Origin of the sequence: Streptomyces albiflavescens (assembly GCF_014645835.1) — a bacterium.
Taxonomy (GTDB): domain Bacteria; phylum Actinomycetota; class Actinomycetes; order Streptomycetales; family Streptomycetaceae; genus Streptomyces; species Streptomyces albiflavescens.
Genome location: NZ_BMMM01000012.1, coordinates 87573 through 144600 on the forward strand (window position 1 = coordinate 87573; position 57028 = coordinate 144600).

Below are 57028 nucleotides of genomic sequence, written 5' to 3' on the forward strand. Positions count from 1 at the left end.
CACCTGCGATTTCAGCCGAAAATGTCGTACTGCTTGAAATCGGTACCGACGGAGACCCTTGTGGCGAAGATCTCGCTGGTCGCCTTGCCGGTGCCCTTGTACAGGTAGAGCGTGCCGCCGGGCGTACGGGCCAGGAAGTCGGCCTTGCCGTCGCCGGTGATGTCACCGACCGCGTCGAAGGCGTTGTAGCCGGTCCAGGCGCTGCGCACCTTGACGCGGCTGGAGAAGGCGCCCGTGCCGGACTTGCCGGTGCCCTTGTACAGGTAGAGGTCGCCGTTGCTCTTGGAGCGCGCGAGCAGGTCGGCCTTGCCGTCGCCGGTGAAGTCGCCGTGGCCGCGCACGGAGTTGTACTGGTTCCAGCCGGAGCTGACCTGGACGCGCGCCGAGAAGGTGCCGTTGCCCTTGCCCGGGTAGAGCCACAGGGCGCCGCCGGAGTCGACCGAGAGCAGGTCGGGCAGGTAGTCGCCGGTGAGGTCGCCGGGAGCGACGATGCGGGTGCGGGTCTTCCAGTCGCTGAAGATCTTGTCGGTGGACCAGCTCTGGCTCGCCCACACGTAGTGCGACCAGTAGACGTCGCCGGTGGCACTGTCGCGGACCACGAGGTCCTGGACGCCGTCCCGGTTCAGATCGGTCTGCAGCACGACGTTGACGCCGGTCCAGTCGCCCCACGACTGGCGCGCGGCGAACGCGGACCCCGTGGAGTCCTTCTCGTAACCGGTCTTGGTGGAGGAGTTGCGCACCCACAGGTCGGCCTTGTGGTCACGGCTCAGGTTGCCGTCCTCGACGCGCGGGTACGCGGCGCCCACATACGTGCTGACCTTCGAGAAGACGCTGTACGCGCCCTTCGCGACGCAGTCCTCCACACCCCAGGAGACGACGCCGACGATACGGCCGCCGACGATCAGCGGACCGCCGGAGTCGCCGTTGCACGCCGTGGTGGTGCCGGTGTCGCTGCCGGTCGCCGGCTTGCCGGCGCAGACCATGTGGCCCTTGATGAAGTCGCTGCCGTAGGCACCGGCACACGTCGTGTCGGAGTTGATCGGCAGCGTGGCCGTCTTCAGCGTCTCGGAGATGTCCTGCGTGGTGGAGCTGGTACGGCCCCAGCCGTAGAGCGTCGCGTTGGTGCCGGCCGCGTACGAGGCGGTGTCACCGGACGTCGTCATCCGGATCGGCTTGGCGGTGACCGGGGTGTCCAGCGTGAGGACCGCGATGTCGTTGTCGATGGTCGTCGAGCTGTACGACGGGTGGTTCCACTGCCGCAGGGGCAGGGAGACGGTGCCGCCGTGCAGGTCTGTGTTGCCGGAGCTGTCGGTGGTCGGCAGCTGGGCGGTGCCGGTGACGACGGCGCCGTACTTGTACCAGTTGTAGCCCTTGACGCAGTGCGCGGCGGTGAGGATCTTCGTCGGCGACACGACGGAGCCGCCGCAGAAGAAGCCGAGGTCGTCGCTCTCGTCGGAGGTGCCCTTGTCGTCGTAGTACCAGAGCTGGGCCATCCACGGGGCGGTGCTGATGGTGGTCTCGCTGCCACCGATGATCTTCGGGTCGACGCTCGCCGTGTTCGTACTGGCGCTGAGCGACGACTTCTGGGTCGTCCGACCCGCCGTGTCGTCCCCCGCGATGCCCCCCGCGACACGCCTCTCCAGCTCGGCCAGGCCGGGCGAGGAGGTGCTGGGCTTGACGGTCGGCGTCGGCAGCGCGGTGGCGGCGTTCGCGGACGACATCAGGAGCGCGCCGGCGACGGCGGCCGCCAGGCCTGCCGCCGCGACAGGCACGACGATGCGTAGCCGACGTCTGTGACGACCGCGGCCGGATATGGATGTATCCACTCAAGTCCCCCCTGAGACAGGTGAATTCAACGCTGGAATTCAGTGAATGCTGAAAGAAGCGAGATCGTACACCTGCCCCAGGCAGCGCAAAGGGCCGCCCCCGTCACCTGCGTGACGGGGGCGGCCCTTGTCTTGCTTGCCCTACGGACTCAGTCGTTGCCGTTCGGCATCGGCGTCGTCTTCTGGATCTGGAGCAGGAACTCGGCGTTCGACTTCGTCTGCTTCATCTTGTCGAGCAGCAGCTCGATCGCCTGCTGCTGGTCGAGCGCGTGCAGCACGCGGCGCAGCTTCCAGGTGATGGCGAGCTCGTCGCTGCCGAGCAGGATCTCTTCCTTACGGGTGCCGGACGCGTCGACGTCCACCGCCGGGAAGATGCGCTTGTCGGCGAGCTTCCGGTCGAGCTTGAGCTCGGCGTTGCCGGTGCCCTTGAACTCCTCGAAGATCACCTCGTCCATGCGGGACCCGGTGTCGACGAGCGCGGTCGCGAGGATGGTCAGCGAGCCGCCGTCCTCGATGTTGCGCGCGGCACCGAAGAAGCGCTTCGGCGGGTAGAGGGCCGTCGAGTCGACACCACCGGACAGGATGCGGCCGGAGGCCGGGGCGGCGAGGTTGTACGCACGGCCCAGACGCGTGATCGAGTCGAGCAGCACGACGACGTCGTGACCCAGCTCCACCAGGCGCTTGGCGCGCTCGATGGCGAGCTCCGCGACCGTGGTGTGGTCCTCGGCCGGACGGTCGAAGGTCGAGGAGATGACCTCGCCCTTGACCGACCGCTGCATGTCGGTGACCTCTTCCGGACGCTCGTCGACCAGGACGACCATCAGGTGGCACTCGGGGTTGTTGTGCGTGATCGCGTTGGCGATCGCCTGCATGATCATGGTCTTGCCGGTCTTCGGCGGGGCCACGATCAGACCGCGCTGGCCCTTACCGATCGGCGCGACGAGGTCGATGATGCGGGTGGTCAGCACGCCCGGGTCGGTCTCCAGACGGAGCCGGTCCTGCGGGTACAGCGGCGTCAGCTTGTTGAACTCCGGCCGCCCGCGCCCGGATTCGGGCGCCATGCCGTTGACGGAGTCCAGGCGGACGAGAGCGTTGAACTTCTCGCGGCGCTCGCCCTCCTTCGGCTGCCGGACCGCGCCGGTGACGTGGTCGCCCTTGCGCAGGCCGTTCTTGCGGACCTGGGCGAGGGAGACGTACACGTCGTTGGGACCCGGCAGGTAGCCCGACGTACGGATGAAGGCGTAGTTGTCGAGGATGTCCAGGATGCCCGCGACGGGGATCAGGACGTCGTCCTCGGCGAGCTGCGGCTCGGCGATCTCGTCGCGGCCACGACGGCCACGACGGTCACGGTAGCGCCCGCGACGGCCGCGACGGCCACCCTCGAAGTCGTCCCCGTCCTCGTCGGCCCGCGGACCGTTGTCACGCGGCTGCTGGCGGTCCTGACGGCCGCCGCCCTGCTGCTGACGGTCCTGGCGGTCCTGACGCTGCTGGCCACCGCCCTGGCCGCCCTGCTGCTCGTCGCCCTTGCCTCGGCGGTCGCGGTCACGGCCACCACGGTCGCGGTCACGGCGGTCACGGCGGCCCTGACGGCCGTCGGCACCCTCGGCGGTGTCGCCCTTGGGCTCGCCCTGCGCCTGGACCGGCGTCTCGGCCTTCGCCTCGGCGGCGACCGTCTCGGGGCTGCCGGCCTCGGCGGTGGCACGGCGACGACGGCGCTCAGCGGGGACGTCGTCTCCCGCACGCTCGGCTTCTCCCCCATGCTCGGCTGCGCTCGCGCGGGAGGGGCCCCCAGCGGGCTGGCCGGGGATCTCGATCTGCTGCTGGGCCACGGCCTTCTCGGCGGCGACCTTCTCGGCCTTCTTCTCGGCCTGAGCCGCGGTCTCGTCGCCCGTACGGGACTTCGAGGTGGCCCGGCGCTTCGGCTTGGTCTCGGTGGCTGCCTCGGCGGTCTTCGCCGGGGCTCCCCCTCCCGCCTGCGCCTCCTTGATGACCTCGATCAGCTGGCTCTTACGCATGCGCGCGGTGCCCCTGATGCCGAGGCCGGATGCGACCTGCTGCAGCTCGGCCAGCACCATGCCCTCGAGGCCGGTACCGCGGCGCCGCCGGGAGCCGGCACCGGTGGCAGGCGCGGAGGCGTCCGTGGCGGGCGCGGCAGCGGTCTCCTCGACACGTGCGCCCATCAGATCGGTGGTGTCGCTCACGAAGGGTCCTTCCCTGGAGCGGACGTCGGCCTGTCTGGCTCGGCGACCGGTTGTGCTGTCCGGCTTTGGTCCTTGCTGTGTGGACCGTGCCGGGGCGGTGGTCCGCCAAAAAGGCGGAAGAAATATCTGGAGATGACGATTCCGGAGCCGTGGCACTGATGTGCGGTGTCATCGGCACGGTCACGCCGGTTCCGGAGCGTGGTCAGTACTGCTCAGCGCATAGCACCCAATGCATGCGACAAAGCAGTTTGGGAGGCTCCCGGAAGGATGGTTGTCCCGGACGGGGACACGAAGCACCTCGACATGGTGGGTTCGGGTGCAGACTTGAGGTTAACACTACCGGATCCAACAAACATTCCCCCTCTCCAAATCCTGCATCCGTGCGCCGCTAATTGACCCCGAGGGGTGCGAGCGGCAGCACACTGGCCCCTTGGGCATCGAGGTCCAGCCGATTGGCGGCCCAGCCCTGACCTGCGAGATCGGCCACCTTGTCGGCCGATGCCCGGTCCGCAAGGGCGAGGACGGTGGGGCCCGCGCCGGAGATCACCGCGGGGATGCCATCGGCGCGCAGCCGCTCCACGAGAGCCGTGCTCTCCGGCATCGCCGGGGCGCGGTACTCCTGGTGCAGCCGGTCCTCGGTGGCGGGCAGCAGCAGCTCGGGGCGCCGGGTCAGGGCCTCGACGAGCAGTGCGGCGCGGCCCGCGTTGGCGGCGGCGTCGACATGCGGCACGGTGCGCGGCAGCAGTCCGCGCGCGGTCTCGGTGAGCACCGGCTTTCCCGGTACGAAAACCACCGGAACGATGGAATCGGCGGGCTCCATCCTGATCGCCCGCGCCGCACCGGCCTCCATCCAGGAGAGCGTGAAGCCGCCGAGCAGACAGGCCGCGACATTGTCGGGGTGTCCCTCGATCTCGGTGGCGAGCTCCAGGAGCGCGGTGTCGTCGAGCTTGCTGTCCCCGCCTATGGTCACGGCGCGCGCGGCGACGATGCCGGCGCAGATGGCGGCGGAGGAGGAGCCGAGGCCCCGCCCGTGCGGGATGCGGTTGGCGCAGACGATCTCGAGACCGCGCGGCTGTCCGCCCAGCAGATCGAAGGCGGTGCGCAGGGAGCGTACGAGGAGGTGACTCTCGTCGCGCGGGAGCGTCTCGCTGCCCTCACCTGCGATGTCGATGTGCAACCCGGAGTCGGCCACCCTGACGACCACGTCGTCGTAGAGCCCCAGTGACAGACCGAGGGCGTCGAAGCCCGGGCCGAGATTGGCACTGGTGGCGGGGACGCGCACCCGGACGGCGGCGGCGCGGAACGCTGGACCGGCCATCGCTCGATGACTCTCCTTGAGCTGCGTGATGTACGAGATCTTCGATGAATTGAGATGAACTGCGACGAGTTGCGATACGTGTGGAAGACCCGGAGACCGTAATGACGGCGCGGCACCGCGGCATATGCGGCGGGCGGGTTCGGTACAGCCTATCGAAGGAAGGTTCTGTGGCGACATAGGGCGCACAGGAGGCGCACGATGCGTGTCGTAAGCCCCCTGTGCACCCCCCGTGGGGTTGCCGTAGGGATGGCCCCGGCGTCGGGCGGTTTTCGTCGGCTTCTGGCGATTTTCCGCCCGCCTCCGACGCGGTTCTCGCCCGCCTTCTGCAAACTCTGCGGTCCACCGGCCGACTCTGGCGGGTTTACGCCAGGCGGGTTTACGCCAAGCAGCACCGCTCGGCCTTGCGCCAGGCAGCGCCACTCGGCCTGCGCCAGGCCGAGCCGTTCGGCCTGACGCCAGGCCGAGCCGCTCCGCTCTATGCCAGGCCGAGCCGCTCCGCCGCCGTCACCGCGTCCACCGGGACCGTGACCGGCTGCGGGGCGCCCGCGACAGCCCAGTCGGGGTCCTTGAGGCCGTTGCCGGTGACCGTGCAGACGATCGTCTGGCCCGGGTCGACCTTGCCCTGCTCGGCGGCCTTCAGCAGACCGGCGACGGACGCGGCGGAGGCGGGCTCGACGAAGACGCCCTCCTGGGCGGCCAACAGCCGGTAGGCGCGCAGAATCTCACGGTCCGTCACCTCGTCGATGAGACCGCCTGATTCGTCCCGCGCGGCCAACGCGAACTTCCACGAGGCCGGGTTGCCGATGCGGATCGCGGTGGCGATGGTCGAGGGGTCCTTGACGACCTCACCGCGCACGATGGGGGCGGATCCGGAGGCCTGGAAGCCCCACATACGGGGCGTCCGCTTGGCGATGCCGTCGGCGGCGTACTCGGTGTAGCCCTTCCAGTACGCGGTGATGTTGCCCGCGTTGCCCACCGGCAGGACGTGGATGTCGGGCGCGTCGCCGAGCATGTCCACGATCTCGAAGGCAGCGGTCTTCTGACCCTCGATGCGCACCGGGTTGACCGAATTGACCAGCGCCACCGGGTAGTTGTCGGACAGTGAGCGCGCCAGTGTCAGACAGTCGTCGAAGTTGCCGTCGACCTGGAGGATCTTCGCACCGTGCACGAGGGCCTGGCCCATCTTGCCGAGCGCGATCTTGCCCTGCGGAACGAGGACGGCGGAGACCATCCCGGCCCGTACGGCATAGGCCGCCGCGGAGGCGGACGTGTTGCCGGTGGAGGCACAGATGACGGCCTTCGCGCCTTCCTCCTTGGCCTTCGTGATGGCCATGGTCATACCGCGGTCCTTGAAGGACCCGGTCGGGTTGGCACCCTCCACCTTGAGGTGGACCTCGCAGCCCGTGCGCTCGGAGAGCACCTGCGCGGGCACGAGCGGCGTGCCGCCCTCACGGAGCGTCACGACCGGCGTGCTGTCGGATACCGGCAGCCGGTCCCGGTACTCCTCGATGATTCCGCGCCACTGGTGGGTCATTGCTGGTTACTCTCCTTCAACCCGCATGATGCTGGCGACACCCCGCACGGTGTCGAGGTTGCGCAGCGACTCGACGGTCCCGTTCAGGGACGCGTCGGACGCACGGTGGGTGACGACGACGAGGGAGGCCTCGCCGTCCTTGCCCTGCTGGCGAACCGTATCGATGGACACGCCATGCTCGGCGAAGACCGTGGCGACCTGGGCGAGAACACCCGGTTTGTCCGCCACGTCGAGGCTGATGTGGTAGCGCGTCACGACGTCACCCATGGGCGACACGGGCAGCTGGGCGTAGGCGGAGTCGCCGGGCCCGGTCGCACCGCTGAGCTTGTTGCGGCAGACGGCGACGAGGTCGCCGAGCACGGCGGAGGCCGTCGGGGAGCCGCCGGCGCCCGGCCCGTAGAACATGAGCTGCCCGGCGGCATCCGACTCCACGAACACGGCGTTGTACGCGCCGCGCACGGAGGCGAGCGGGTGGCTCAGCGGAATCATCGCCGGGTGCACGCGCGCCGTGACCGAGCCCCCGTCGGCGGCCCGCTCACAAATGGCGAGCAGCTTGATGGTGCAGCCCATCTCCTTCGCCGAGGCGAAGTCGGCGGAGGTGACCTCGCTCATGCCCTCGCGGTAGACGTCGTCGAGGCGCACGCGCGTGTGGAAGGCGATTCCGGCCAGGATCGCTGCCTTGGCGGCGGCGTCGAAGCCTTCGACATCGGCGGTCGGGTCGGCCTCGGCGTATCCCAGGGCGGTGGCCTCGTCGAGGGCCTCCTGGTAGCCGGCCCCCGTGGAGTCCATCTTGTCGAGGATGAAGTTCGTCGTTCCGTTGACGATGCCCATCACGCGGTTGATCTTGTCGCCGGCCAGGGATTCGCGCAGCGGCCGGATCAGCGGGATGGCACCGGCGACGGCGGCCTCGTAGTAGAGGTCCTTGCCGTTCTCTTGCGCCTCCGCGTGCAGCGCGGCCCCGTCCTGGGCGAGCAGCGCCTTGTTGGCGGAAACCACGGAGGCGCCGTGCTCGAAGGCGGTGGTGATGAGGGAGCGGGCGGGCTCGATACCGCCGATGACCTCGACGACGACGTCGATGTCGCCGCGTTTGACGAGGGCAGTGGCGTCGGTGGTGATGAGGTCCGCCGGGATGCCCTCGCGGACCTTGGAGGGCCGCCGGACGGCGACACCGGCCAGCTCGATGGGGGCTCCGATGCGCGCGGCGAGGTCATCGGCGTGCGTCGTCATGATGCGCGCCACCTCTGAGCCGACAACCCCACAGCCCAGCAGCGCCACCTTCAGCGGACGCGTACGCATCATCCGACCTCGTTTCCTCATACCGTCTTCGGTTGGACCAGTCTCACTCACCGGACGGGAGTTTCTATCCATCGTCCGGATCGTGAGATGTCTATTTCATTTTTCCGGGGGCGACGCACAGGAGATCTTTCGTCGCCCCCGGGGGCTTCTTCGACCCCGCCTCGGGGGCTGCTTCCAGCCCGCCTCAGGGGCTTCTTTCAGCCGACGTCCAGACGCAGGAGATCCTCTTCCGTCTCGCGGCGGACGATCACCCGGGCCCCGCCGTCGTTGACGGCGACGACGGGCGGGCGCAGCGCGTGGTTGTAGTTGCTGGCCATCGAGCGGCAGTACGCGCCGGTCGCCGGAACCGCGATGAGGTCGCCGGCGGCCAGGTCGGAGGGCAGGAAGGCGTCCTTCACCACGATGTCGCCGCTCTCGCAGTGCTTGCCGACGACGCGGACGAGCATGGGCTCGGCGTCGGACGTACGCGACACGAGGGCGACGCTGTACTCGGCGTCGTACAGGGCGGTACGGATGTTGTCCGACATGCCGCCGTCCACGGAGACGTACGTGCGCAGCCCGTCGAGCGGCTTGATGGTGCCGACTTCGTACAGGGTGAAGGCGGTCGGGCCCACGATGGCGCGCCCGGGCTCCACAGAGATCCGAGGCGTCCGCAGCTTCGCGGCTTCGCACTCACGCGTGACGATCTCGCTGAGGGCCTTGGCGATCTCGTGCGGCTCGCGAGGATCGTCGTCACTCGTGTACGCGATGCCGAGACCGCCACCGAGGTCGATCTCGGGCAGCTCGACACCGTGCTCGTCACGGATCGCCTTGAGCAGCCCGACGACGCGGTGCGCGGCGACCTCGAAGCCCGACATGTCGAAGATCTGCGAGCCGATGTGGCTGTGGATGCCGATGAGTTCGAGCCCGTCGAGCTGGAGCGCACGCCGTACGGCCTCGGCGGCCTGCCCCCCGGCCAGCGGGATCCCGAACTTCTGGTCCTCGTGAGCGGTGGCGATGAACTCGTGGGTGTGCGCCTCCACGCCGACCGTCACCCGGATCTGCACACGCTGCCGCTTGCCGAGGGACTGGGCGATGTGGGCGACACGGACGATCTCCTGGAAGGAGTCGAGGACGATGCGTCCGACGCCGGCCTCGATGGCCGTACGAATTTCGGTTTCGGACTTGTTGTTGCCGTGGAAGGCGATGCGATCGGCGGGCATGCCGGCGGAGAGGGCGGTGGCGAGCTCGCCGCCGGAGCACACATCCAGATTGAGGCCCTCCTCGTGCAGCCACCGCACGACGGCGCGTGACAGGAAGGCCTTGCCGGCGTAGAAGACATCGGCGTCGTGTCCGAAGGCGGTACGCCAGGCACGCGCCCGGGACCGGAAGTCCGCCTCGTCGAGGAAGTAGGCGGGAGTGCCGAACTCCTCGGCGAGCCGCGTGACTTCGATCCCTCCGACATTCACCACACCGTTCTGGTCACGGGTGACAGTGTGCGCCCAGACCTTGGGGTCGAGGGCGTTGAGGTCGGCGGGCGGGGCGGTGTAGTGGCCCTCGGGGAGGACGTCGGCGTGACGGGGCCCGGCGGGGTGTGCGGAACGGCTCATTCTTCTCTCACAGATAGTCAGGGGCACTGATGCCGAGCAGGGACAGGCCGCCGGCCAGCACCGTCCCGGCGGCTTCGGCGAGCGCGAGCCGGGCGCGATGGGCGGCCGAGGGTTTCTCGTCGCCGAGCGGCAGCACGGTGTGCTGGTGGGCGAGGAAGGCGTCGGCGGTGTCGACGAGGTGCCGCGCGAGCCGGTCGGGCGTGCGCTGGGTCGCGGCGACGCGCAGGGCGTGCGGGTACTCGGCGAAGGCACCGAGGAGGCCGAGGAGCTCGCCCTCGTGACGTACGTCACCGGGGTCGCCGACGTATCCGAGCGCGGCGGCGTTGCGGCGCAGGGCCCGGGTGCGGGCGTGGGCGTACCGAACGCGGAAGAGAGGGTTGCTCTCGCGCTGAACGAGGTGGTCGGCGGTGATCCGGGGCCGGTCATGGGGTGCGGGATGCAGCAGGGCCCAGCGGGCGGCGTCGGGGCCGAGCGGGGCGGGGTCCTCCGGCGCCGGCACGGGCCGCAGGTTCACCGGCTCGGCGTGCCGCACCTCGGCGCGTCCGCCCTGGGTGGCGACGATCCGCACGAGGGTGTCGGCGACGACCTCGGCACGGGTGTCGTACGGCACGCGCAGCTCGACGACCTGCCCGGCCAGTACGTCACTGTGCCCGTACGTCGGCCCCTGCCGCAGGACATCTTCCACCAGGGCGGCGGACGCCCCACCGCCGAGGCGAATGTTCAGAAACCCCGGTCCGGTGATCGCGACGTCCGCGACACCGGGGGCGCCGCTGATGTGCGGCCGCAGGATCTCGGCGACCCGCAGGGGCGGCCGCCCGGCCTGACGCGCCAGCTGGAGGGCGATGTTCGTGGCGTAATCCCCAGACCCGCCCGGCCCCGGCAACGTGACCACGGCCCGTGCGGGCACGACGACACTCAGCTCCCCCGCGTCGACAGCACGACGCACCGCGCACAGCACGGTACGGGAGAGCTCGACGGGGGTCACGGGACAAGCGTAGGGGAGGAGGGGGGTGGGTAGGCGAGTCGGTTTGGGCGACGGTCCGGGATGTGGACGGACCCGGAACCGCCGGGTGGCGCCGGACCAGGCGGCTGCACGCTGCGGCGGACGGGGGTCGGGTTGGGTGGCGGGTGTGCCGGCTGGGGCTGTGGGCGGTGCGGGGAGGTGGGGCTTCGTGTGGGTTATGGATGGGCGTAATGGGTGGTTGTAACTGAGTCGTGACTGGTGGTCGTGACTGGTGGTCGTGACTGGTGGTCGTGACGGATGGTCGTATTCGTCAGCGCCGGTCGGGCGCACGCGTCCGGGACGGGCGCATTTGGTCAGCGACGGTCGTGCATGTTCGGTCGGGGACGGTCGTATCCGGCAGGGCCCGTCAGGCACACGGCACACGCGTCCGGGACGGCCGCATTCGTCAGCGACGGTCAAGCGTGCCCGGTCGGAGGGATGGTCATATCCGTGAGCAACGGCCATCCGCACCCGTTGGGGCGGTCGTATCTGTCGGCGACGGCCCGGCCATGCGCAGCGGTCAGTGACCGGCGCGTCCTGCGCGCTCGGCTTCCTCGACCCCGGCGGTGGCGCCGAAGGCGTCCTCGAACGAGGGCGAGCCACCCTCACCACCGCCCTCCGCGCTGCCCCCAGGCCTCCGCCGCTCCATCAACTGGCGTACGAGCCGCACGAGTTCGGCAGGTTCGAAAGGCTTGGCGAGAAAGGCGTCGACACCCACATCCAGCCCGCTCTCGACCTCGTACTGAGTGCAGGCACTCACGATCGCGAGCGGAAGATTCCGGGTGAGGGGATCGGCACGGAGCCGGGCGGCGGTCCGCAGCCCGTCCAGCCGGGGCATCACCACATCGAGGGTCACGACATCGGGCCGCACCTGGTGCACGATGTCCAGGCACTCGGCACCGTCGGCCGCGGTCACGACCTCGAGACCCTCCAGTTCGAGGTTGACCCTGATCAGCTGCCGGATGACCTTGTTGTCGTCCACAACAAGCACCCGACCGGACGCGCCTGGCACAACTCGAGAGTAGGTCCGCGCCCGCCGCCGCGTCCGGGTTTTCCCGACTTCCACCCCGTCCGGGGGTGAGGTTCGACCCCGTGCGGGAGTCACGTTCCACCCCGCGCTGAGGTTACGCACGGGCTCGGCTCGTGCCCCCTCCACCACCTCACCCGCGTCCCGCCATCACGCCACCCCGGGTTCCGCCGCCACTCCGCCCCACGCCCCGCCGCCACTCCGCCCGGACCAGGCCCTCACCCCGAGAACAGAGCCACCGCCCCCTCCCCGGAACACCACCTCTCCCCCGCCAAAACCCGTGGCAATCACCCCGGAAAGAGCTGGTAGGGTTCTACCCGTCGCCGCGAACACCGCGCCCGACACGCCCCCGTAGCTCAGGGGATAGAGCAACGGCCTCCGGAGCCGTGTGCGCAGGTTCGAATCCTGCCGGGGGCACCCTGCATGAGGTGCCCAAAGACCCCGTCACCAGCGGAAACGCTGAGGCCGGGGTCTTCGCGTATCTACGATCATGCGCAGGCGGATGCCGCCGAAAGCAGCCGTTTGCCAGTGATCACGCTGTAATAGCGTGTTGATCTTGAAGGGCTTCGCGCCAGGTCAGAGGGCCTGTGCCCGGCCTCCGGACTCGGCTCTGTGGACCATACGTGGACGGGCGCGAGCCCCGGACCGTTCCCAGCCCGGGGCTCGCATTCGCCAGTCGTGCGATTGATCAGTCTGCGGTGCCGTCCTCCTCCCCCAGCCCTTGCATGATTCGGTCGTTCATCTCCTGCTCCTGACCGTCGATGCACTTGGCGTAGATCTTCAGAAGCACGTCCACCGAGTGGCCCGCGCGAGCGGCGACCTCCGGGGCCGGGACACCGGAGTTGAGCCACTGGGAGACTCCCGCGTGACGGAGGTCGTACGGCCGGAAGGCGAGGACCGAGGCCACTTGATCGGGTACGAGGGCGAGTTCCCGCGCCTGCTTCCACGCACGCGAGTACGAGGAGGCCGCGATCACGTTGCCCCGCTCGCTGGAGAACAGCCGGCCGTCCTTCGCCGTGCCGAACTCCTTCAAGTGCTCGCGCAGCAGCCGCACCAGCGGAGGCGGAATCGGCACGATGCGCACCTCGCCCTGGGCCCGCTGCTTCAGCCCCCGCCGATCATGCGCCTCGCCGGAGTCGGTCCACGCCTTCCCCGCCGAGGGACGCGTCTCTGCCAGTTCGATACGCCCCCAGCCCGACGCCGGAAGCGTGCAGTCGGAGCGGCGGAGCCCGAGCGCCTCGCCCGGCCGCATGGCCGCGTAGTACAGGCATCCGAAGAAGGCCCGCAGCCGCCGACCGCTCGCCCGCTCGAAGCCGCCCACGTAGGTGAGCGCGGTCAGCAGTTCCCGAGCCTGCCGCGGATTGACCACGACCCGGCGGTCGACTTCCTGCACCGCGCCCTTGCCACGCTTGCGCCGTACCCGGCTCAGCGGGTTGGACGTGAGGTGCTCCAGCTCCACCGCGTATTCGAGCGCGTTGAAGACCACCGCCCGCCGACGCCGATACGTCTGCATCGCCGCAGGCTTGCCGTCCAGCCTCCGCCCCAGTCCGTCGATCAGCTCATGGACACGGGCGATCTCCTGCAGCTCTCCGACCGGAAGCGACGCCTTCTCGATCCAGCGGACAGCAGAGGCGATCTCTTCCGGACGCTCCTGGTCCCTGCGCGGCACGGGCAGGACGTACGAACGAAGCGCGCGACGCAATGTCTCCGAGGCTGGCCGCCCCCGTCCCGGTTTGATGAGGACGGGAACGACCGTCGCCAAGGCATCGGTCATGCTGTCCCGATGCTTGGCCGATGCCTCCGACCACCGGGCATCGACGTACTTGATCGCCAGGTCGAGGAAGGACAAGGCCGCCTTCCCACCCCGCAGAGAGTCGGGGAGACCCGTCACCGTGTCGAACGGCTCCCCCTTGTCGAGTGCCCGCACGAGCTTGGCGCGGAAGCGATCGGCCAGCGCCTTTGTCTTGTGCGACTCGCTGAACGGCTGTCCGTCGACCACCCAGCGCACGAGGTAAGTCGGCTTCTTGGTGGTCTTGTTGACCGACAGCTTCCAGACAGAGACTTTGTACGACTTCACGAGGCCACCCCCTCCGCCCGCTCCTCCAACCAGTCGTTGAGCACGTCACGCCGAACCCGCAGCTCACCGTTCGGCAGCCGTATGCAGGCCGGGGCGATACGGAGCTCCCGCCAGCGGTAGAACGTGCGCCGGGAGATGCCGCCGAGCTCATCGAGTACCTGCCGAACGGTGAGAAGTTCGGCCGATTTCGTACGGGCGTCACGCGCCACGGGAAGCACCGCCCTCCCGTACCGAAGCAGCCAGGAGCGCCGCTTCCGGCGAGTAGCCGCGCCCGGCGTAGCGCCACGCGCCGACCGTGACCGTGGGCCGCGAGCCGAAACCGAAGGCGGTTCGCTGCTCCTCCGCGCGATGCTCTGCGCGAGCCTGCCGGAGTGCGGTCAGAGTGGTGGAGTAGCGCCGCGACTTGCTGGAGAAGTGGCCGCCGTAGCCGAGCATGTGCGCCCAACGCCGTAAGCCGAGCGATGCGAAGTCCGGCAAGCCGCCGAGCCACCAGCACGTGCTGATCATGCGGAGCACGTGGGCGCGTACGGGCAATAGGACCAAGTCCCGGGCCCCGTGAATACGACCGTCCACCGCGCCGGCGGTCTCGGCGCCCTTCGTCGCGTACTTGGCGATGTAACCGGTGACAGCCGCCGAGGTCAGCCGCTCCCCCGCCCCGAAAGCAGAGATGGGGCGTACGTCGATCTGCTCTCCGAACCTCAGCAAACGCGGGCCGACGATGTCCCATCCGGGAGCCAGGAGCCGCACCCTCTCGGCAGCACCGCGGACAGCCGCCGAGAGCAGAGCGGTCGTGGCCCAGCCCGGCGGAGTCGAGTTGGCCCCCTCCGGGCCGTCGAGGCGGATGACTGCATGGAAGTGGACCAGTCCGCGCCGCTGATACTCGGCGACCTTGGCGTACGACAGCCGGGCGCTCTCGCCGAACTCCCCACGGGAGAGCCCAGCCGTCCGGGCGATCTCGCGACGCAGCTCCAGGACGAAGCGGTGCCAGAGACCACCTGATTGCGCCTGCCAGAGCACGGCTCCGGCGTAGTCGTAGCAGCGCGGGCAGAGAGGTTCCCCAAGCCGCGGGTCGTCGTCCGTGTGCCGTGCGTGGCACCCGGCCAGCGATCCATGCGGGCAGGACTCCCCGGACTTGCGGGGTCGGCAGGCCCGTACGCGGCTGTCACGCTCCCGGCGAGTGTGGACCGGGCCGAAGCCAGGAGCGGTGAGCGTCGCGAACACCCGCGGGTGGCCACCCACTTCCTCCCCCACGCTCTTGCCGCCGACCAGTCCGGCACGGATCAGTTGGTACGTGTCCGCCTGGTAGATGCGGGCGCAGGTCGGGCAGACCGTCGCCCGGCGGTTGCCGCAGGCGGTGAGCAGTCGGCCGCCGTAGACGTCCGAGCCGTACGAGAGCAGGGCCTCGCCGGTCGACGAGTCGACGACCGTAGCAGTGCCGACGAGGTGAATCGGGTTGGTGCAGCCACCGAGGCGGATGATCTGGCGTCGCCAGGCCTCGAAGCCCGGTTCTCCGGCCCTGTCGATCAGCGCGGAGACGTCCTTCGGGAGAGGCAGGGAAGACGTGGTCATGGACGACCACCGCCGCCGAACGCCTGCCACATGACGGCAGAGATCCCTTGGGGCCGAGTCTTGGCACTGAAGCGAAGCGTCGGATCGGTGAGCCAGAGAGCGGCAGCGTGCGCCGGGCAGAGCCAGCGTTCGAAGCCGTCGAGTCCGACGAGAACGACCTGTTCCCGTCCGAAGCAGGTCGGCTGTTCTCTGTCCCTCAGCTCGCAGTCGAGCGGAGGGGATTTGCGCGGACGATGCGCGGTGGACAAAGTGAGGGTGCTCCTTTCACTGCTCACGTGGCGGATGGAGTGGGTTCCTGACGGGGTCGGGTTTGGCGACTTCGCGCCCCGTCGGGAGCCCGTTGTGCGGGCGCTGTTCAGCTGAGGCCGTGTGGGATGGGTCAGAAGCGGAGCCCTCCGAGGAAGGCGCCCAGGCCGTCGAGGACCGTGGCCACGAGGGGCGCGGCCATCGTCCGGGCGAGCAGGAAGCCGAAGGCCGAGCAGAGCAGCAGGTCGGCCCAGCGCAGATAGCGGATGCGCAGCAGGAACCAGATGAGCAGTCCGAGCAGCAGCACCGCCGAGACGGACACGAGCACGATGGACCCCTTTCACTTCGCGTCCAGCAGTTCGGGAAGGTGCGGGGTGAGGTGCGCGTACTCGGCCGCGATGGCTTCCGCGTCCGCTTCGGTGATCAGGTGGGATCGGGCGCGTTCCCAGCCGTCGCCGGAGGCCAGCACCGCGGTACCGGCTTGTTCCGGCGTGATTGCTTGCGCTGCTTTGAGCGCGTCCGGGTTGAGGTCACCGAGAGCCATCTCTGCTGTGCCGGGGTCGGCGACGCGGTGGCAGACTCGCCCGCCGAGCTGGGCACGTAAGGCTGTGACTCCGGGCCCCAGGTCGGATCCGACGCGTTGGCCGGCGACGAGGAGGAAGACGCCGAGTGCCGCGCCGAGTTGGGCAAGCCGGATCAGCGCCGTACCGGCCGCGTGCGCTTCGTCCTTCTCGTTCCTGCTCGCGATGAGGAACAGTTCCGCGATCTCGTCGACGATGACGACCACCGGGACCGGCCGCTCCTGCTCCGGGAGGCCCCAGATGTTCCGAACGCGAGCCGCACGGCAGACGGTCATGCGGTCGAGGGTGAGATCGACCAGCGCGGCCAGGAGCCTGACGGCTTGCTCACGGTTGGTCGCGAGCGCCGATAACCGCGGTTCGTACAGCGACAGTTCCATGCCGCCCTTGCAGTCGACGCCGACCAGGGCGACGGGTTGCGGAGCCAGGCCCGCCACGAGTGCGTTAATCAGCGTGGACTTCCCGGAGCGGGTGGCGCCGACGATCAGCCAGTGCGGTATGCGACGCAGGTCGATCACCCAGGCGGCGCCGGTCTCCAGTGCCCCGACCGCGACGCGGAGAAGGTGCACAGGCCCACGCTGCTTCGGTATGCGCGGGTACGCCAGCGGGTCAGTGACGGAGGCTGTGATCCGGACCGTTCCCGGTTTCTGGGGAGCGACCCGGACGGCATGCATCCCCCAGGCTTCAGCCATGGCGGGCGCCGCCTTGACGAAGTCGTTGGGCACTTGGCCCGGAAGAAGACGCGCCAGCAGCCAGAAGCCGCCGGCAGTCGGCCGTATGAACCCGAACCGGGGCACCAACGGCTGAGGGGGTGGCGCCCCCTTGCCGACGAGCCCGGACACGACCGTCAGAGCAGGACGGCGACTCACAGCCAGACCGCACCCGGCCATCAATGGCCGCCACGTACGGATGACCCGGCAGCATGCGACCGGGAGCCCGAATAAGAGCCACCAGGCAACGGGGTAGCGGCGGCGCAGGGCCGGGCCTGCGAGGAGCAGGCCCGACACCAGCACTGCGGCCACCACCAGGAACGAGCTCGGCCAGGTCGTCCCGGCCGAAGCGGTGGAGGCCAGGATTATCACTGCGCGGCCCCCTTTCCGGCCGGAGCCGGAGCGCTCAGGGGCCGGATCTCCGCCGCACGGAAGGCGACGCCGTGCCGGCCGTCGTTCTCCCACGGCGTGGCCACCAAGTCCCGTACAGCCACGGGCATGCCGAGCTGCACGCCGCTGGGCTCACCGGGGACGTTCACGGTCACGACGTCGGCGGAGGCGCCCGACATCAGGCACAGGCCGACCTGGTACATGGTCTTGCCCGTGTCGCGGTCAACGCGGAGCTGACCGGTCTCACGGTTCGCGATCCGCGGAGTAGGGGGAACGGCGCAGATGATCCCCGTGAACTTCGCGGTGTCGATCGGAAGGCTTGCCACTTGTTTGGACTCCTCATCCATCGCACCCGAAGGCCGATCCTTCAGGTTGCTTGACAACCCGTACTACGGGTTCGGAATCCAGAGTGGCCACCCGTAGTACGGGTTGTCAACCGCCTTGGGATGAGGGACGCTGTCCAAGAAGTTGGGCAAGCTGCCCAGAATCACGGCCACGGAGGGCCTACATGCCGCCACAAAACACGCAGCCGAAGTACCGGCAGATCGCCGAGTACCTGCGCGAAGGCATCCTGAACGGCACGTACCCCGCTGGCCAGCCACTGCCCTCCGAGGAAACACTGGCCAAGCAGTTCGGCGTGACGCGCCCCACAGTCCGTCAGGGCCTCACCGAGCTCAGGGCATCCGGTCTCGTCGAGGTCATCATGGGACGGGGCACCTTCGCCCGCTCACCCCAGACCCGCCCCAGCCACACGCGCCCGCGCGGCATCCGACGCACGCCGGACGGCGGCTACGTCGAGGCCGACGGCATCCGTTGGGCCAACGCGGAACCCCCAGTGGCCACCCGCACGGACGCCCCGCTCGCACTCGCCGACCTGTTGCGCATCCCGCCGGGCGAGCCGATGTTCACGTACGACGCGTTGCAGACCGCCGACAACGGCCGCCTGCGCCAGCTCCACCGCACATACGTGCCGTTCTCCGTGCTGATCGATACGAAGTACGAAGAGGAAGCACCCCCGCCGGCTCCGGAGCTCTACGCGGCACTCGGCGACCTGGGCCACGAACTCCACTTCACGGAGTACATCCGCACCCGCATGCCCCTCCCGGACCAGGCCCAGGCCCTCCGACTCCCCGAAGGCGTCCCGCTGCTCCACATCACCCGCGTGACCCTCACCGCGACAGAGAAGCCGCTCGCGCTGGAAGAGTTCCACCTTCCAGGCGACGACCTGGAGCTCTCCTTCAGGCTGTAGCAGACGCCCAGTTGGCTCAGACTTTCTCTACTGGTTCAAGGCGCCCGGCTGCGCTCCGCTCCGCCGGTCGGGCTTCCCGGCTCCGCTCGGGGCGCCGCTCCTGCCTTCGGCCCGCTCCGCCCCGGCTGCGCCGACGCCCGCCCACACATGGATGGGCCCGGTGGTATGAGCCGAGCACCCGACATCCGCGGCCACCGGTCAAGGACGATGCCTCCGGCGGGGGATCGGCCGGCACCGGGATGGAGGGGGCGCCGTTCCCGACTTGCGGGTCCGTAGCGGCGTGCGCGGGGAGCTCCCATCCCGTCCACCGCCGACCCAGGCAGAGCCGAGCAGACGCGGCCCATGGCGTCCAGGTCGTTCGTACAGTGGCGCGCTCCACCTGGACGCCATGAACCACGCCCGCTCCACACTGTGTGGGTCGACGGCGGACGGGACGGGAGCTGGGGTGAGTGGTGGGTAACGGATGCTGGTGAAGTGCGGCTCGAACGACGGGCACACGAGCCAGCCACCAAAGACTCCGCCGACCTATGCGTCGAGCTCGTCGCCGGGCTAATCAGGGGCGAACCGAGGGGTCGTCCCAGCCGGCCACGGCGTAGCTCGGGGCGCGGCGGCTGAGGCGGGCGGAGATTGCAGTCCTCGGCGGCGGTCGTCAGGGACGGCCGCCCCGCACCTCCCCAGCGGAGGGGTCAACAGCTCGACGCGCCGGAGGCATCGACCTGGCCCGGGCCGATCGCGACCAGCGCGCGGTCCAGGACCTCCTGGACCTGGCCGAGGGCCGAGATCGTGGTCACCAGACCCTGGGCCTGGTAGTGGTCGACGACCGGCGCCGTCTCGCTGCGATAGACCTCCAGTCGCATACGAACAGTTGCCTCGCGGTCGTCATCGCGCTGGTACAACTCACCGCCGCAGACGTCGCAGGCTCCTGCCACTTCAGGCGGGCTGTAGTCGACGTGGAAGATGTGTTCGCGGTCCCGACGGCACAGCCATCGTCCAGCGATCCGCTTGACCACCTCAGCCTCGGGAATCTCCAGGTCGAGCACGGCATCCAGCCTCGACTCCGAGTCGGCCAGGACGCCGTCCAGCGCCTCCGCCTGGGCAAGATTGCGGGGGAAGCCGTCCAGCAGGAATCCGCGCTCGGTGTCCGGGCGGGCAAGGCGCTCTTTGATCACCCCGATCGTGACCTCGTCCGGTACCAGAAGGCCGGCGCGCAGGTGCGTGTGGGCGTTTTGCCCGAGCTCGGTGCCCTGGTCGATGTGCTCGCGGAACAGGTCACCGGCGGAGATGTGCTGGATCGACAGATGCGCGGCAAGGCGCACTGCCTGCGTGCCCTTGCCCGCTCCGGGCGGCCCGATCAGGAGGATGCGCATCGATGAGGTGTCCCTTCGTCATGCGTGGCCAGGGTCAAACCCAGGATTCGAAGTAGCTGGATTGTGCGGTGTGTGACGGGATGCTCGCGGCCTAGTTCTGCGGTGCCAGGGTGCGTAGGACGTCGAACTCGTTGCCCTCGGGGTCTGCCATGACCACCCAGTTCCGGTCTGCGCCGTGGCCCACATCCGTCTTGGTGGCGCCGAGGCCGAGCAATCTGGTCACCTCGTCCTCCGTGCTGGCATCGATCGGGCTGACGTCCAGGTGAAGCCGGTTCTTCACTGTCTTGCCCTCGGGTACCTGGATGAACAGCAGAGTGGGCGGCATCTGGCGGGCCCGAACATCCTCAACAGTCGGCACCCAGGAGCCGATCTCCACCTTGCCCTCGCTCCGGTCGATCACCTTGAAGTCCAGGACCTCGCACCAGAACGCCGCGAGCCTCTCCGGGGCGTGGCAGTCAACGACCAACTCGGTGAACCTACTTGTCATGCCTCTCCCAGATAGTGCGGACGGGACTCAGACTATGCCGCCCGTCCGGCAGATCCGAGATCCTCGGCAACCGTGAGACCTGTCCTCAACCGCTATAGCAACGATGTGCCAGGTCGGGAGACGTCAGCGACCTTCGTGTCCATGGTTCGCATCTAGGGGCACACCGCAGCACCCCCGCTCGGGCCGTCCCTGGGCCGTACGGGGGTGCTCAACGACGGCCAACGCTGACAACCGTCGACAGCTAAGCAGGTCGCAGCGTTGATCGATTACACGGTCGCAGGTCAGAGACTCGGCCCTTCACTTCTTCGGCTACTAAGGTCTCCTGAAGACAGCTTGACACCGCCCATTGGGACTCCGCCGACCGCGTGCGACAGCCAGAGGCCGCATGCATAAACCGACTGCGAATTAGCAGGTGCGCCAGTAACCTGAAAAGCTCCGACGAAGGAGCGATGCGGTGACAGACCCTGCGATGAAATTGATCACCAATGAAAAGCTTCTCCCTTTCTGGGAAAAGGTCACCTGGAGCGCAGTGGAAAACGCCGTCATGTTTGACGAGGTGGACCTCGACAGTCTCAGCGATGAGGAGGTTGTCCTAGAAGCTCTTTCGCTGCACCTTGACTATCTCGACATTGACCCCGGCGAAGAGCTAGACGTTAGTAAGAAGACCGAGAAGGCAAGCCAGGTCCAGTGGTCCTCAAACCATGAACAAGACTTGAAGAGCCAAGGGGACAAGTTCTTAGGCGAGGGAAAACACGAGTTCGCGATACTGTTCTACGCGACTTGGATTGAGCACTGGCTAAATCGAATCATCTTGTTGCGCGCAACCGGCAAGGGGATGCACCCCGAGCTGGCCACAGCACTCATCAGGAGCTCTCGAATCGAGCTCAAGATGGGGAGAATATGGACGAGCTTGGGAAACCGGAGTTTTCCCAAGGAGCTGGCTCGGCAAGTCACCCGCGTAATGGAGTCTCGGAACGCGTTTGTCCACTACAAATGGCCCAGCGAGGATGACGAGACGCACAGCGAATCGATCAACCGCACCAAGCTGGAGGCGCAAAAGGCGCAGCAAACCATCACAGACCTGATCGAACTAGAAGATTCGATCTTCTATAAGGGCAGAAGCAAAGCGATCAGAGAGGCGTTTCGCAAAGGGTGGTACGAGAGAAGGCGTGAGACTCTAAACCAGGCGACGTCGAGCGGAGCCGAGCAGGCGAACGATTAGCACCCAGCCATGTCCACGCCGCTCGTTGGTAACTCGTGGACAATTTATGGTGGCGGTGACTCCAGAACGCTACGCACGTCACGGATAAAGTCTCGGTATGCATATTGAATTCGCGACTGTATTTCATGCAGTTGGGCACTCTTCTCAGAAACATCAGCTTCTGACAGCAGGTCATCACGCCATGCTTTGAGGGAGCTAACAACCTCCCGCAAGAGGGTAGCCATCTTCCCCGCGCTTTTCGAGGCAAAGTCAGGTCCGTTAACTGCAACCCGACTTCGGGCAGTAATGAAAGTGTCAAGCGACTCTTTGAGGGAGACTGTCAGATCTTGCAGTCCTTCAGCCTGCCCTTCCTTTAATTCGTCCTCCAGCGCCGTAGCGGCTCCGGCAAATCGATCATAGGCGATCAGGAAATCCTCATATGCCCGCTGGCGCTGCTCACGTAACCACTGTCCGTGCTCAACGCGCCCTTGCTGTCGTGTCGTCAAATACGTCAAACATGCGGTACCCAGTGTGCCGATGATGCCGACACCCGCTCCGAGTACCGCCGCTAAGCCCGTGTCCACGCTGTCATACTGCCGATCGATCTCTGGATCTACAACCGGCTCGACCAGACCATGGATCACAAGCCTTGTTCGTGCAGCCATGTGGCCAAGGCAGGCGGACTGCCGTACAGCACAGGAGCACAGCAACCGTGGCCACCCGCAGTTCGCATCGAAGGGTCGACGCGGAAATGCCGTGGAGCCCGAGTCACGTGGTGAGTGTCTAACTGCGTGACAACGCCGACGTACAGCAGCGAACAAGCGCGTACATCTGCGAACCAGCGCCGCAGATGGAAGGCGCACCGGCTCCTGGTCGGCGGCCCAGACGAGTTGCTTCGGGACGAAGAAGTCGTGAGCCCTGTTGCTCGGTCTGGCCGCAGGTGAGCTTGCTCCCGCCCGCGTGAGTAGCCCTCACGCCAAGTCCCCGCTCGCGCTGCCGCAGACGGGGACTCCGCCCTGGGCGTTAGTTCCTCCGGCGACGCCCCTGCGCATAGGGGCCGTGGCGATCATGTTCCCGCCATTCCTCGTCATCAGGGTCACGGTCTTCGGCGCCCGCATTGTCTCCGGGAGTCGAGATGTGTTCGCCCTTGTTGACCTTGGCCAGCAGCGAGGCGAGGGGGTCAGGGGGACCATCGCTGAAGCGATCGGAGCCGCGCTCGGGCCGCGGCCCCGGCTCTGTCCTGTCGTGCCGCGCCCGTGATGTACCGCTCATGAGCAGCCCCCTCCGACTCGCTGAGATGCACTCGAGGTCCTTCCCTGGAAGGTCGCGAGTAACCCGACTTCGCCCTTGCCAGCTGTGCAATCTTGCCGGAAGCCAACCACCATTGGACACACTCCAGACCTTCAACGTCCGCTCATGCATTGCGTGTTGGCTGCGCCACGGGAAACGGCGGGGACCGGGCCGCCGGTCAGACAGGCTTCCTGCCTGCTCCGCCGCAGTTCAGCCAAGTCGGCTCCCACCGAGAACTCAAGCTTCCGCCCACACCTACACCATCAGGCGACCACAGAACCACCCTCTGACGCCGTGCAGCCTGCACCACAAGCACACCAGATCGAGCGGGGAACAGCGGGGAATCACGGTAAAAGCCAATCGGCCCGACAAGACTCCAGCCCGACCGTTCGCCCAGGTCAGCTCCCGAGCCGCCTTCAAATGCCCGCAGCTTCCCAAGCTGATGGCGCTCTTCCCTGGGCTGCGCCATCATCGGACTCATGTCCGAGTTCGCGTGGCCTCTGGAGTCCCCGCCACCTGAGGAGGTTCGTCAGTCTTGGCCCAAGACTGTGGCAGCTCTCCCCGCTGGCACCCACGTCACGGGGCACGTCATTGGGCGACAGAGGTTCGGTGTCTTCGTCCAGATCAAGGGCCACGCCAACGCTGTCGGCCTCGCCGAGGTCAGAGGCAACATGCCCCACCACATGGAGTTGCCTCAGCTGGGAGCTGAAGTCGGCGGGTGGGTCGTTGACCACGCAGACCACAATCACCAGGTCAAGATCAGGCTTGATGAGTGGACGGCTGATCCTGCAGGTCGCTAGGTAAGTGCCTAACTGCGCGACAACACCGGCGGACGAGCACGGACGCCAGCGGACCAGCAGCGCAGCTGACGAGCACACCAGCCCAAGGCACAGCCCTCACCCAAGTTGCCTCGGGACGAAGAGGTCATGGACCCCGCTACTCAGTACGGCCGGGGGATCTCGTGCTGTTGCAATGCATCCTCGTAGCGCGTCAGCAGAGCGTCTAGGCCCTCCAGGAGGAGGCCGGCAGAGTCTCGGGCCTCGGCCAGATGGCCACGCTCGTACGCCTCAACCACCTCGGCCAGATCGCCACGAAGGATGTGAAGGGAGTCGCCCTGCATCAGCACCCCCGGGAACCTCCGACCGGGCAGGCGAACGACAGCGTCATTGCCGCCATCAGTGAACAGCTCCGCCTCAACGCGCTCCATCACGCCATCCAACCTGACATCACCAGCTGACATCAACGGCGGCGCACACCTGCGGCCTTGAGCGGTCACGCACAGAGGACCAGCAAGGGCGCCAAGGCCCTAGGTAGGCCGAGGGATCGAACTCCTAAGGCGGGTGTCAGAGTCCGTCTCGCGTACTGGTCGTTGACTGTAGGACGACGAGGCCGGTCTCCCAGCCAGCTGTTCGCCCACAGGCATCGACACGGTTGAGATCTGATCTCTGCACTGGGGATCTACGGTTGGGGTGTGAAGCCGCAGCCGATCCGTACGTCGCAAATACAGGTCCTCAGAACCGGCAGAACCTACGGGGCCTGGCCCCTGCTCGCCGAAACTGCCGACGGTCAACTGGTGGTGTTGTCGTCCTCCAACGGCGGAGACCGCTGCTCTCGGTGGGATCCGGAGACTGGCCGCGAGGTGTGGTCCATCGAGTTCTACGCGGGCGGTGTCCGCGGCAAGGCTGTCACGTGCCCACCTGGCGGCGGTGCAGTACTGGCCTCAGCAAATGAGGATGGTGTCGAGCGCCTGGACGCCTTGACCGGCGAGGAACTGTCCAGCCCGTACATGGAAGAGGTGGGCACCGTCTGGGACGTGGCTGCAGGCCTATTGCCCGGAGGGCGTCGGTTCTTCGTCGGCGCCGGCCACGACGGCCGGGTTTTCCGCTGGGACGCCATGAGCGGCGATCCGCTGGGCGCACCGCTGACGGGGCATCGAGGTTGTGTCATGGCCGTGACGGCCGTCCCGGGGCGGGACGGCACTGCGGTGTTCGCTTCAGGTGACGAGAATGGCGTCATCTTGCGATGGAACCCCGAGACTGGTGAACGGATCGGGAACCCCCTCACCGGATCCTGCACCGCGATCAGCCAGATCACCTCGCTGATCCTTCCGACCGGCTCCACCCTCCTCATTGGCACAGACTCCGACAGCACCTTGTGGCGCTGGGATGCGTCAACTGGTGAATCGGTCGGGGAGCCGATATCGCTGGGCTCGGAGGACCCAAAGGTGGCCCCGGCTGTGGTGGATGGTGCCGCTCGGCTGTTCACCTCGGGGGCAGACGACATGGTCCGTGAGTGGGACGCAGCAACCGGCGAGTTGGTCGGGATTCCGTGGACTGGAATCGACATCGAAGCACTCGCGCGTGCCGACGGCAGCACGGTGTTCGCCACAGGGTCACCCGACGGCGACATCAGCCTGTACAAATGACGGTTTTCGCACTGCCGATGCACTGTGGCGCGTCTGCGTCATGCCGTGCTCCAGCGCTTGCCTGCTAAGTCGAGCTCTCCTGGGCAAACCCAGCAGTCGACGGCAGTGACGGCAACGACAGCGGACGGCAACGGGACACGGCGGCCTTGAGCGGTTGCGACGGGGTGGCATCGGACGGAACCACCAGGGCTTGCCCGCATTTTCTAAGGGCCGGGTCGCATCCCGGGTGAGTGTCTAACTGCGTGACAACGCCGACGCACAGCGGCGGACGAGCGCGGACGGCTGTGGACGCTCGCAGCAGGTGAGAGGCCCACCGACCCATGGTCGGCCACCTGCACAAGTTCTTTAGGGACGAAGTAGTCATCGCCCAAGGGCCAGGCGCCGGGTCGACGTCCTGTTCGCCAGCTCCGCGCTGGCACCTTCTACGAGTCGAGTCCAGCCGCAGCGGTCAGCTGGACCGCGGTCCGTCATCAGCACCACGCGGTCCGCAGCAGGATCGAACCCGAGCACTCGGTTCCCGTAGTCGCCTTCGGCGGTCATGGCCACCGGCTTGCCCAGCCGCCGGCCGACCGCGGCCAGAAACCCGCACAGCACGTCTACTCCTGCCTGGCCCTGCAGCTCGTGAAGGTCGACATCGAAGTCGATCTCTTCGGCAGACATCGGACGGAAGATCACCAGCACGCCCGGGACCGGCCAGACCCGCAGATCGACCGTCTCAGCATCGGCACGCGTCAGCACTTCCGCCGCAGGAGGCAGCGGCCAGGCGACGCCACCCTCCAAGTATTCCCACGCCCAACCGCTCGACCGGACCAGTTCGAACACCACCTGCCAGTCCTCCACCGAGGTGCCCTCCACAGACACGTCCGGCAGAGCACCCATCAAGTCAGGGTCGAAGAAGTTCCTGACGTCGTCCCACAGCAGATCCGGCATCTCGCCATGCTGGCCGCCAAACCCATCAAGCGCAGCCCGATTTCCTTGACGAACCACATAGAGGCACCCCAGGCGTGGCCAAGGCTCAACTTCCGAGTCGTGCCATTCGCGTGCCAGATCCTGCGGGGACTCACGGGGAACAGGCCACGGATCTCCAGAGACTGGAACCCGCTCCGCCGCAGGTCAGCATCGTAATTAGCTCTAGAGAACCCAAGCTTCCCAATCCGATGTCTTTCATGCGGGTCAGATACGAGCCTTGCAGCCAGCCACCGAGCGTTTTGGGTCTGCCGCTTCGTCCGGGCTGCGGCGCTGGGGCGCCGGTCCCGGCCGAGCGGCAGACCAACAGCAAGAAGGCGTGGCGCATAGCAAAAGACCCCGCACATCGTTCGCCGGGGGAGACGAAGATGGACGGGGCCGCCGACCGGTCGCGGGAGCATGCTCGAACCGCATTCGGCCGGAGTCTCACGGGCTGAAGTGATCAGGTCGCCGACGAGTTGCGGCAGACGCGCCCCTACTCCTGCGGCAACGCATCAGCGTGCATCGCCATCTCCGCCGCGAAACCCGCCACGATCAGTTCAGCCAGCATCAGAGCTGCCTCCGGCCGGATAGTGCCGAGGCGTACCAGGCCGTCACCCGCAACGTTCACGTCGGCCGTAAGGCCGGGGAAGTCCGGCTCCAAGCCCAGGTCGATCAGTTGGACGGCCAAGGTGCCTGCGCTGCGTCGAGCCTGTGCCCAACCGCGGACGTAGGGGGCACCGGGCATCAGGTTCTCGGCGCGCTTGGCGACGACTCCCCGTCGGTCGGTCATGGCGTCAGTCCTTTCCTGTGCGGTGTTCGTCAGTTTCGTCGCTGCTCTCTTCAAGACGCTGCAAGCCCGAAGCCAGCGCCAGCCGCAGCAGTTCCGCCAGGCGCTCAGCGGTGGCCGGCGACACGCGTCCGAGTTCGACCAGACCGTGTCCGAAGGCGTTCAAGTCAGCCCGCAGGTAGGGGAAATCCTTCTCCAGGCCTGCGCTGATCAGGGCGTCCCGGAGAGCAGTCGTGGCATTGCGCGCGGCGTACCAGCCGTCGCTGTCCAAGGGCGACCAGGTGGCAGCGTCGTGCCGGTCGGTGGCGTCATCCCGCATCGGTCGCAGCCCCCTCGATTGCAGACCTTGCCAGGGCAGCCGCGGATGGGTAGCGCTCGCCGTACCGGTCCACGCGGGCGAGTAACTCGGCGGAGGCTACGAGCATGGTCGCCAAGGCCACCGGGCGGAGCGGGTTGGCCATCGGTCGCCGAGTCGGGGCGCGGAGCCACTCGTAACGGTCGCCTGACATAGGCATGGGACCAGGGACGACGACCACCGAACCGCGGCTCAGGTAGCGGTAGGCGGGTGGCGTGGCCTCTTCCTGTGTGAGGTAGTGGACGAAGGTCTCCTGACTCTGCGAGCCCAGGAAGAAGCCCACGCGTTGAGCCTTGTGGTCTAGCACCGTAGGACCGAACGGCAGCCCTCGGCGCAGCAGTTGATCGAATGTCTCGATGCCGATTCGCTGGTCGACCGATACCACGTCGAAGAAGTGGCCAGTCGGCAGCATGTACGCCGCTCGGGGGTCCTCCGTCCAAGTAGTCCGACACGCCATCGGATCGTCTGCCGCTGCGGAGAGCCACTCAACGCCCCTCCTGGTCATCCTCTGCACGTGATCTCACCTCGGTCAGACTCAGTTGCGGCTGCGATGCCGCCTTGTGTCCAGACTCAAGGTCGCCACCTTGTCCAGGGCAGATGACGAGAGGTGACGGGGGATGACGTGTCACGCGTGCACGCGTCATCCCCCGTCACGGGGCAACCGCCCCCGATCTCCGGTTACTTGCAGCGCGCAGCCGTGAACAGCGCGTACATTCGGTCGTAAGGTCAAAGAGTCGTGCACCCAGCAGCCGCATCAGTACACACGCGGGGAGGGAACGGTCACGTCTTCGATGCAGCCGACCAGCGTTCGCTTACGACAAGCCCGTATGGGCCGAGGCTGGAGTCAGCCGCGATTGGTGCGGGAGTTGCGTCAGGCTGCGGTCCGCCGTGGTCACCACCTCCCGGCGGACGCCAGCGTGAAACGGCGTATCGCCAGTTGGGAGAACGGACACAGCACGCCGGACGACTTCTATGGTCCGTTGCTCTGCGATGTGTACGACCTCAGTGCCGCCGAACTCGGGCTGAACCACGAAGGTGAGCGGGACACTGGGCTCTTGGACGCCAGTTATCCGGCAAGTCCGGAGGGCGCAATCGAAACAGTCGGCCAACTCTGGCGCGCCGATCTCAATCGGTACGAGCCCCTGTTGCAGGCCGAGCCATCCGAACCCGCGTGGAACGAAGCCTCGCTCCGGTGGTTGGTCGCACCTGAGCCCGCCGTTCCCCGGCAGCGTCAGGACGGAATACGCGTCGGTCTCGGAGACGTGGCCGCCATCAAGACGACCGCGGACATGTTCTCCGAGCTGGACGATCGTTTTGGCGGCGACCACGCGCGGCACGCAGCCGTTCAGTACCTCAGCACCGAAGTCACGCCGCTCTTGCGCGGGCAGTACACCGAGCGGGTTGGGAAAGCCCTGTTCTCCACCGTGGCGGAAGCAACGCTCCTCGCCGGTTGGATGTCCTACGACGCCTGCCGCCACGGCTTGGCACAGCGGTACTTCCTCCAGGCTCTCCGGTTGGCCCAGGACGCCAACGACCGCCGGCTCGCCGGAAGCATCCTGTCCGCCATGAGCCATCAGGCGACGTTCCTCGGCCGCTACACCCAGGCCGCAACGCTCGCTCGAGCCGCTCTCATGGGCATCTCACCCGTGGCCACACCGACACTGCGCGCCCAGTTCCACGTCATGGAGGCCCGCGCCCTTGCCCGAACTGGTGACGTAGGGGCCTGCGAAGCCGCCTTGGGTGCGGCCACGAGAGCACTAGAGAGTCGGAACAGCGACGACGAGCCCGAATGGATCAGCTACTTCGACGAAACCGAACTCGCCGCGGAGGCGGCGCACTGCTTCCGCGACGTCAACAGTGCACGGCAGGCCGTTGCCCACGCTGAGAACGCCATGAGCGGCAACCATGTACGGAGCGACTTCTTCGCGACCATGGTTCTCGCTGACGCCCACCTACGCGCCGACGACGTCGAGGAGGCGTGCCGCGTGGCCCTTGATGCGCTCGATCTTGGCGAACAGCTGAAGTCAGCTCGATGCGTCAGCTACCTCGCCGAGTTCCGGCAGGACCTCGCAGCCGTCGGCGACAGCGCGGACGCGCGCGCCTTCACTGAGCAGGTCAGAGAACACAGGCTCTGGGTTGCCTCCGACGTTCACGTCGCTGTCTGACACCAGGACGCGAACCCTGCGCTCAGAACGGGCCCCACTCGTCACGGCCCTCGCCTGTACGGAGGGACCGCACTCGCCGAGCGAATTCGGCGGCAGACCGATCACTCGTCGTGACCTGGTGGCCGAGCCAGGCAACCATCATCAGCTCACGTAGGTCAGCGAGGGTTTCGTAGCCGGGCCAGTTCATCAGGTCGAAGCTGTACCGGTGCACGAACTCGGCGTACTCCGCCTTTGTGTGCCAGCCGTACCTGTCGTAGAAGATCGCCGTCTGGATCAGATCCCACTCGCGTGGGGCGAGGGCGAAGCCGTCCAGGTCGATGAGCACAGCGTGCCCGTTCCGGTGGCGGAGGATGTTCCCGATGCTGGCGTCACCGTGGATCATGCCGAAGGGAAGGACGAAGTCCAGCCGGTCGTAATCCTTGGCGAGACTCGCCGCTCGCTCCTCCAGGAACGTCCGGTCCTCCCCCGGGATGCCGTCCAGCCCTTCGAGGGACACCGCCAGCTTGGCCAGCGGATCGAAGTACGGGAGGCCCAGGGATTCCGGTTCTTCGAGCCAGTGCAGGCGGCGTAGGAGGTCGGCCAACTCACCGACCGTCGCGTACTCCTCGTTCTCCTGGACGCTCTCCCAGAAGGTGACCACCAGGCCGCCGACGACGAGCGGCTGTACGACCGACGCCGGCGCACGCATGGCAGGGAAGTCGTGCGACTCAAGCCAGCGGGCTACGCCCACGGCCCGTTCCATCTCTACAAGAACCGCCGGATCACGCGCGATGCGGACGATGACGGGTAACGACGTGAGGCGGTAGACGGCGTTCGATCCGAGCCGCAGCAACTCGGCACCGCGGTAGTCGAGTCCGGCTGTCGCGCATGCCTCCCGAAGGACGGGTGCCAGCCCCTCCGCCGTGAAGTTCGCGCCGCCGTCCAGTCCCCCGCCGCTGCCCGAGATCATGCTTCGACCATACGGCCCACGCCGATCGCCCGACAGGCCGCCCACGTAATAGGGGCGTAATGATCTTGATCAGTCCTTGCCCGGCCGTGGCCTCCGCCGCAGGTCACGCCACCGAGGGTCTCTCCGTCTCACCTGGGCTCCGGAGCCGTGTGCGCAGGTTCGAATCCTGCCGGGGGCACCCTTCATGAGGTGCCCAAAGACCCCGTCACCAGCGGAAACGCTGAGGCCGGGGTCTTCGCGTTTGTGCAGCCATGTGTCGCCCGGAGCGGCCGTATGTCGAGGTCTGTGGACTATTCGTGGACAGGATCTTGGAGCATCTGCCCTGGTCGGACCCAGGATCGGCGAAGACCCCTGGACGGATCCAGGGGTCTGAAGGCCAAGCCGTCTGCTATCGAGTCGTTGACTCACACCGTGACTGCACGCTGATCCACTAATCGGCAGTGACTCCCCAGTAACCGATCTCCGTGGGCTGACCTTCGCGGTAGAGCACCGTGCAGTTACCGGAGCCGCGCCCTGGGTAGTCCAGCTGCTCGGAAGCGAGGGCTTCGACCCACTCGTCGTGCGTGGGCTGGCCGCTGGGAGCCCACCCACGGACCTCCTGGTCGGTCAGCGGTCGCATGAAGGGGCCCTCGTCAGTGTCCGCAGCATCGATCACGAGAGGGAAGTCCAGCACTGTGCCCGTGCCACCAGTGAAGATGTACTCATGCCACTCCGGGTCCCGCCACAGTTCTTCTATGGATCGGCCCTCAAAACCATGGTTGTCCAGCGCCAACTCCCGTTCCTGCTCCTGCCGGAACGCCGCCGCCAGATCCCTCTGATACGGGCCCGTTTGCTGCCATGCGTTACCGCCCACCAGATGCCTCTCCATCGATTCGTTCGATCGGAAACGCAGCGTAGGCGGGGGCACTGACAGCGCATCGTTGGACACCGCCCCCTGCTCGGCTCGCTTGCGATCACTCGTACTCGCGGAGAAGCTCTTCGATCTTGCGGTTGGCGATCTCCTGTCTGCCATCGATGCACTTCGCGTAGCGGCTCAGCAAGACCTCGACGCTGTTGCCCGCGCGTTCAGCCACCTCGGTGGCATCCACCCCGGAGTTGAGCCAAGTCGACAGCGCCGAGTGACGAAGGTCGTAGGGGCGCGCGACAAGCGGCGAGGCGACCACGGCCGGCGGGAGTGCCAGGGCCCGGGCTTCGCGCCAGACGCGGTAGTAGGTGGACGAGCCGACCACTCCCCCGCGCTCGTTGGTGAACAGGCGCCCGTCCTCCGCGGTGCCGAAGGTGGCGAGGTGTTCCCAGAGGATCGCGACGAGCTGAGGCGGGATCGGTACGGGCCGCACCTCTTCCACGGGCCGATTCTTGAGCCCGCGGTCATCGTGCGTTTCGCCAGTGTCGGTCCACTGCCTTCCGACGCTGGGTCGAGTGCGGTTCAGCAGCGCCCTTCCCCAGCCTTGCTCGGGCAGCTTGAGATCTGCTTCCGTGAGGCCAAGGGCCTCAGCCGGGCGAAGAGCGCCGTAGTACATACAGGCGAACAGTCCGACCAGTCGCCGACCGCGGGCTCGGCCATATCCGCCAACGTACGAGATGGCCGTCAGCAGGGCACGAGCCTGTTCGGGGTTGGCCACCACGCGGGGGTCGACTTCATGGACGACCTTCGGTTTCTTCCAGCGAACCGCGGTGATCGGATTCTCTTTGAACTCGCCGAGATCCACTGCGTAATGCATCGCGTTGACGAGCGTTCGCCGCTTGCGCCGTACGGTTTCGGCCGCTGCCGCCGTCCCATCGAGCTTCAGCTTCAACGAGTCCAGGACAGCCCTGCCGATCGCGGCGTCGGCAAGATCCGAGAGAGGACGCGAAGCTTTGGCCACCCAGTGGAGGGTGTTCGCGATCTCGGTCGGCAACTCGCGATCGTCAGGGCCGGGCAGGACAAAGGCCCAGTTACGGAGCGCCTTCCTGAGCAGCTCATCAGCCGGCCGTCCCGGACGATCATCGAGAAGAGCCACCGTCACGGCGGTCAACGCCTCGTTGATCCCGCTGCGAGTGTTCGGCGCGGCGTGCGGCCACTTCATGGTGAGGTACTTCAGGGCGAAGGCGTACCAGGTCATCGAAGGCGCCTTTTCGATCATCGAGTCAGGCAGCCCTGTCACCGTGTCGAACTCTTCGCCGTCACGAGCGGCGCGGAGGAGCTTGGAGCGGTAGTGGTCGGCGAGCCCCTTGGTGCGGAACTGGTCGGAGAACACGTTCCCGGCAACGGTCCACCTGATGTCATAGGACGACTTCTTCGTGTTCCTCTTCCGGACGCCCCAGACCTTCACATCGAGCGACTTCACGCCGTCGCCCTCTCTCGGGCGTTCAGCCAGGCGTTGAAGTCACTGCGCCACACCCGCAATTCCCCGTTGGGCAACTTGAAGGCCTGCGGCGCCTGCCCCAACTCGCGCCAGCGATAGAAGGTCCGACGTGAAATGCCCTTGAGCTCGGTGCAAACCTCCCGCACGGTCATCATCTCGTCTTTCACGTCAACACTCCTTCCTGGGCAAGTTGGTCTTGCATGGCTTGGCGGGCGGTTTCGCGGTTGAGCTGGAGGTCGCGAGCGATGCTGGCGGCGAGGACGGATTCGCCGGGGGTGTGGCCGTGGCCGGCGTACTGCCAGCTCGCCAGGACTAGGACGGTGTCCGGTTCGGTGTCGTCGAGGCCGCGGGCTTGGCGTTCTTGGGCGGCGCGGTAGTCGGCGCGGATCTGGCGCAGGGTGCCGAGGGTGGTCGAGTAGCGGCGGGACTTGGTGGAGAAGTGGCCGCGGAAGCCGAGCATGTGCGCCCATGCCCGCAGCCGTCGGTCCGGGTAGAGGGGGTCCAGGTCGAAGCAGGCCTCGATGAGGCGGCGGGCGTGGTCGGGGACGCCGAGGATGACGGGGGCTTCGCGGTTGCCGATCGGCCGGTCCAGGGTGCCGGTGTTCTCGGCCGCTTTGGTGGCGTACTTGGCGACGTAGGAGGCGACCGCCTGTTCGGTGATGTCGGAGCCGTCGCCGAATGCCTTGACGGGGCGGATGTCGAGCTGGGTGCCCCACTGGAAGGTGCGGGCCGGCTGCTGCCCGGCGGCGGGGGCGGTGACGGTCGCGTAGCGGTGGACGGCGGCGGCTCGGATGGAGTCCATCAGGAGCGTGGTCGTGGCCCAAGACGGCGGCGGGTCGCCCGGCCCGTCGGGTCCGTCGAGGCGGATCACGGCGTGGAAGTGGATGGCGCCGCGCTTCTGGAACTCGGCGACCTTGCCGTAGGAGACGCGGCAGGCGTCGGCGAGTTCCCGCTGAGTCAGGCCCGCGCGGGCGGCGATCTCGCGGCGCAGCCGCTTCGCGAAGCGGTGCCACAGGTCGCCTGCGTGGTTGTTGAAGAGGACGGCGCCGACGTAGTCGTAGGTCGCGGGGTCAAGCGCGGTGCCGAGCGACGGATCGTCCTCGGCGTGCCGGAGACCGCAACGGCAGCAGCCGCGGGCAGGCCGGTTATGGACAGGGCCGAAGGACGGGGCAGTGAAGGTGGCGAAGACGCGAGGGCGTTCGCGGACGGCGGCAGGGATGTCGTAGCGGTCGTCGCCGGCCAAGCCCGCCCGGATGAGGTGGTAGGTATCCCCTGCGTAGGTCCAGGCGCAGGACGGGCAACGGGAGGCACGACGGTTGCCGCACGCAATGCGCAGTCGGCCGCCCGGCTCGTGCTCGGTGCTGTAGTGGTGCAGCGTCTCGCCGGTCGTCTTGTCCTTGGTGAGGGTCCAGCCGGTCAGATGGATGGGGTTGGCGCATCCTCCGGTGCGGCGGATTTGGTCCTGCCAGCGGTCGAAGCCCGGTGCCCCGGCCACCCGCAGCACGTCGGCGAGGGCGGCCGAGTCCAGACCCGCAAGGGTCGCGGTGTCGGTCATGCGGCACCCTCCGGAATGCGCCCGGCCAACTCGTCCAGCACGGTGGCGGCCTTCTCGGCGGCCATGGCCAGGGTGCGCAGGGCCGGGGCGGTGCCGAGGTCGGCGAGGAACACGACGTCCACGTCGCCGTTGCCGATGCGGAGGCTGACGAACGGCGCAGCGCTGGCGTGGCCAGTACCGTCGAAGACGCGGATCACGACCTCGGTGTCGGGCCGGAGGTGGGCTGTGGTGGTGAGCATGTTCATTAGGCGGCCACCTCCCACTGCGAAGGGCTGAATCGGCGTCGCAGGGGCAGCGTGCCGATGCCGTGGCAGGCCTGGCAGTAGACCGTGACAGTGCGCAGGTGGCCGTTCCGGTCACGGCCGCCGGAGGACACGGCGGCGGAGGCGAAGCCATCGCAGTCCGGGCAGATCCGCGCCGATGCAGCCGGGGCGAGAGCATGGTCGGTCATGATGAGGGTTCCTTCCGGTTCAGTGGATCGGACAGGGGCACGGCGCCCGGAGCGGACGAGACTTGGCGGTTGAGGCCGCTCCGGGGGCCGGTCAGCGTCGCTTCGCGTCGGTGGTGATCAGGGAGCGGATGACCAGGGCGCAGATGGCGAGCGAGGCGCCGGTGAGGGCGACGGCGAGCAGCAGCGAGACGAGGACCGCGCCGACGACGAGAACCACGGCGACACCGCCACCGACGACGGCCACGACAGAGCCCGGGGAGAGCTGGACAGCGGGCCGCGACGGCGCGGGGGCGACGGGGGCCGGGGCGTGGTGCTGGCAGCCGCAGGGAGCTGCGGGGGTGTGGTGTGGCTGCTCGATGGCGGTCGGCGTGACCACCGGCACGACCTGCCGGGTCGGGGTCGGGTTGACCGGGATGCGGGGCTGGAACACGGGTTGATCTCCTTTCACTTGGTGGTGGTGTCGATGGCGGGGGCCAGGAAGCTGTCGGCGAGGAGGTAGCCGCCGAGCAGCAGGACGATGACGAGCCAGAGCGGTGGGCGGACGAGTTTGATGCCGACCCATCCGATGCAGGCGATGAACAGCCACAGCGGCACAGTCATGAGCCGGACTCCTTCCCTGGGATCAGCGGACGGGGCAGCGGTGGCCTTGGGCGGCGACCATGGCGGCGGCGTAGGTGTCGTAGGAGCTGGACCAGCCGCAGTCCTCGGTCCCGCAGGCGGCGATGTAGGAGGAGTGGCCGTTGCGGTCCTGGCCGCTGCCGACGGTGGTCGTGCCGACGCGGTGCAGTTCTCGGTAGATCCGGTACAGGCCCATGGGTGGTGCTCCTTTCGGGTCAGGTGAGGTGGGCGGCGATGGCGTCCGCGAGCGGGGCGGGGACGCCGAGGCGGGCGCGCAGGGTGTCGGTGTCGATCCGGGTTCCGGTGCGGGCGTGGTGCTCGTCGGCGACCTTGCGGGCATGCGCCACCAGGGCCGCGGGAACGGCCGGAGCAGGGTCGACCGCGGGCAGGGCGGGAATCGGCTCGGGCACCGGTGCCGGCTCCGGAGCAGGGGCGGGCTCCCGTTCGATGTCGAGGGAGGGGGCGGGGGCTGCGGGAGCCGGCGGAACCGGCACTCGCTCCCCGGCCGAGTTCGAGTGGGCGAGCAGGGTGCCGCCGAGGAAGGCGAGGGCGGGCCATCCGGCGATGCCGAACCGCAGCCAGGCGGGCGGATGCGCCAGGTCGAGGAATCCGGCGGTGGCGACGTTCGCGCCGAGCGAGGCGACCAGGGCGATCAGGAACCAGGACCAGGCCAGCCGCGAGGGTCCATCGCTGCGCAGTCGTCGCCAGGCGGCCACGAGCAGCAGGTCGACGGAGACGGGGTAGGCCCAGGCCTTCCAGCCGGTCTGTCCGGCCGCGTCGGCGAGGTCGTGCAGGTGGGCGAAGGACAGCGCACCGGCGATCACGGCCTGTACGAGGACGGCATCGGGGCGGATCGAGCGGGTCACGGTCTTCACCTCCTTTGCGGGGGTTGGGCCGGGGCGGGGCGGGGATCAGGTCCGGCCGCCCCGTCCCGGCGGGGTTCAGTCGGTGGGGGCTTCGCCACTGCCCCAACAGGTGAGGCAGAGCCCGGTCTGCTGATCAGCGGTGGTGCGGTGCTTTCGGGCGCCGACGCGGACGGATTCGGTGCTCTCGCCCACGCCGTCGCAGTCCGGGCACTTCGCGGGCTCCGGCTTGGCGGGCTTTCGGCGTGGGGCGGGCTTGCGGGCGGTCATGGTCACCACCCCTGGCCGGGGTACTCGGGCCCGTCGCTGGGGTCGTAGCCGGGCGGGAAGATGCCGGGCGGCGGCTCCGGCAGGGACGCGGCCAGGGACGGGCCGACAGCCTCGACGAACGTCTGGTCGGCACCGGTCAGATCGGCGTACAGGGCCAGCGAGCCGAGCATCAGCACCGTGCGGTGGAAGTCCTCGCAGTGCTCACACATGCCGCTCACCGGCCTCGGGACGGCCGTTGGCGGTAGCGATGGCCTTCAGAACACGACCGAGGTTGATGGCGTCGAGGCCGGTGAGCGCGTCGCCGAGGCGTACCGGCACCCTGCTGTCGGCCAGCGAGGCGGCGATGGCCAGGATGCGCAGTTCGCTCCCGGAAGCGGCCAGCTGCGAGCCGTTCGCGGCTTCAGCGAGCGCGGCCCAGTCGAGGTCGTACACCTCGCCGGTCTCGCCGTCGGCCACCATCAGGTCGTCGCGCTCAGCGAGACGAGGCAGCCAGGTGCCATGGGTGCTCAGCAGCTCAACCGCGGCCGTCAGAGGAGGGATGCCCGACGCGGTCTGCCTCAGGACGCCTTCCAGGTCGTCGGCGGTCCAGCTGTCCTCGGTGGCGTACCAGGGGCAGTCGCGTTCGTCGTGGTCGATGCCGGTCTCTTCGCCGTCGGTTTCGCCGCAGTGTTCGCAGAACATCGCGGTCTCCTTTTCGGATTTGGACATGGCTCGGGTAGGGACATGGCGCGAGGCGGTCGCGCCGGCCGGTGAAGCAGGAGCGGGTTAAGCGGCTTCGGCCACCGCGGGCGCCTCGATGGGCGCGAGATCAACCAGGGGCTTGAAGCGGGCCAGTTCCGGCAGATGCGGAGTGAGGCCGGCATGCCGATTGCAGGCGGTCACGGCCTGCCGCATCGAGGTATGCGGGGTACGGATACGGACCCACTCGCCGGAGGAGTAGCCGACCACGGCCATCCCCGGGCGGCGGTTAGGGATCTGGGTGGCGGCGAACACGGCGTGCGCGGAGATGTCCCCGAAAGCCATCTTCGCCGACGCCTCGTCGTTGACCCGGTGCACCGTCCGGCCGGTCAACTGCGCGCGCAGCATGGTGATGCCGTCGCCGAGCTCGGAGCCGAACCGCTGGCCGTAGATGTCCAGGAAGACCCCGGCGGCACGGCCCAGTTGGGCGAGGCGGACCAGGGCAGTGATGATCCGGTCCCGGCGCGGGTCACTCTTCTTGGTGCTCAACGCGAGTTCGGCGATCTCGTCGATCGTGACCACGATCGGCACCGGTCGCAGGGCTTCGGGCAAATCCCAGATGTTTGCGGCGATCTCCCCATGAGGGGTGTCGGCGCTGATCCGCTGCTCGCGTCGGATCAGGTCATAGATCCCGTCCATCCGGGCCACGAGCGCTTCCAGCAGGTCAGCCGCGTCGTCTGGGTTGTCGGCCAGGGCGGAGAAGCGGCGGGCGAGCGGGCCGAGTTCCACGCCGTTCTTGCAGTCGATGCCGACCAGCGCGACGTGCTGCGAGGCGAGTTCCTTGACCACTTGGCGTTGGTAGACGGACTTCCCGGACTTGGTCGCACCCAGCGTGATCGAGTGCGGGATCTCCTGGTAGTCGCGGTAGTGCACGGTGCCGTCCTCGGCGAGCGCGACCGGGATCTTCAGCTCGCCGTTCTCGGTCTTGGCGGGCATCTGCACCCGCTTGAGCACGTCGTAGCCGGTCATCGCGATCTCGACCACGCCGGGTTTGATCTCGCGGGAGGTGACCTGATGGACGGCGAAGGAGTGCCTCAGCCGGTCGGCGGCGGCGGAGAACTCGAACGCGTCCTGCCCAGGCCGCATCCGGATGCGGAGCCGCAGGCCGGTGCGGGTCGGCCGCAGCCACAGCAGCCGGGGCACCTGCTGGCGGGGGATGTCCCGCTTCAGCATGCGGGCCAGCGCGAGGCGCCAGCGCGGTGGCGGGACGGTGAGGTGACAGGCGTCCATCACGGAGGCGTAGCGAAGCCGCACTCGCAGGATGGCGAGCAGGACGCCGAAGGTCAGCCAGTACCAGGCGGGGCGGCGCCACCTCAGCAGCAACGCCAGCCCGACCACGGCCGCGAGAGCGGCGAGCACTAACCGGCCCATGATCAGGCCGCCTTGGGCTTCGACGCGCCGGCGGCGAGCGAGGTGACGGCGACCGCGCGGAAGCTGATTCCGTGCCGCTTCTGGCCGTTGAACTCGTTCTCCCAGGGACGGGCGACCAGGCCGGTCAGCGCGACCGGGGTGCCCATGGCCAGCTCACCGGAGATGTCCGGCTCGGCCACCGTGATGGTCACGACCTCGGCGTGGCCGTTCATCACGAACAGCACGTCCACGGTCATCAGCTTCGGTCCGTTGTCGCCGTCGGTGGCGATCACGCCGTTCTTCTTGTCGCGCATCTTGACCTGTGGGGGCTGGGCGACCATCAGGGTCGCGCCGTTCGTGTCGACGGGGATCTGACGCATTATTAGAACTCCCTATTCCGAGGGGCGGGAGCGGCGGACTACTTGGCGGTGGGTCGCCGCTTCTGTGTGTTGTTGGTCTTGGTCCGCATACAGACGGCCACGGACTCACGTTCCCAACTGGTGCGCACCAATAGATTCCATCTGGTGCGCACCAGATGTCAAGCCCTGTCACGATCCGGCTTCTCAACTCGCCTTCCTGCGACACTTCTAGGCAACCGCGCTCGCCAACTCCGCGGTAGCCAACAGGGGTTAACGCGGCTTGGATTAACCCTGCCGACCTGCACCGATGTGAGGCATGCTGCTGTTACGGCTCAGGACTCACATGCAGGGCGGTGCACGTGACGAACGGACTCCGAGCAGCGAGGAACGCGCGCGAGTGGTCGCAAGAGCGGCTGATCCGAGAGATCGAGCGGTTCGCGCAGCAACACCTGCTCACGATCGCGTCCACGGCCAGCCTGCACGTCTACGTCTCGGAGTGGGAGAACGGCAGGCGCCCGATCACGGAGCGGTACGCAAAGATCCTCCGGGCATTGCTCGGCATCACCGACGACGAGCTGCATGGCGGGCACACTGCACCAGTTCCCCCGGAAGCCGACGGGTACGACGAGTTGGTTAACCGGATCGACGCAGCTCGGAGCGTCAGTCTCACCATGGTGAAGACGTTCATGGACCAGACCGAGCTACTGCGGACCGTCGATCGCCAGATGGGCGCGGCCAGTCTCATCGACCAAATGACCGGGCATCTGTCGACACTCGAAGAGGCGTTGACCTTTGCTGTGCTCCCCGACACGCGGCGGCCCGTAGCTCAAGCTCTTGCCGGAGCGGCGACGCTTGCCGCATGGCAGGCTCTCGATGTCGGAGCCGTCGAACGAGCGTGGCGGCACTACGAGTTGGGCAAGCACGCGGCCAAGGAAGCCGATGCACCGATGTACCTGGCGCACGCCACGGCCGAGCAGGCATACGTGCTTTGCGACGCCGGCCGACCTGCCGTAGCGGTTGAGCTGATCAGGGATGCCCAAAGCGCCGGCGGGAAGGCGACGTCTCCCCGGCTTCGAGCATGGCTGCACGCGGCCGAGGCCGAGATCTGCGCCAAGGCCGACATGCCCGACGACTGCCGCCGAGCGCTGGACGACGCGATGCAATGCCTGCCATCAGGTGCAGAAGCTCGCGACCCGGACATGCTGAGCATCTTCCTGAACGAAGGTCACCTGAGCCGGTGGCGGGGCAACGCCCTCGCCCTGCTTGGCGATGACGATGCGGTAGACAGCCTCTACGTGGCCCTCGACGCCGTGGACCCGACGTTCATCCGGGCAACGGCCGGACTGCGATGCGATCTCGCACAGGCGCATCTGGCCCGCGGTGAGTACGACCAGGCAACCGATCACCTTCGGCAGGCACGTCTGCTCGCAAACCGCACAGGATCAGTCCGCCACCGGCGCCGGATCGAACAGCTCACACAGCGGTTGTAGGGGACTTCCCACCTGCTCGTGAAGCAAGCACGTGAAGGAGCGCAACGAGGGTTCCCGAGCCCATCAGCTCCCCGCGCGCCATGAGCCCGGGGATGTCGGCGAGCGGTACCCACGCGACATGTCCGGCCTCTTCGAGGTCCGTCGGTTCCCCGACATGCTTAGCGCCATGGCCTACGTAGATCTCATGGGGCGAGTCGACCATTCCGACCATGGGCTGATAGGTGACCACGTGCTTCAGATCGTCGGGCCGCCAGCCGGTCTCTTCCTCGACCTCACGGGCAGCAGCCGCGGCGGGATCTTCACCCTCGTCGACGATGCCACCGGGCAGCTCCCACCCGAAGGAGTCGATCACGAAGCGGTAGCGCCAGAGCATCAAGACTCGGTCCTGATCATCGAGGACTGCGGCGACCGCAACATGGTGCAGCCGCACTACATGATGCTCGAACCGTTCCAAGCCGGGCGGCTCAACATCGACTAGTCCGAGCTTCACCCACCGGTTGTCATAGAGGGTCCGTTCTCCGTGGATCTGCCACCGCTCCAAGTCCGTCGGCGTCGCCACTGAGACACCGTGCCCGGGGACTCGGTACGAACTTCGCCCGTGAACTTCCACGACACCTTCGACCGCAAGGCGACCCAGGACGACGCGCAGTTGAGTACGCCCGATGTCGAGGTCTTCGATCAACTTACGCTCGGACGGGAGCTTGGATCCCGGCGGGTACTTGCCCGTTGCGATCCATTCGCGAATCGTGCGGTCAACCCGCGCCGACTTCGTTTCCATCCGTTGAGCACACTCCCCGATGTCATCAGCTGGCCCGCACCAGCCTAGCCGCCGGACCCGACAGGCGACAGGACGATCAATCAGCCTCCCTTGATCACTCAGGCGCGCAGCCAGGCGCGCCGATGCCGCGCAACGGCGTAGACCCGTTCCACCTGGTCGGGAGTGAGCTTGCCTGACAGGGGGCCGAGGGCTGACACCTCCCGCTCTTGATAGACCCGCACGGTGTACTGCGTGGCAGCACGGTTCAGGGACGCTACGCCGACGAAGACAAGGACCGGTTCCACTGGAATGGCGATCTCGCAGTGGCGCTCAAGTACCCCTTGGGCGTAGACGGCTTCTGCCTTACTCGCCGCTGCGTACGGGACCGGCCGACCACGGTTGACCTTGGCCATCTCGTCGCCGACCCACACCGAAGCGCCTTGATGGCTCTTCGTGTTGATGGTGAACACACCACCAGGGCCGATCAGTAAGTGATCGATGTCGCCGCCATTACTCTTGGGTACGCCGTGCAGAACCTTCCAGCCGTCTGCGGAGAGGCGTTGCAGCTCTCGACCCACGCGCCGCTCACCCTCGAGGCCGGCGTACCAGCTATCCCACTCTGAAGAGCGCCGCAGCACCTTCGCCCAGAACCGCTGCATCGGTGACGGACCCCGAGCCGCAATTGTCTCAAGCAGGACTGCTCCTGGGCGGTTCTCTGCCAAGTCGTCTGCGACGGTCAAGTCTGGCAACTTCACGGACCGATCGCGTCGGGGCGAGCGGGAAGACTCGGACGAGCGAAGTGGATTCACAGCTGCCGTTCCGGTGGGCACGCCGGACTGCGACGAGTCAGGGCGAACGGTCGCCGGGCCGCCGAGATGCTCACGGAGCAGAGCCACAGCCTCACTTCGGTACTTCTGCACCTTGACGGTGATGACCTTCGTCGGTCGATCCGCCCACGCAACGGTGCTCCCATCCGGCAGATTCACATAGAGCCGGTCCTTGCCGTGCCGCCTCCACGGGTTCACCGTGAGATCACTCATTGGCCCGCCCCCGAATGTGGGTTGTCCCCACACACATGTCAGCAGCAGCCCACCACCCCGGCAAGAGGGCCTTGCGGTCAGAATTTCCCTACATCATCAAGGCTCGCTACGCTCGCTCGCCCGCCGGCCGACGGCGCTTGTCGATCACCGCCACCCCGACCGCCGCACACTCCGCCCATGCGCATCAACGGCCGCTCCCGGCCCGCATGCCACCGCCACCACGATCCGGCCTCGGGAGGGGAAAGACGCATCAGCGGTCGGACCTCGACGCCCCGCTTCTGGGGCCACCACGCACCCCTTTCCACCCAGTTGCCTACACCAGTAGGTCGGATCAACCGAGGGCCGCGCAAGCGCGGCGGCGCCGACCGGTCGCCGCCGCGCCGCCTCCATGTCTTCGCCACCGGCCGCACGTCGCCGCCCGTCCGTCGCCACACGCAGCGGCCAAATTCCAACACGGGCACGGGGGGCGAACGCTGATCCCCAACAGTGCAGGTCAAAGACGCTTTGTGTTACCGAAAGAGGCCGGATCGTGGTGGCGGTGGCATGCGGACCGACGCTGCCAGATGCGCGGGCGTTCGTACGACCCGCTGATCCCGCACCGGGCCACGGGCCACCGTCCGGACGGCGGGCGCGGCAATGAGGGGGAGAAACCCGTTGTGGCTGGGGCGGTCGGCTCCACGACTTTAGCCAGCCACTTTGGCGCGAGCCTCGAAGATCATGGCCCCAACGTCGTGCTTTACCGGGCAGGTCCACAGACTGCCCGACGCGCCGGAAGCTTACGGGGCCATGATCACTCGCGCCAAAGCAGCTCCCGGCCAAAGTCGCTCCGCCGACCGGAGATGGACGTCAGCCAGCACGAACAACGGTGCGGATACCAGAACCTGACGGGTCGTAGCGTAGACCGTGACCCATACTGTAACTTTGCGTGGTCTTCAGTTACAGGAGGGGTGGCAGGGTGAACGTTAGGCGACGGCTGCCCACGATCGAACACGTTGGGTTGCAGAATTTTTCCATTTACAAGGAACGCCCAACACTTGATGTGGAAATCCGGCGTGGCGTGTTCTGCCTGGCAGGGGCAAACGGGCTAGGAAAGTCTTCCTTTCTCGCCGCCATCAATTTCGGGCTCACAGGTATCGTAACGAATCCAGACCGGAACGCCTTCGCCTCCACCCGCAAGTTCTACACTAATAATCTTGAGTACTCGCGCCATTATTTTGACGGCCGAATCGACGAGTTGGACCGAGACACCGCCGAAGTGAGTCTGAGGTTCACTGTCGGTTCGCGCCGGTACGAGTTGACGCGCAACCTCTTCGAACCCGAGGCGCTTCGCTTTCTCCGCGTCGTAAGCGAAACGGGTGAAATCGTCAGCATCGAGACAGATGACGACGAAAGGCGACACGAGAACTACAAGCGTCTACTCCTTGAGGATTGCCGCTTAAGCAGTTTTGATCAGTTCGTCTTCATTCAGCATTTTCTGCTTACCTTCGATGAGCGACGCCATCTACTTTTCTGGGACGAGCAAGTAACAACCCCTATGTTGTACTTGGCCTTTGGTATCCATGCCGAAGACGCCAAACGGGCAGACGAGTTGACCCATGCCGTCAATAGGGCTGAATCTCAGCGCCGAAACGCACAATGGCAAGCAACAACAGCCCGCAGGCGCATGAAGGAACTGGGTGTCGACGACATAGATGAGGCTGCCTTCGAGGGGCTCGCCGAGAGACATCAAAACTTGGTCGACCAGGTGGACGCTCACGCGAATGAGCTCCACAGACTTCAGCGCGAAGCGGCTGACGCACGGCTCGACCTTGCCGACGTAAGTGCCGAGTACCAGGCGCTAAGGCATCAGTACGACAAGGTCTTCTCAGAACGACTGAAGGCGCATTCAGTCCCACGCCTCCACCCTTTGGTCGCCGAAGCACTGCAGACCAACAGGTGCAGTGTATGCGGAACCGAGGGCTCCCATATCGGCGTAAGACTAAGCGAAAAGCTGGACCGTCACAGCTGCCCGCTATGTGATTCGGCAATCGAGCGGGAGTCACCCACTGCTGAGTCCTTTGAGTCACTCAAACGCGTCGACACGGAACTTGCCGCGACTCGGGACAAGGTGAAGGCCGCCCAAGTGCGTCGCGACAGGCTCGACAAGGCAGTCGACGAAGCACTAAAACTCCACAGCAGTTCGACGCAAGCCCTCGAAGATTTCGAAACTGCCAATGAGAAGGCGCTGCCCACAGCAGACGCTAGTATCTCCAGCTTGCTAGATCAACGACGCGTGGCTGAAGCCGAGCGTAAGCGAGCCATGGAACGAAGGGATGAATGGCGCGATAAACGCGACGCAGCCCGCCGAGAACTAGAGCCGCTTCAGCGCGCCCTGCGCTCTGCATACGAAACAGCAGAGACTGAGTTCGTGCCGGCGTTTCGGGAACTGGCTCGTCAATTCCTAGGGCTCGACCTCGACGTTTTCCTAGACATGGCAGACAAAACCCGTTTCGTACTTGGGCTTGAAGTCCAAGGAACTCGGCGCCGTGCCACAACAGCGCTTTCGGAAAGCCAACGATTCTTCATTGACATAGCACTTCGAATGGCTCTGATTCAGCAGATGACCGAGCCCAGCGAGACGGTCACTAGCTACATAGACACACCTGAGGGTTCGCTAGATATTGCGTACGAGGCCCGAGCTGGCGCAATGTTCGGCAAATTTGTCCGTTCCGGCAAAAACATGATCATGACCGCTAATATCAACGCCAATCAGCTACTTCTTCGTCTGGCGGAGGTATGCCGGTCAGAGCATATGGAACTCGTGAGGATGACCGATTGGTCAGCCCTGAGTGAGGTCCAGGCAAGTGAAGAAGCTCTCTTTGATGAGGCCTACTCGCGGGTGGAAGCGGTTCTCTCCCGGGTCGAAGAGCAGCAAGGCGCGGTGCAGCAGTGACACTGAGCCCCGACGCTGTATTCGACACACTCACCATCACTAAAGAGCTATCTGTCGTCTCAGGCGGGGCGACTGAAGGCGAGATAAGTCTTTTTGCTTACCTGTCTTGCCTTCTCTCTGTTTACGAAGGAAACCCGCCAAGCGAATGGGGATATCAGTTTTCAGCGACGCACTCTGCCGCCCCCTATAGCGAATCACTTGCGTCAGCTGTGGAGGAACTGAAGATATCCTCTCTACTCGTCGAGAGCCCTTCTGGCTTGCAATTGTCCAATGGCGGACTCGAAGAGTGGCATCAGTATGCGTCGCTGGGACGATTCCAGGCACGCATGCCATATCTCACAGGGGCCTGCGGAAGTACCCTTGTGATGCCCCTTCCCGCAGTGGGAGAGTCGATCAGCGCCGAGCCTTCATTGCGTCGGGCTTTGGAACTATCCAGCAAACGAGAGCTCCTTGGCGAGGGCGGCCGCGAAACTCTGATGGAACATTTCCGTGCGGTATCCGAGGCCGTGCCGGAGGCCGACGACCTAATGATTCCTGCGGTCGTTTGGCTCGAGTACCTCTCAACCACACTCGACGGCGTCGGAAAGATCCGTCCGTCTGAAGAAGCTGACGACTGGGCCGTCTAGGGGGTAGCGGTGCAGGTAGATATGAAGGCCATGGCGGACATTGCGCGTGAACTTTTTGCGGCGAAGGTCTATCGCGAACTTGGTTCCGCGGGTTCTCAGGCACTGAAAGAACTGATTACCAGGGTTAGGGAAACTCACGATGCACTAACCACTGAGCGGCTAGCTAAAGGGCTAACTGTCATACGAACCTTGGATACCGGTTCCGTGGAAGCCGACGTAGCACCGGCTGTATTCACCCAAACACGTGAATTGACAGCGTGGTATCGGGAAGAAGCAGGGCCTCTTTCTATTCATTTCGAACAGAACGGCACCATACGCGCTTGGTGTGCGGAGATAGACACGAGCGCCATCAGCGGGCAATTTGTTTCTTACCGCTACGCGGGCCATCAGAAGGAGCAGATTCTCACTCCCGGAGGAGCCCACAGCGTACCCACAATAGCAAACTTTCCGAGTTATTTCGCAGTCCCATATTTCTTGGACCTACGAGAGGCGCTCGTCCGGTACGGCACTATTTCGGTCCGTCATGCACAGTGTGACATCTTCCGCACCACTTGGAGAGAACCGGCGCGTCTGGTCTTCGTAAATAAGCCAGAAGCAACCATGCGCCGCTCCCTCCAACAATACCTGCGCGCGTCCCTACGTGATCACCTCCCGATTCAAGTGATGCCCGAACAGAACGTCAACGAGACCAAGCCTGTGGACATCAAAGTCACCTGGACGGCCTCAAATCGGGTTGCCCTAATCGAGATCAAATGGCTCGGACTTAGTCACGATGCCACAAAAAAGACGACAACACCGTACTCAGCCGCACGTGCAAAGAGCGGAGCCAAACAGCTCGCCGCCTACCTCGACTCCTACCACTCCCACGACCCAGACACCGAAGCGCGGGGGTACCTAGTGGTCTTTGATGGTCGACGAAGAGGTGTCACCCCCGAGAGCACGCGTGTGACTTACGCTAACGGATTTCACTACGCGAATGAGGAGATCGATTACCCGGCAGCGTTACTCGCAAGGGGCGACTTTGATACACCTGTGAGGTTCTTCTGTGAGCCTGCATGCGAGTAGCCACCCCCTCTTCCCCAGTTCACCTAGAAGCTGCGCATGACAATAACAAACGTGAGCCACTGACATGATTAACGCTAATCCCAACGTGGAAGCCCACTACGGAGCCCTGGAAACTCGATGGAATGCTGTCGACGGTTCGCTTGACTTCGAGCGTCTCGTCGTACCTACAGGAAACAGCGAGTCTCCATTCCACAGGTGGTTTCACCTGAAGGAGGCCTTTTCGGTGGACCTGTTGCCTTCAATACTCAAGAAATTGAGTTTTGAAGGCCTGTCAGAGCTCCGAATTCTGGACTGCTTCGCTGGGGGCGGTACAACGCTCGTGAGCGCGCTTGAATTGTCGTCCCAAGTTCGCGTCACCGCAACCGGAATTGAGCAAAATCCATTTCTGCATCACGTATCAAGCAGCAAGGTCAAAGCGCTCCAGGAAGGCCCCCAACTGGCCCAGCAGCTACAAGATGCCTTTAACGAAGTAGGGCGAATCTATGGGAGTGATGCCTCTTTTAAGGCCGACATGCCGGCCCTTTCAACGTTCTCGAATGAGGCATACTTTCCACCCTCTCTGCTGGCCTCGCTATTGCGTATAAAAGCGGCCATCGAGCACTGTGACATTCCTACACTTCCACGTGACCTCCTGCTTACGGCTGCCGCCTCCTGTGTGGAATCTACAAGCCGACTTCGTAGGGATGGGCGCGCACTTCGTTACGCTTCCGAGCGACAGCCTAGGGAGCCGTGGGATGAATTCTCAGCTCGCGTTCAACAGATGATTGACGACATCGACCTTTCGCAGCCGGCATCAGGCACAGGGACAGTTATACGGGGTGATGGAAGGCGGCCGCTGCTTCACGTGGATGGGGCCGCAAAGAAGGATCTAATCATTTTCTCTCCACCCTATCCAAATAACATCGACTACACGGAGATATATAAGACTGAAGCGTGGTATCTGGACTTCTACACAGATGCGCAGCAGTTTCGCTCTCAGCGACTTAAGACCCTGCGAAGCCATCCAAGCGTTCGATTTTCCGATGAGTATGATTTCGAATGTTCTAGTGATGCCGCAGCAGTGAGAGAACTGGTCAAGCCGATACTCGAAGCCGTTCCTGATGACAAATACGCAACCGGCAGGAAGCAACTTATCAAGGGCTACGCGGACGACATGCTCACGCTCTTCCGCCAGTGTCGTGAGATCATTTCCAGCGACGGTCGGCTAGTGTACGTCGTTGGAAACTCGGCTCATGGGAGCGGGGATGCACTCTTTATCATTGCTGCTGACCTCATCATGGCCCGCCTAGCTGAACTCGCGAACTGGCGGGTTGAGGAGATATCGGTAGCACGTGGCCTGCGGCGTCGCGTAACGAACTCCCGCTTTCTCCGAGAGAGTGTCGTGACTCTCTCTCCCGCGTAGCGGCAACACGTACACGCCGGCCTGGACTCTAGGCGAGGGTGGTCGCTAGTCCACGGCCCTGGCAGGACTCGCGCCCGACTCGCGGACCAATCGTGGACTGGGAGGACTCCTCACCGCCGTGGTAGGCGTCTGACCAGCACGATTCTCCATAGGTCAAGGGGCCTCCGGAGCCGTGTGCGCAGGTTCGAATCCTGCCGGGGGCACTCGCCTAGGAACAGCAGAAATCAAGCGCTGACCAGGGCGGATGCCGACAACAGAGGGCGGGAGTCAGTCTCACTGACTCCCGCCCTCTCTCGTTGTCTCTCACTGCTCGCGCACCATCTGCGATACACGCGACACACCCTGGCCCACCGCCGCGTACACGCCCTGCCGTGCCGGACGACGTTGCCTGTTGCTCGGAGAGAGGCAGGCTCTGCAAACCTCGGTGTGCACACCCTCCTCCCGCTGCCATGATGAGTAGTCAGTCAGCGCCGACTCTCTGACATCGCGGACAACAATTGGCAGCGCGAGACCTACTCGAAACTCCGGAACGGCTCACAAAATCGGCTTCCGATTTCTATGCGCAGCATTTCACAAACATGATGACTTTCAGTCTCAGTGAAATGGCCATGCGGGCTCACAGGAGGTTCCTCACCTCTACCGCCCAAGTACTCGGCGGAGACGCAAAGGAACCTCACGAGGCCTTTCCGGATCAGTTCAAGCAACTCGACCTGTACGGTGAATTCTTGAGCGAAACCAGACCGGCGCGCCGAGAAATGACGTTGTCCCGAAGCGTTGACAACTTCCTGTCATATATCTCAGATATTCTGACGCAAGCCATTGTGACTCGCCCGCACCTACTTAAAACCCGGGAGCAGGTCACCCTAGAAGAGGTACTCACGCATGCCTCCCTGGAGGACTTTGTCAGGTGGGCGGCAGAGAGGCGCGTGAATCAGCTATCCTTCAAGGGCCTCAAGGAAATTGCTGACTATGTAGAGAGCCGACTCGGACTGAAGCTTCACACCTCTGACGACGACTGGACAACACTGAACAAGGCGGTTGCCGTCAGGAACATCGTGGTCCACCGTCGCGCGATTATCGACGAGCGTTCTCTCTGGTCCGTCAAGGAACCAGGATTGGAACTCGGACAGAAGTACGAAGTCAGCCAGACCGACATGGCGGAAAGCATGAAATGCGCCATGCGAATGGTGCGCGACTTCGATACGCGCATTTCCGACAAGTTCGACCTTGCACTTCTGAATGCAAGCGACCAGTCATGGTTCGAGGAGCGCGCACACTCTGCCGCTGCATACGAAAAGGAAGTTGTGGCGCAAGACGACCGGAGCCTTGCACCACAATCCGACGATCAGTCGTCACCGTCTTGAGAGAGCGACCTCTCGATCTTGGCGTTGGCGAGTTCCTCGTGGCCGTCGATACAACCGTGATACCGGCGGTGGATCACCTCAGGAGAGTTGACGACACGCCGCGCCACTTCCGCGATCGGAACCCCCGCGTTCAACCACCGAGTGATGCAGGCGTGGCGCAGGTCGTAGGGGCGCCCGGCCAAGGGCGAGTCCACACGCTCGGGCGGCAGCGCGTATTCCCGTGCTTCCTCCCACACCCGCCAATAGGTGGATGAGCCGACCGCTCCCCCGCGCTCGTTGCCGAACACGCGCCCTTCCTTGGCCATGCCGAACGTGTCCAGGTGTGCCCGCAGAATCGTCACCAGGACGGGCGGGATGGGCACCGGTCGGTCGCTCTTGGCCTCCCGCGCCTTGAGCCCGCGCCGGTCGTGACGTTCCCCGGAATCGGTCCACTGCTTCCCGGAGACAGGACGCGTCTCCCGGAGCGTCAGCGTGCCCCATCCTGTGTCGGGGAGATGGCAGTCAGACCGCCTCAGTCCGACCGCCTCAGCCGGACGCAGGCCCGCGTAGTACAGGACGGCATAGAAGGCCACCAGACGCCTCCCACGGCACCGATCCCATGATCCGACGTAGGACACTGCCGCGAGCAACTGACGGGCCTGTAGGGCGTTCACGAGGACTCGCCGGTCGACCACGTCATTGGAGCCGACGTGCTTCCGGCGGGCGCGCTGAAGCGGGTTCCCCGAGAGGTCCCCAGCGACCACAGCGTGTTCGAGAGCGGTGTTCAGGGCCCGGCGGCGACGCCTATACGTGTCGCCTGCGGCTGGGGTGCCGTCCAGCTTGTACCCGAGGCGATACAGCACGTCCTCGAACACCGCAGATCGGTCATCCGTTCCGCGAGAGATCGACGGTCGCCACCCCGAACGACGCGCCACCCGATGCCGGGAGCGGACTCAACAACACCGTCGGCTTCGAGAACCTTAAGAGCACGCCGGATCGTGTTGCGGGAGACGCCGTGCATGTCCATGAACTCAGCCTCTGACGGCAGGGCGCCGCTGCCCTCTCCCGCTTCGATCTCGTTTCGCAGCGCCTCCGCAATGACCAGGTAGGTTCCGCGCGGACTGGCCTCCGGCACTTCGGCTCCTCTCATTCCACCCATTGCCCGCTGTCAAGAGTGCCACCAGGCCCCGCAGCGCATTGACGGACAGCAGTGTCCCACGTGTCCAGCTGTCCGGTTAGGGCTCTCACCTGCACAAACGGGCCGGACAGCTCAAATGGCCGCTGTCCGGGCTGTCCGGTCGCAGACGGCTGTAACACCCCCTGGGTGTTGCAGCCTGTCGGCGAAGCCGACCTCTCAATGGGCAGGAGCCGGAGGCGACTTCCGATCTGATCTGCCTCACAAAGGGTGACCAGCCGGGCGCGGAGTCTTTTCCCTACCAGATCAAGGCGACTGGCGTCGCTCACGCTCCGCCGGGCGCGCGGCCCGCGTCCGGCCGCGCCCACGCTCCTGCCTCCGTCCCGCTCGGCGCGCCGGCCGCCGCCGCGCGCCACATCAGGTAGGCCGGGGGCATGAGGTGAGAACCGCGGTGGCTGGGGCGGGCGCCGACACGATCTTTAGCCACCTCCCCGGTCCGGGACCCGACGTCGAGCAAGACCGGGCAGGCAGGAGCCAGCCCGATCCGCGGCCAGCGTAAGGCCCCCTGGCCATGCCCGACCCCAGTCCTGGCAGGCCACCGGCCAAAGATCGCGCCAACGCCCGCTTGGGTACGCTCACCTGTAGTGGGGTCCACATAGAGGATGTGGGAGGACGCAGGCGCCGTCATGTGCGTCGGAGGACCAGCACGGCCACGTCGTCGAGGTGGTCGACCGCGACCGCGGCGTCGAGGATGCGGTCGGCGGTCTCCTCGGCGTTCAGCCCGTCGTGGACGGCTTGGGCGGCCAGTGTTCCGGCTCGTTCCAGTCCGGCGTCCAGCGTCAGGCCCGGTCCTTCGACCACGCCGTCGGTGACCATGACCAGCGTGGTGTCCTCGTCCAGGGCGAAGGCTTCTCGCGGTATTTGATGCCGGGCACGACGCCCAGGACTGGCCCGCCCGGCAGCTCACGAACACCGTGACTGCCGTCCCTGTGCGCGTACAGCACCGGCACATGGCCGGCGCTGGTGCCGGTGACCCGTCCACCGCGCGGGTCGACATGCAGGAGGGTGCAGCTGGCGAATCGTGCGACATCCATCGTGGTCAGCAGCTCGTTGGTGCGGGTCAGCACGGTTCCGGGATGCGGTTCCTGGTCGGCGATCAGGCGCATGGACAAGCGGACCTGTCCCATGAAGGCGGCGGCGTCCACGTCGTGCCCCTGTACGTCGCCGATCTCCAGGGCGATCGCGCCGTCGGGCATCACGAAGGCGTCGTACCAGTCTCCGCCGATGTCCAGCCCGTCCCGGCTGGGCCGGTAGCGGGCGGCGACCTCCAGACCCGGGAGGTGCTCGGGCAGCGTGGGGAGCATGGTCTGCTGCAGCGCCGTGGCCAACTCGACTCGCGCCTGCTGCAACCGGATGCGCCGCAGCGCCTGGCCTGCCAGGTCGGCCAGCGTGCCCATGAGGGTCCGCTCGTCCAGGGACGGCAGGTACCCGCTGTCGTAAACCATCCCCCACGCCCCAAGTGGCTGATCGCCGGTCTCGCTGAGGGGGGTGATCGCGAAGGCGTAGTCGGAGCCGAGCCGGTCGAGCCGCGGAAACGGGCCTTGCGGCCAGCGGTGGCTGTGATTCTTCCGGTCGGGGACGAACTGCGGCCGGCCGGTGCGGATCGCCTCGGGCAGCGGACTGGGATGGCCCAGCCGCAGGCCGTGCAGGGCCTCGACCTCGCGCATGGCTATCCCGGCATCGGTGGAGACATGCAGGCGGTCTTCGTCGACGAGTGCGAGCAGGGCGCCGCAGGCCCCGAAGGTCGCGGCGAGCCGCGTCAGGACGACCTGCTGCAGCTCCTTCTCCGTGGCCGCGGTGATCAAGGCGGCGGAGAAGTCGGCGATGTCCCTGGCGCGCTGTCGCTCGGCAGCCAGTGCGGCCTGCGCCTTCTGCTTGCGCTTCTCCTGTTTGGTGTCGTCGCGGACTACCCCGAAGATCCGTTCAGGGCCGCCATACCCCAGCTGGAGGCGGCGGGTCTGGGCGGCCAGTTGGTGCCAGCCGTCGTGCTGGGTGAGGTATCGCAACCTCACCCAGGGGGACTGCTGGATGGGGGCCGAGCGCAGGAGCTGCCGGAAGGCCTCCCGGTCGTCGGGATGCACTGCCGCGATCACCCTGGAAAGCGGCGCAATGGAATCCTGGAAGAGCGCGGTCACGACGGGTGCGCCACCGAGCCACTCCAACTGGCGTCCCTGGGGTGAATACATCCACAGGCCGAGGTCGGCGGCCTCGGTGGCGAGCCGGAACGGGATCAGCAGGCTGGACAGGTCGTTTCCCGCATCCAGCGCGTGCACCCAGACCAACTGATCGCCCCCGGCGGGATCCTTCACTTGCCGCGCCTCGATCAAGCAGACAACGGGTACTCCGCTTTGCCCGGGGAACTCCAGCACCCGCATCGCGGCCGTACTCGTCCTGGCTGCGTGGCCTACCAGACTCTCGGCCGACGTCCGCTGGCTTGCAGGCCACAGATCACCGAAGTCACGTCCCAGACACTCTTCCGCCGACCTGCCCAGCGCCGAGGCCATCGCGGCGTTGAGGCCGTGCATGGCACCGTCCAGCGTCAGAAGAGCCGACGGGCAAGCCCTTCGAAGAAATTCGTTCGAGACGTCCATCTGAGGCTCCCTGGGGCGCACGGCAAAACAGCCTCTTCAGTCATATTCGCGTATTTCGATGCGATGTATTAGCCGAAGGGGGTGTATGACCGGATGCATAGAGTGACGACGGCGCGGAAACCGCTTGAAACTGTGGGCGGCGGACTGTGATGAGGACGAGGGGGCAACGGGGCTCGGTTGCCCTACAGCCGCGGAGTACAGCAACGGGCCCGCGCACGGCGCGGGCGCGCGCCGCCTCTGCGGCGCGCTACGTGCTGCGGGCGGAAGCGAGAAAGCCACCCACGGGCCAAAGATATGCCTCCGGCGGGGATCGGCCGGCACCGGGCTGGAGGGGGCGCCGTTGCCGAGTGCGGGCACGTCGTGGCGTGCGCGGGGAGCTCCCATCCCGTCCGCCGTCGACCCAGGCAAAGCCGAGCAGACGCGGCCCATGGCGTCCAGGTCGTTCGCACAGTGGCGCGCTCCACCTGGACGCCATGGACCACGCCCGCTCCACGGTGTGTGGGTCGACGGCGGACGGGATGGGAGCCGGGGAGAGTGGTGGGTGAAGGAAGCCCGGGACCTTGAAGTCCCGGGCTATATGCAGGGGGTGCGCGGTTGTGGTCTGCGCATCCTGGGAGGTCGGGCCGCCGCCCTGCCGGATCTGCGGTGCCCGCGTTTTCCACCCCTTCCACGTGGTCCTGCGGCGGCCGTGGTGGACCGCGTCGGCATCAGCCCCGGCTGCAGCCCTGTCACAGATCTGAGCCCTGCCTTGTCAATCACCTAAAAGGTACAAATTTCAACGACTTGATCTCAGCGGGACCCGGCCGAGGTCGCCCATGTCCCGCCGGGACACATGCTGCTCCAGCCGTCCACCCCGCCGTGCTCCTGGTCGCCGCAGCCGACCCGCGTGAGAACGAGTCACCTAGTGAGGAGGGCAGCTCGATGACCAACACGGACAGGGTGACCCTTGGCAAGCGATTGAACACACGCGAGGTATCCGAGTCGGCGGTCGCGATGCTCGACGAGCGTGGGACGGTGGTCGCATGGACGCAGGCCGCCGAGCAGCTTCTCGGGTACTCCGCCAGGGAAGTGGTGGGCCGGTCCGCCGCACTCATACTGCCGTCTTCCGAGAAAACGCCGACAATATCGGCGCTCATCGAGCAGTGCCGTGCCCGAAATGACTGGTCGGGCACGATGACGGTGCGCCACCGCGACGGCCGCATGCTCGACATCAACCATCGGATCTCGATGTTGCGGAGGCAGGACGGAACATTCCGGTGGCTTGTGTCCGTCACCGACATCGGCACGCTCTCCCGGGAAACGGGAAACGGATCGCTGCGGGAATCGCTCCTCACCCACGCGCCGATCGGCATCATCGTTCGCGACCCGCAGCTGCGTTGCGTCTGGGTGAACGACACGATGGAGAGCCACGACGGCATCTCCCGTGACCGGCGGCTCGGCCAGCGACTCACCGATTCACTGCCCGGCTTCGAGGCCGAAGCCCTTGAAGCGGTGATGCGACAGGCGCTGCGGAACGGCACCACCGCGGTCCACGAGTACCGGGCGTGGCCGACGGAAGATCCGCGCCGGGAGCATGCATTCTCGGCCTCGTACTTCTGCCTCCAGGACGCGGACGGCAAGACACTGGGGGTGTGCGGCATAAGCGTGGATGTCACCGGAAGTCAGCGGGCGCGCGAGCGCCTTGCCATCCTCAGCCAGGCCAGCACGCGTATCGGCAGCACCCTTGACGTCATGCGGACCGCGCAGGAACTGGCCGACCTTGCCGTGCCCCTCCTGGCCGACTACGCCTACGTCGACCTGGGGGAATCCATCCCGTTCGGCGAAGAGCCCTCGACCCGAATCGACACGACGAGCGATCGCCCCACCGCTTTCCTCCGCGCCGGTCAGGCCTCGATCCACCCAGGAACCCCAGAGTCGCCCTATGCGCGAGGGGAGACGGTTTTCGTCCCCCCGACCTCGCCGCTCGCCAGCGCACTGCGCACGGGAAGGTCCCACCTGGAACCGGTGCTGGACACCTCCCCTGGGACATGGGTCGACCACGACCCAGCGCGGGCGCAAAAGATCCGTGAGTACAGGATGCACTCCGTGATGATCGTGCCCATCATTGCGCGGCGCGCCGTCCTGGGTGTCGCGCTGTTCCTCCGCACCGAGGACCCCGTTCCGTTTCACGAGGATGACCTGCTGCTCGCCGAGGAGCTCGTCACCCGCGCCGCGCTGTCCTTGGACAACGCCCGCCAATACACGCGCGAACACACCGCGGCCCTCGCGTTGCAACGCAATCTGCTGCCCCACCGTTTGACGGGCGGCGCGGCGGTCGAGGTGGCCTGGCGCTACCTGCCGGCCGACGCGGAAGCCGGCGTCGGAGGCGACTGGTTCGACGTGATCCCGCTGTCCGGCGCCCGGGTGGGCCTCGTCGTCGGCGATGTGGTCGGGCACGGCATCAACGCCGCCGCGACCATGGGCACGCTCCGCACCGCCGTACGCACGCTCGCCGACCTGGAGATGCCCCCCGACCAACTGCTGGCCCATCTCGACGACACCTTCCAGCGACTGGCCGAGCAAGACGCCGACGCCGCGGACCAGACCCCCACGGTCGTAGGCGCCACCTGTCTGTACGCCGTCTACGACCCGACCACCCGGAAGTGCACCATGGCACGGGCCGGGCACCCCCCACCCGCGATCATCGACCCGCAGGGACAGGTCACCTTCCCCGACCTGCCCACCGGAAGCCCACTCGGCGTCGGGCTGGGCGTCCCCTTCGAGGCCGTGGAGCTGGAACTGCCCGAGGGCACTCTCCTCGCCCTGTACACCGACGGCCTGATCGAAACCCGCGACGACGACATCGACGTGGGAATGCGTTGCCTGGGCACCGCCCTGGCACACCCCAGTCACTCCCTGGAAGACCTGTGCACCCGAGCCACGGAGACCCTCCCACGCCAGGCGCCATCCGACGACATCACCCTGCTCCTAGTGCGGACGCTCTCACTCAGCCCCACCCAGGTCACCTCCTGGACGCTGCCGAACGACCGGACCGCTATCCCCAACGCCCGGCACATGGCAGCCCGCCAGCTCACCGAATGGGGCCTGGAAGGTCTCCAGGACTCCACGGAGCTGATCGTCAGTGAACTGGTCACCAACGCCGTCCGCCACAGCACAGACCCGATCGGACTGCGCCTGATCCACCACCAAGCCCTGACCTGCGAAGTATCCGACACCGACGCCAACTCCCCGCGCCTGCGTCACGCACGCACCACCGACGAAAACGGCCGCGGCCTCTTCCTGATCACCCAGCTGTCCCGCAGATGGGGCGCCCGCCCGGAATCGGGCGGCAAAGTCATCTGGGCCGAACAAGCCCTGGACTCCGCACCCTCACACGCACCGGCCCCCGGCACGCCACCCCCACGCAAGGAATAACCGAGCCATCCCCCTCCGCTGCGAGCATCCGGCATGC

The 57028-nt window shown here is 66.4% G+C and carries 53 protein-coding genes, 1 tRNA gene and 2 pseudogenes; 13 read left to right on the forward strand and 43 right to left on the reverse strand.

Annotation, left to right across the window (positions count from 1 at the left end):
- Positions 1 to 11: 11 nt before the first annotated feature.
- The 8 genes from IEY95_RS29385 to IEY95_RS29420 form a co-directional block, all read right to left on the reverse strand.
- Complete coding sequence (locus tag IEY95_RS29385; protein ID WP_189189407.1) at positions 12 to 1721, reverse strand: trypsin-like serine protease; 1710 nt, start codon at positions 1719 to 1721, stop codon at positions 12 to 14.
- Positions 1722 to 1975: 254 nt separating this feature from the next.
- Positions 1976 to 4027: a transcription termination factor Rho gene (rho, locus tag IEY95_RS29390; RefSeq protein ID WP_189189187.1), complete on the reverse strand. Its 2052-nt coding sequence runs from the start codon at positions 4025 to 4027 to the stop codon at positions 1976 to 1978.
- 388 nt (positions 4028 to 4415) lie between these two features.
- Positions 4416 to 5345: a homoserine kinase gene (thrB, locus tag IEY95_RS29395; protein WP_189189188.1), complete on the reverse strand. Its 930-nt coding sequence runs from the start codon at positions 5343 to 5345 to the stop codon at positions 4416 to 4418.
- A gap of 475 nt (positions 5346 to 5820) precedes the next feature.
- A complete protein-coding gene (gene thrC, locus IEY95_RS29400; protein ID WP_189189189.1) occupies positions 5821 to 6879 on the reverse strand; it encodes a threonine synthase in 1059 nt (352 codons plus the stop codon).
- Between the two features lie 6 nt (positions 6880 to 6885).
- Positions 6886 to 8178, reverse strand: a complete 1293-nt coding sequence (locus IEY95_RS29405; protein ID WP_189189190.1) for a homoserine dehydrogenase — start codon at positions 8176 to 8178, stop codon at positions 6886 to 6888.
- Between the two features lie 194 nt (positions 8179 to 8372).
- The gene (gene lysA, locus IEY95_RS29410) at positions 8373 to 9764 is read right to left on the reverse strand and encodes a diaminopimelate decarboxylase (protein WP_189189191.1); all 1392 of its coding nucleotides are present in this window, start codon (positions 9762 to 9764) and stop codon (positions 8373 to 8375) included.
- A gap of 7 nt (positions 9765 to 9771) precedes the next feature.
- The gene (gene nrtL, locus IEY95_RS29415) at positions 9772 to 10749 is read right to left on the reverse strand and encodes an ArgS-related anticodon-binding protein NrtL (RefSeq protein WP_189189192.1); all 978 of its coding nucleotides are present in this window, start codon (positions 10747 to 10749) and stop codon (positions 9772 to 9774) included.
- Positions 10750 to 11287: 538 nt separating this feature from the next.
- Complete coding sequence (locus IEY95_RS29420; RefSeq protein WP_229703445.1) at positions 11288 to 11833, reverse strand: response regulator; 546 nt, start codon at positions 11831 to 11833, stop codon at positions 11288 to 11290.
- 306 nt (positions 11834 to 12139) lie between these two features.
- Here IEY95_RS29420 and IEY95_RS29425 point away from each other — a divergent pair.
- Positions 12140 to 12211, forward strand: a tRNA-Arg gene (locus tag IEY95_RS29425).
- A gap of 271 nt (positions 12212 to 12482) precedes the next feature.
- Here the strand turns inward: IEY95_RS29425 and IEY95_RS29430 are convergent.
- The 6 genes from IEY95_RS29430 to IEY95_RS29455 all read right to left on the reverse strand — a co-directional run bounded on the left by IEY95_RS29430 (position 12483) and on the right by IEY95_RS29455 (position 17690).
- Complete coding sequence (locus IEY95_RS29430; RefSeq protein ID WP_189189193.1) at positions 12483 to 13871, reverse strand: tyrosine-type recombinase/integrase; 1389 nt, start codon at positions 13869 to 13871, stop codon at positions 12483 to 12485.
- Entirely contained in the window at positions 13868 to 14080 is a 213-nt protein-coding gene (locus IEY95_RS29435) for a helix-turn-helix transcriptional regulator (protein ID WP_150216194.1), read from the reverse strand. The genes IEY95_RS29430 and IEY95_RS29435 overlap by 4 nt, the downstream gene beginning before the upstream one ends.
- Positions 14070 to 15440, reverse strand: a complete 1371-nt coding sequence (locus IEY95_RS29440; protein WP_189189194.1) for a replication initiator — start codon at positions 15438 to 15440, stop codon at positions 14070 to 14072. Before IEY95_RS29440 ends, IEY95_RS29435 begins: the two co-directional genes overlap by 11 nt.
- Positions 15441 to 15819: 379 nt before the next feature.
- A complete protein-coding gene (locus IEY95_RS29445) occupies positions 15820 to 16014 on the reverse strand; it encodes a hypothetical protein (protein ID WP_189189195.1) in 195 nt (64 codons plus the stop codon).
- Between the two features lie 12 nt (positions 16015 to 16026).
- A complete protein-coding gene (locus IEY95_RS29450; protein WP_189189196.1) occupies positions 16027 to 17346 on the reverse strand; it encodes an FtsK/SpoIIIE domain-containing protein in 1320 nt (439 codons plus the stop codon).
- A complete protein-coding gene (locus tag IEY95_RS29455) occupies positions 17343 to 17690 on the reverse strand; it encodes an SCO3933 family regulatory protein (protein ID WP_189189197.1) in 348 nt (115 codons plus the stop codon). Before IEY95_RS29455 ends, IEY95_RS29450 begins: the two co-directional genes overlap by 4 nt.
- Before the next feature lie 182 nt (positions 17691 to 17872).
- On the opposite strand from IEY95_RS29455, the gene IEY95_RS29460 reads away from it, so the two are divergent.
- Positions 17873 to 18613: a GntR family transcriptional regulator gene (locus tag IEY95_RS29460; protein WP_189189198.1), complete on the forward strand. Its 741-nt coding sequence runs from the start codon at positions 17873 to 17875 to the stop codon at positions 18611 to 18613.
- Between the two features lie 686 nt (positions 18614 to 19299).
- On the opposite strand, the gene IEY95_RS29465 is transcribed toward IEY95_RS29460, so the two are convergent.
- Together IEY95_RS29465 and IEY95_RS29470 are read right to left on the reverse strand one after the other, a co-directional pair.
- On the reverse strand, positions 19300 to 19980 hold the full coding sequence (locus tag IEY95_RS29465) for an adenylate kinase (RefSeq protein ID WP_189189199.1): 681 nt from the start codon (positions 19978 to 19980) through the stop codon (positions 19300 to 19302).
- 91 nt (positions 19981 to 20071) lie between these two features.
- Entirely contained in the window at positions 20072 to 20467 is a 396-nt protein-coding gene (locus IEY95_RS29470) for a VOC family protein (RefSeq protein WP_189189200.1), read from the reverse strand.
- 454 nt (positions 20468 to 20921) lie between these two features.
- On the opposite strand from IEY95_RS29470, the gene IEY95_RS29475 reads away from it, so the two are divergent.
- Positions 20922 to 21689 (forward strand): hypothetical protein, encoded by a 768-nt coding sequence (locus IEY95_RS29475; protein WP_189189201.1) that lies wholly within the window; start codon positions 20922 to 20924, stop codon positions 21687 to 21689.
- Between the two features lie 44 nt (positions 21690 to 21733).
- On the opposite strand, the gene IEY95_RS29480 is transcribed toward IEY95_RS29475, so the two are convergent.
- Complete coding sequence (locus IEY95_RS29480; protein ID WP_189189202.1) at positions 21734 to 22333, reverse strand: hypothetical protein; 600 nt, start codon at positions 22331 to 22333, stop codon at positions 21734 to 21736.
- Between the two features lie 1104 nt (positions 22334 to 23437).
- Between IEY95_RS29480 and IEY95_RS29485 the strand changes: the two genes are divergently transcribed.
- Entirely contained in the window at positions 23438 to 23758 is a 321-nt protein-coding gene (locus IEY95_RS29485) for a hypothetical protein (RefSeq protein WP_229703446.1), read from the forward strand.
- Positions 23759 to 23898: 140 nt separating this feature from the next.
- Here IEY95_RS29485 and IEY95_RS50780 read toward each other — a convergent pair whose 3' ends face one another.
- Positions 23899 to 24198 carry a DUF6959 family protein gene (locus IEY95_RS50780; protein WP_373294571.1) on the reverse strand — a complete coding sequence of 100 codons (300 nt, stop codon included), beginning with the start codon at positions 24196 to 24198 and terminating at the stop codon, positions 23899 to 23901.
- Between the two features lie 231 nt (positions 24199 to 24429).
- Between IEY95_RS50780 and IEY95_RS29495 the strand changes: the two genes are divergently transcribed.
- Positions 24430 to 25383 carry a WD40 repeat domain-containing protein gene (locus tag IEY95_RS29495; RefSeq protein WP_189189204.1) on the forward strand — a complete coding sequence of 318 codons (954 nt, stop codon included), beginning with the start codon at positions 24430 to 24432 and terminating at the stop codon, positions 25381 to 25383.
- A gap of 360 nt (positions 25384 to 25743) precedes the next feature.
- On the opposite strand, the gene IEY95_RS29500 is transcribed toward IEY95_RS29495, so the two are convergent.
- The 4 genes from IEY95_RS29500 to IEY95_RS29515 all read right to left on the reverse strand — a co-directional run bounded on the left by IEY95_RS29500 (position 25744) and on the right by IEY95_RS29515 (position 27978).
- Complete coding sequence (locus IEY95_RS29500; RefSeq protein ID WP_229703447.1) at positions 25744 to 26313, reverse strand: hypothetical protein; 570 nt, start codon at positions 26311 to 26313, stop codon at positions 25744 to 25746.
- 511 nt (positions 26314 to 26824) lie between these two features.
- Entirely contained in the window at positions 26825 to 27121 is a 297-nt protein-coding gene (locus tag IEY95_RS29505) for a hypothetical protein (protein ID WP_189189205.1), read from the reverse strand.
- A gap of 4 nt (positions 27122 to 27125) precedes the next feature.
- Positions 27126 to 27437, reverse strand: coding sequence for a hypothetical protein (locus IEY95_RS29510; protein ID WP_189189206.1), 312 nt, complete (start codon positions 27435 to 27437; stop codon positions 27126 to 27128).
- Complete coding sequence (locus tag IEY95_RS29515) at positions 27427 to 27978, reverse strand: bifunctional DNA primase/polymerase (protein ID WP_189189410.1); 552 nt, start codon at positions 27976 to 27978, stop codon at positions 27427 to 27429. The genes IEY95_RS29510 and IEY95_RS29515 overlap by 11 nt, the downstream gene beginning before the upstream one ends.
- 286 nt (positions 27979 to 28264) lie before the next feature.
- Between IEY95_RS29515 and IEY95_RS29520 the strand changes: the two genes are divergently transcribed.
- Positions 28265 to 29638 carry an NsdA family TPR-like regulatory protein gene (locus tag IEY95_RS29520; RefSeq protein ID WP_505993943.1) on the forward strand — a complete coding sequence of 458 codons (1374 nt, stop codon included), beginning with the start codon at positions 28265 to 28267 and terminating at the stop codon, positions 29636 to 29638.
- Between the two features lie 22 nt (positions 29639 to 29660).
- On the opposite strand, the gene IEY95_RS29525 is transcribed toward IEY95_RS29520, so the two are convergent.
- From IEY95_RS29525 to IEY95_RS29600, 16 genes are all read right to left on the reverse strand, one after another.
- Positions 29661 to 30587, reverse strand: coding sequence for a phosphotransferase family protein (locus IEY95_RS29525; protein WP_189189208.1), 927 nt, complete (start codon positions 30585 to 30587; stop codon positions 29661 to 29663).
- Positions 30588 to 31017: 430 nt separating this feature from the next.
- Complete coding sequence (locus IEY95_RS29530; RefSeq protein WP_229703449.1) at positions 31018 to 31515, reverse strand: hypothetical protein; 498 nt, start codon at positions 31513 to 31515, stop codon at positions 31018 to 31020.
- 25 nt (positions 31516 to 31540) lie between these two features.
- Positions 31541 to 32914 (reverse strand): tyrosine-type recombinase/integrase, encoded by a 1374-nt coding sequence (locus tag IEY95_RS29535; RefSeq protein WP_189189209.1) that lies wholly within the window; start codon positions 32912 to 32914, stop codon positions 31541 to 31543.
- The gene (locus IEY95_RS29540; protein WP_161173248.1) at positions 32911 to 33084 is read right to left on the reverse strand and encodes a helix-turn-helix transcriptional regulator; all 174 of its coding nucleotides are present in this window, start codon (positions 33082 to 33084) and stop codon (positions 32911 to 32913) included. Before IEY95_RS29540 ends, IEY95_RS29535 begins: the two co-directional genes overlap by 4 nt.
- Positions 33085 to 33095: 11 nt before the next feature.
- Positions 33096 to 34487, reverse strand: a complete 1392-nt coding sequence (gene repSA, locus IEY95_RS29545) for a replication initiator protein RepSA (RefSeq protein ID WP_189189210.1) — start codon at positions 34485 to 34487, stop codon at positions 33096 to 33098.
- Positions 34484 to 34732, reverse strand: a complete 249-nt coding sequence (locus IEY95_RS29550; RefSeq protein WP_189189211.1) for a hypothetical protein — start codon at positions 34730 to 34732, stop codon at positions 34484 to 34486. The genes repSA and IEY95_RS29550 overlap by 4 nt, the downstream gene beginning before the upstream one ends.
- Positions 34732 to 34938, reverse strand: a complete 207-nt coding sequence (locus IEY95_RS29555; RefSeq protein ID WP_189189212.1) for a hypothetical protein — start codon at positions 34936 to 34938, stop codon at positions 34732 to 34734. Before IEY95_RS29555 ends, IEY95_RS29550 begins: the two co-directional genes overlap by 1 nt.
- Before the next feature lie 91 nt (positions 34939 to 35029).
- Positions 35030 to 35368: a SpdD-like protein gene (locus tag IEY95_RS29560; protein ID WP_189189213.1), complete on the reverse strand. Its 339-nt coding sequence runs from the start codon at positions 35366 to 35368 to the stop codon at positions 35030 to 35032.
- A 14-nt stretch (positions 35369 to 35382) separates the two neighbouring features.
- Entirely contained in the window at positions 35383 to 35538 is a 156-nt protein-coding gene (locus IEY95_RS29565; RefSeq protein ID WP_189189214.1) for a hypothetical protein, read from the reverse strand.
- A 22-nt stretch (positions 35539 to 35560) separates the two neighbouring features.
- Entirely contained in the window at positions 35561 to 35752 is a 192-nt protein-coding gene (locus IEY95_RS29570; protein ID WP_189189215.1) for a mobile element transfer protein, read from the reverse strand.
- 19 nt (positions 35753 to 35771) lie between these two features.
- A complete protein-coding gene (locus tag IEY95_RS29575) occupies positions 35772 to 36422 on the reverse strand; it encodes a DUF2637 domain-containing protein (protein WP_189189216.1) in 651 nt (216 codons plus the stop codon).
- Positions 36423 to 36497: 75 nt separating this feature from the next.
- On the reverse strand, positions 36498 to 36689 hold the full coding sequence (locus IEY95_RS29580) for a hypothetical protein (RefSeq protein WP_189189217.1): 192 nt from the start codon (positions 36687 to 36689) through the stop codon (positions 36498 to 36500).
- Positions 36690 to 36691: 2 nt separating this feature from the next.
- Positions 36692 to 36898: a hypothetical protein gene (locus IEY95_RS29585; protein ID WP_189189218.1), complete on the reverse strand. Its 207-nt coding sequence runs from the start codon at positions 36896 to 36898 to the stop codon at positions 36692 to 36694.
- Positions 36891 to 37397: a hypothetical protein gene (locus IEY95_RS29590; protein WP_229703450.1), complete on the reverse strand. Its 507-nt coding sequence runs from the start codon at positions 37395 to 37397 to the stop codon at positions 36891 to 36893. Before IEY95_RS29590 ends, IEY95_RS29585 begins: the two co-directional genes overlap by 8 nt.
- Before the next feature lie 57 nt (positions 37398 to 37454).
- On the reverse strand, positions 37455 to 38798 hold the full coding sequence (locus IEY95_RS29595) for an FtsK/SpoIIIE domain-containing protein (RefSeq protein ID WP_189189219.1): 1344 nt from the start codon (positions 38796 to 38798) through the stop codon (positions 37455 to 37457).
- A gap of 2 nt (positions 38799 to 38800) precedes the next feature.
- Positions 38801 to 39157 carry an SCO3933 family regulatory protein gene (locus IEY95_RS29600; RefSeq protein ID WP_189189220.1) on the reverse strand — a complete coding sequence of 119 codons (357 nt, stop codon included), beginning with the start codon at positions 39155 to 39157 and terminating at the stop codon, positions 38801 to 38803.
- A 338-nt stretch (positions 39158 to 39495) separates the two neighbouring features.
- Between IEY95_RS29600 and IEY95_RS29605 the strand changes: the two genes are divergently transcribed.
- A complete protein-coding gene (locus IEY95_RS29605) occupies positions 39496 to 40626 on the forward strand; it encodes a helix-turn-helix domain-containing protein (RefSeq protein ID WP_505993949.1) in 1131 nt (376 codons plus the stop codon).
- Here IEY95_RS29605 and IEY95_RS29610 read toward each other — a convergent pair.
- Entirely contained in the window at positions 40610 to 41404 is a 795-nt protein-coding gene (locus tag IEY95_RS29610) for an NUDIX domain-containing protein (RefSeq protein WP_189189221.1), read from the reverse strand. The genes IEY95_RS29605 and IEY95_RS29610 overlap by 17 nt on opposite strands.
- Before the next feature lie 98 nt (positions 41405 to 41502).
- On the reverse strand, positions 41503 to 42042 hold the full coding sequence (locus IEY95_RS49305; protein ID WP_229703451.1) for a nuclease-related domain-containing protein: 540 nt from the start codon (positions 42040 to 42042) through the stop codon (positions 41503 to 41505).
- A gap of 1336 nt (positions 42043 to 43378) precedes the next feature.
- Between IEY95_RS49305 and IEY95_RS29620 the strand changes: the two genes are divergently transcribed.
- The 5 genes from IEY95_RS29620 (at position 43379) to IEY95_RS29640 (ending at position 49812) form a co-directional block, all read left to right on the forward strand.
- Positions 43379 to 45355 (forward strand): AAA family ATPase, encoded by a 1977-nt coding sequence (locus IEY95_RS29620; RefSeq protein ID WP_189189223.1) that lies wholly within the window; start codon positions 43379 to 43381, stop codon positions 45353 to 45355.
- Positions 45352 to 45981 (forward strand): hypothetical protein, encoded by a 630-nt coding sequence (locus tag IEY95_RS29625; protein WP_189189224.1) that lies wholly within the window; start codon positions 45352 to 45354, stop codon positions 45979 to 45981. Before IEY95_RS29620 ends, IEY95_RS29625 begins: the two co-directional genes overlap by 4 nt.
- A 30-nt stretch (positions 45982 to 46011) precedes the next feature.
- Entirely contained in the window at positions 46012 to 47046 is a 1035-nt protein-coding gene (locus tag IEY95_RS29630; protein ID WP_189189225.1) for a hypothetical protein, read from the forward strand.
- 85 nt (positions 47047 to 47131) lie between these two features.
- Positions 47132 to 48448 (forward strand): hypothetical protein, encoded by a 1317-nt coding sequence (locus tag IEY95_RS29635; RefSeq protein WP_189189226.1) that lies wholly within the window; start codon positions 47132 to 47134, stop codon positions 48446 to 48448.
- A 578-nt stretch (positions 48449 to 49026) separates the two neighbouring features.
- The gene (locus IEY95_RS29640; RefSeq protein ID WP_189189227.1) at positions 49027 to 49812 is read left to right on the forward strand and encodes a hypothetical protein; all 786 of its coding nucleotides are present in this window, start codon (positions 49027 to 49029) and stop codon (positions 49810 to 49812) included.
- Here IEY95_RS29640 and IEY95_RS29645 read toward each other — a convergent pair.
- The 3 genes and pseudogenes from IEY95_RS29645 to IEY95_RS49315 all read right to left on the reverse strand — a co-directional run.
- Positions 49794 to 50666 (reverse strand): annotated as a pseudogene (locus tag IEY95_RS29645) (tyrosine-type recombinase/integrase); the annotation flags it as partial. The gene IEY95_RS29640 and the pseudogene IEY95_RS29645 sit on opposite strands and share 19 nt — an antisense overlap.
- The gene (locus IEY95_RS29650; RefSeq protein ID WP_373294567.1) at positions 50576 to 50950 is read right to left on the reverse strand and encodes a winged helix-turn-helix domain-containing protein; all 375 of its coding nucleotides are present in this window, start codon (positions 50948 to 50950) and stop codon (positions 50576 to 50578) included. The gene IEY95_RS29650 and the pseudogene IEY95_RS29645, both read right to left, overlap by 91 nt.
- A 660-nt stretch (positions 50951 to 51610) precedes the next feature.
- Positions 51611 to 53577, reverse strand: a pseudogene (locus tag IEY95_RS49315) (SpoIIE family protein phosphatase).
- 921 nt (positions 53578 to 54498) lie between these two features.
- Here IEY95_RS49315 and IEY95_RS29665 point away from each other — a divergent pair.
- On the forward strand, positions 54499 to 56991 hold the full coding sequence (locus IEY95_RS29665) for a SpoIIE family protein phosphatase (RefSeq protein WP_189189229.1): 2493 nt from the start codon (positions 54499 to 54501) through the stop codon (positions 56989 to 56991).
- Positions 56992 to 57028 lie beyond the last annotated feature (37 nt).

What these genes read in the sequence shown, in the direction of transcription:
- IEY95_RS29385 (WP_189189407.1), bottom strand. Translation starts at nt 1,721, where the DNA reads ATGTCGTCCGCGAACGCCGCCACCGCGCTGCCGACGCCGACCGTCAAG.
- thrB (WP_189189188.1), bottom strand. Translation starts at nt 5,345, where the DNA reads ATGGCCGGTCCAGCGTTCCGCGCCGCCGCCGTCCGGGTGCGCGTCCCC.
- thrC (WP_189189189.1), bottom strand. Translation starts at nt 6,879, where the DNA reads ATGACCCACCAGTGGCGCGGAATCATCGAGGAGTACCGGGACCGGCTG.
- IEY95_RS29405 (WP_189189190.1), bottom strand. Translation starts at nt 8,178, where the DNA reads ATGATGCGTACGCGTCCGCTGAAGGTGGCGCTGCTGGGCTGTGGGGTT.
- lysA (WP_189189191.1), bottom strand. Translation starts at nt 9,764, where the DNA reads ATGAGCCGTTCCGCACACCCCGCCGGGCCCCGTCACGCCGACGTCCTC.
- IEY95_RS29440 (WP_189189194.1), bottom strand. Translation starts at nt 15,440, where the DNA reads ATGACCACGTCTTCCCTGCCTCTCCCGAAGGACGTCTCCGCGCTGATC.
- IEY95_RS29460 (WP_189189198.1), top strand. Translation starts at nt 17,873, where the DNA reads ATGCCGCCACAAAACACGCAGCCGAAGTACCGGCAGATCGCCGAGTAC.
- IEY95_RS29465 (WP_189189199.1), bottom strand. Translation starts at nt 19,980, where the DNA reads ATGCGCATCCTCCTGATCGGGCCGCCCGGAGCGGGCAAGGGCACGCAG.
- IEY95_RS29470 (WP_189189200.1), bottom strand. Translation starts at nt 20,467, where the DNA reads ATGACAAGTAGGTTCACCGAGTTGGTCGTTGACTGCCACGCCCCGGAG.
- IEY95_RS29480 (WP_189189202.1), bottom strand. Translation starts at nt 22,333, where the DNA reads ATGGCTGCACGAACAAGGCTTGTGATCCATGGTCTGGTCGAGCCGGTT.
- IEY95_RS29485 (WP_229703446.1), top strand. Translation starts at nt 23,438, where the DNA reads ATGTCCGAGTTCGCGTGGCCTCTGGAGTCCCCGCCACCTGAGGAGGTT.
- IEY95_RS50780 (WP_373294571.1), bottom strand. Translation starts at nt 24,198, where the DNA reads ATGTCAGCTGGTGATGTCAGGTTGGATGGCGTGATGGAGCGCGTTGAG.
- IEY95_RS29500 (WP_229703447.1), bottom strand. Translation starts at nt 26,313, where the DNA reads ATGCCGGATCTGCTGTGGGACGACGTCAGGAACTTCTTCGACCCTGAC.
- IEY95_RS29505 (WP_189189205.1), bottom strand. Translation starts at nt 27,121, where the DNA reads ATGACCGACCGACGGGGAGTCGTCGCCAAGCGCGCCGAGAACCTGATG.
- IEY95_RS29510 (WP_189189206.1), bottom strand. Translation starts at nt 27,437, where the DNA reads ATGCGGGATGACGCCACCGACCGGCACGACGCTGCCACCTGGTCGCCC.
- IEY95_RS29515 (WP_189189410.1), bottom strand. Translation starts at nt 27,978, where the DNA reads ATGACCAGGAGGGGCGTTGAGTGGCTCTCCGCAGCGGCAGACGATCCG.
- IEY95_RS29520 (WP_505993943.1), top strand. Translation starts at nt 28,265, where the DNA reads ATGCAGCCGACCAGCGTTCGCTTACGACAAGCCCGTATGGGCCGAGGC.
- IEY95_RS29525 (WP_189189208.1), bottom strand. Translation starts at nt 30,587, where the DNA reads ATGATCTCGGGCAGCGGCGGGGGACTGGACGGCGGCGCGAACTTCACG.
- IEY95_RS29540 (WP_161173248.1), bottom strand. Translation starts at nt 33,084, where the DNA reads ATGACCGTGCGGGAGGTTTGCACCGAGCTCAAGGGCATTTCACGTCGG.
- repSA (WP_189189210.1), bottom strand. Translation starts at nt 34,487, where the DNA reads ATGACCGACACCGCGACCCTTGCGGGTCTGGACTCGGCCGCCCTCGCC.
- IEY95_RS29550 (WP_189189211.1), bottom strand. Translation starts at nt 34,732, where the DNA reads ATGAACATGCTCACCACCACAGCCCACCTCCGGCCCGACACCGAGGTC.
- IEY95_RS29555 (WP_189189212.1), bottom strand. Translation starts at nt 34,938, where the DNA reads ATGACCGACCATGCTCTCGCCCCGGCTGCATCGGCGCGGATCTGCCCG.
- IEY95_RS29565 (WP_189189214.1), bottom strand. Translation starts at nt 35,538, where the DNA reads ATGACTGTGCCGCTGTGGCTGTTCATCGCCTGCATCGGATGGGTCGGC.
- IEY95_RS29570 (WP_189189215.1), bottom strand. Translation starts at nt 35,752, where the DNA reads ATGGGCCTGTACCGGATCTACCGAGAACTGCACCGCGTCGGCACGACC.
- IEY95_RS29580 (WP_189189217.1), bottom strand. Translation starts at nt 36,689, where the DNA reads ATGACCGCCCGCAAGCCCGCCCCACGCCGAAAGCCCGCCAAGCCGGAG.
- IEY95_RS29585 (WP_189189218.1), bottom strand. Translation starts at nt 36,898, where the DNA reads ATGTGTGAGCACTGCGAGGACTTCCACCGCACGGTGCTGATGCTCGGC.
- IEY95_RS29590 (WP_229703450.1), bottom strand. Translation starts at nt 37,397, where the DNA reads ATGTCCAAATCCGAAAAGGAGACCGCGATGTTCTGCGAACACTGCGGC.
- IEY95_RS29595 (WP_189189219.1), bottom strand. Translation starts at nt 38,798, where the DNA reads ATGGGCCGGTTAGTGCTCGCCGCTCTCGCGGCCGTGGTCGGGCTGGCG.
- IEY95_RS29600 (WP_189189220.1), bottom strand. Translation starts at nt 39,157, where the DNA reads ATGCGTCAGATCCCCGTCGACACGAACGGCGCGACCCTGATGGTCGCC.
- IEY95_RS29610 (WP_189189221.1), bottom strand. Translation starts at nt 41,404, where the DNA reads ATGGAAACGAAGTCGGCGCGGGTTGACCGCACGATTCGCGAATGGATC.
- IEY95_RS49305 (WP_229703451.1), bottom strand. Translation starts at nt 42,042, where the DNA reads ATGCAGCGGTTCTGGGCGAAGGTGCTGCGGCGCTCTTCAGAGTGGGAT.
- IEY95_RS29630 (WP_189189225.1), top strand. Translation starts at nt 46,012, where the DNA reads ATGGCGGACATTGCGCGTGAACTTTTTGCGGCGAAGGTCTATCGCGAA.
- IEY95_RS29640 (WP_189189227.1), top strand. Translation starts at nt 49,027, where the DNA reads ATGATGACTTTCAGTCTCAGTGAAATGGCCATGCGGGCTCACAGGAGG.
- IEY95_RS29650 (WP_373294567.1), bottom strand. Translation starts at nt 50,950, where the DNA reads ATGGGTGGAATGAGAGGAGCCGAAGTGCCGGAGGCCAGTCCGCGCGGA.
- IEY95_RS29665 (WP_189189229.1), top strand. Translation starts at nt 54,499, where the DNA reads ATGACCAACACGGACAGGGTGACCCTTGGCAAGCGATTGAACACACGC.